This window comes from Flavobacterium ginsenosidimutans, from assembly GCF_037478105.1.
GTDB classification, from domain to species: Bacteria; Bacteroidota; Bacteroidia; order Flavobacteriales; family Flavobacteriaceae; genus Flavobacterium; species Flavobacterium ginsenosidimutans.
This window is the reverse complement of the sequence record NZ_CP147988.1, coordinates 2,306,859-2,364,529: the sequence shown is the minus strand read 5'-3', so window position 1 is coordinate 2,364,529 and position 57,671 is coordinate 2,306,859. Positions and strand designations below refer to the sequence as shown.

The following is a 57,671-nucleotide window of genomic DNA, read 5'->3' as shown; positions in this document are numbered from 1 at the left end:
GATTTTTATCATGTCTATATTTTAAAAATTATTCGCAGTATATTATTAAAAAAGCCCGCGATTGAAATCGTGGGCTTTGTTCTATATTATCAAAATTTAACGTAAATGCCGCAGCACTCCTATTAAATTCAATCTAAAATCTTGTATACTTTATCAGACAATCTAATTCTGAAAGGAACCTCAAAAGTAACCTTATCACCAACTTTAGCAGATTGAGTTTCTGCTCCGTTAACAATGATTTTGTCTAAAATCAATTCCTGATCTCCAGTTGTTGGACCAGAAATAAGGATTTTATCACCGCTATTTAATTCTTGATTTTCTATAGTGAATTGTCCAACTTGCGCTTTTACATAATAATGTTCAGCTTTTCCAAGAAGTACTTTTTTTACTTTTATTTTCTGACGGATGTCAGCCGGTTTTTGTGCAGTCGCCAAAGCCGTTTCTGGTAATTCTCCTGAATGTTTGAATTTCAAGTTTTCAGATTTTCCTTTTCGGAATACCTTATTTCCAACTTGTTTTCCAGTTCTTAAGCGAACTTGGTCAACCAATGGCATGCGGATGATTTCTAAACATTCTGTAGAACAGCAGTTTTCCATTGCCACTTTACATTCATCACATTGAATAAATAATAAATGGCAACCATCGTTTTCACAGTTGGTGTGGTTATCGCAAGGTTTTCCGCATTGGTGGCATTGCGAAATAATATCATCTGTAATTCTTTCGCCTAGACGATTATCAAACACGAAGTTTTTACCAATGAATTTACTTTCTAAACCTTCTTCTTTCAATTGTTTCGCATAGTTGATGATTCCACCTTCTAATTGATACACATTTTTGAAACCTTGGTGTTTAAAATAAGCACTTGCTTTTTCACAACGAATTCCTCCAGTACAATACATTACCAGATTTTTATCGTCTTTGTGATCTTTAAGCTGTTCGTTGATAATTGGCAAACTCTCTCTGAAAGTTTCAACATCTGGAGTAATTGCACCTTTGAAATGTCCAACTTCACTTTCGTAGTGATTTCTAAAATCTACAACAATTGTGTTTGGGTCATCAAGGATTTCGTTGAATTCTTTGGCTTTCAAGTGAACGCCAATATTAGTTACATCAAAAGTATCATCATTTAAACCGTCAGCAACGATTTTGTGGCGTACTTTGATAGTCAATTTTAAAAATGAATGATCGTCTTGTTCTACAGCAACATTCAATCGTATACCTTTCATGAAATCGTAAGCTTCAAGCGTTTCTCTAAAAGCTTCAAAATTTTCGGCAGGAACACTCATTTGAGCATTTATACCTTCGTTGGCAACATAAATTCGGCCTAATGCATCAAGGGCATTCCAGGCTACGAATAAATCATTACGAAATTTTTGTGGATCTTGAATTTTGGCATACGCATAGAAAGACAACGTAAGACGTTGTTTACCTGCATCATCGATCATGATGGCTCTTTCTTCTGCGCTCAAAGTGTTATACAGTTGCATGCTATAAACAGTTTTAAGTTAAGAATATATGATTTTTTAGATTTTCTTTAAAATCTGCGGCAAATTTAGGGTTTATTTTGAGATTAAAAATTCTATTTCCTCAATTATCTGATTTTTTTAACATCTATCAGATATTAAATACTCCTTTTAGCTTTCAATAAAAGAAATCCAACTATCAAAATACCTTAACTTTCATTACTCATAATTAAGCAATTACTTGTTTTGTGTAACATACATAACTATATCATCTACAGAAACCGAACGACTTATATGTCCGACAAGTGATTCAATATCTTCTTTACGAAGACTATCACGAACATCAGAACGGGCTTCAGTAATTTTTAAGTCAATATTCTTTTCACGTAAATCAAGAAACAAATTTTTTAAAAAACGAACTCCAGCAATATCAATTCTAGGAGAAGAATTTAGATCTAATATTACCGTTTTTAAAGGAATCAATTCACTATAGATTTTTCCCCAAATTTGTTCTTTGATGTACTCGACATTAAAATAAAATATTGAAGATTCTACTCTGACAATCAATACGTTTTCAATCTTTTCATTATCGGGATGTCTTTTCAGATCTGTATACTGTTTCGTTCCAGGAACTCTGCCCAAAAATGCAACATTCGGTTTTGATGCAGCTTTTAACAACAACAATAAAGTTACTAAAGTAGCAAGCAATACTCCAGCAAGAATTCCCCAAATAAGTACTCCCGCAAGCGCAATCATAACAACGGCAAATTCTTGTTTGTTTATTTTATAAAGATGTTGCATTTCTTTGAAATCAAAAAGACCTCTTATAGCCACAAGAACAATCGATGCCAGAATTACCGTTGGCAAATTTTGAAGATATCCTGTTAAAAACAAAAGACAGCAGGCAATTGTCGCCGAAGCAAACAAAAGTGATAACGGTGTTTTTGCACCTGCGGAATTATTTACTGCAGATTGCGACAAGCCTCCCGCGACAGGATAGCCTTGTCCAAGTGCTACAGCGGCATTGGCAACTCCAAGTGCCAAAAGCTCTTGACGCGGATTTATAACATATCCATTTTTTTGTGCCAATGTTCGACCAGCAGAAACACTTTCGATATATGATAATAAAAAACAAGCCATTGCAAGTGGCAAAACTCCTTCAACATCTCGAATTCGAAGGGCGGGAAGATGAAACTCTGGAAGTCCTGTTGGAATGACTCCAACTGTTTTAAATCCTGCGTCTTTTAATGATGTTGCAGAAATGAGAATAATCGACAAAATCACAATTAGAATAGCAACAGGCAATTGAGGAGCAATTTTTTCACCAGCAATTAATACTAAAATCGCAATTATTCCAAAAAGAAAAACAGTTGTATTCATATCTGGAATCTGCTGAAAAAGAATTATAATTCGTTCTACGAAATTATCTCCACCGCCATTTACACCAAATAACTTGGGCAATTGCGTTAAACCAATTGTTATCGCCGCTCCCGCTTTGAATCCGACTAGAACTGTTTCGCTAATAAAATTAATAATGCCACTCAATCTCAAAAAGTAAGCTATTATAGCCATTCCGGCAAAGACCAATGCTGTAAGAGAAGCAATTTCTGACCATCGCTGTATATCTCCATTTGCCATACTCGCTATAGTCGTTCCAATTAATAATGAAATCGCAGATGTCGGACCAATTGCAAGTTGTCTACTTGTTCCAAAAAAAGCATAAAATATTCCGCCAAGAAGATAACCGTAAATTCCGTATTGCGGAGGTAATCCAGCTAAAGTTGCATAAGCCAAAGACACAGGAATTCCGTAAGCCGCAAGAGTTATTCCTGCAACAAAATCCTTTTTTAGGTCCTTCTTTTTGTACTCTTTAATCCAGTCTCCAGCAGGCAAAAATTTAGAAGTCATAATTAAAATGGCTAGACATAGCTGTAAAAAGTTAATCTTTCTCGTTGAGCAATGCTTTTTTTACTTCATTTAGTTCGGCAATTTTTTCGGGGCTAACTTTAGGATACTCTAAATCCATTTCATCTAAAGCATGAATTATTGCAGAAGCAATTACAATTCGGGCATAATATTTATTGTCGGCAGGAATAACATACCAGGGAGATTTTTTGGTAGATGTATTTTTAATCAATTCCTCATAAGCGTGCATATATTCGTCCCAAAAACCGCGTTCTTTAGCATCGGCTGCACTAAATTTCCAGTTTTTATCAGGATTATCAACTCTTTCAATAAATCTTTTCTTTTGTTCTTCTTTCGAAATATTCAAAAAGAATTTGATCACAATCGTTCCGTTTCTATTGAGATACTTTTCAAAGTTTCGAATATCCTCAAAACGATTGTCCCAAATATCTTTAGTTATTAATTTTTCAGGGATCTTTTGTCCTTTTAATATTTGTTCATGAACTCGAACTACTAAAACTTCTTCATAATAAGAACGATTGAAGATACCAATGCGACCTCTCTCTGGAAGATGTTTCTGGCAACGCCACAAATAATCATGGTCTAATTCTTCAGAACTTGGTCCTTTAAAAGAAGAAACTTGACAACCCTGCGGATTTATACCCGACATGACATGCTTAATCGCGCCGTCTTTTCCGGCAGCATCCATTGCTTGAAAAATAAGAAGTACCGACCATTTATCCTGTGCATATAAAGTATCCTGCATAGCAGCCAGCGCTTTAACTCCCATTTTTAATGTTTCTTTTACTGCCGATTTATTTTCGGCACCATCATAAGAAGTAGGTTTACCTTTTAGAGTAAAATCTTTATCGTCGCCTACACAATATTGCTCAGAGAATTTTTTTGCTCGATGTAGCAGTTCTTTTTTAGTTATTTTTTTTAAATCATTAGAATCCGACTCTAAATCTTTGTTTTTTTTCTTGTTATTCTTTGACATAGTTAGAAAAGTTATGAATTAATATTCCTGCCTTTTTTGAATAAATCATTCTTACAAAATGCAGTTCATCGATATAAGGTGTCTTTTTATCTATATTCTCACTACTTACTGAAAACCAGATAAATAATATTTTAACTAAAATTAGCAAAATTCGCACAATATTTAATCAGCTAACCAAAAAATCGCTAACTTAGCTCTTGCACTTTATTGGTTTTTAGTTAGTTGTGTATAATAAATTTTAATCAAAAATTTTACAATGAACAAAATCTACTCCTCAGCAATCTTACTAAGTCTTTTGATGTTTTCTTGCAAAAAAGAAACACCGCCAAGCCCCAAACCACTAGAAATTTCAGTTACGACGGTTTTACAGCAAGATGTAAAATTAGAATCTGAGTATACGGGGCAGACTTTTGGTCAATCTGATATACAAATCAACCCTAGAGTTGATGGTATTATCGAAAGTATGAACTTCAAAGAAGGAAGTTTTGTTAAAAAAGGACAATTGCTTTACACTATTGATCCTTTACCGTATAAAGCCAAACTTAGTGAAGCCGAAGGAGTTGCTGCAGAATCACAAGCACGTTTGTCCAAAACAAAATCAGATTTGGATATGATAACGCCATTAGCGAAGTCGAATGCGGTTAGCCAAAGAGAATTAGTATCTGCAAAATCAGCTTACAGCGCTTCGTTAGCGCAGATAAAAGCTTCTTCTGGTTCAGTGCAAAATGCAAGAATAGAATTGGGCTATTGCCAAATTACTGCACCAATCTCGGGACTAATTGGTTTATCCAAAGTGCGGGTTGGCGATTATGTAAGACCTGGACCAGCATCCGTTTTAAATACAATTTCTGATCTTGGAGATGTCAGAGTTCGTTTTACTATAAGCGAACAGGAATTTCTTCGTCTTTACAGAGAGTTCAACAAACCCAATTCAGATTTAAAAGGGTCTGGAGCAACTGTTTCCATAAAATTATCAGACGGTTCAGTATATCCTCAAACAGGAAAAGTAAGTTTTGCCGACAGACAAATTGATCCATCAACTGGTGCGATTACATTTGAAGCGGCTTTTCCAAACCCAGATAAATTACTTCGTCCAGGTCAATATGTAAAAGTTGCGCTGTTAACAGACATTCGCAAAGAAGCAATCGTAATTCCGCAGCGCGCCGTTATAGAAGTGCAAGGGATTTATCAAGTTTACGTAGTAGGCAATGATAATAAAGTACAAATGCAAATCGTAAAACCTGGCCCAGCAATTAAAAACGGATATATTATTGAAGAAGGATTAAAACCTGGCGACAAGATAGCCATGGGAGGCACTTCTTTATTGAAAAACGGAAGTGTTATTACTCCCAAAAACATTCAATGGCAATTGGGCGATCCTGAAACTGTAACTGCAAAGTAATCTAAATCACATACTATTATGGGAGAATTTTTCGTACGAAGACCAATCGTTGCGATCGTAATCAGTATTATAATTGTGATACTTGGATTACTGGCATTGCAAAAAACACCTATTTCACAATATCCGGATATTAATCCGCCTGTTGTAAAAATCACTACATCTTTTACTGGAGCAAATGCGCTGAATGTTGAGCAAGCCGTTGCTACTCCTATTGAGCAAAAAGTGAATGGTGTTGAAAACATGTTATACATGAAATCTATCAACACTTCTGACGGTGCTTGTACCATTGAAGTTACTTTTGACGTCGGAACAAATCTGGATAATGCCAACATGCTTACCCAAAACAGACAAAATCAATCAGCTCCTTTTATGCCTTCGAGTGTAAAACAACAAGGGGTTGTAGTAAAAAAATCTTTGTCATTTCCGATGATGTTGTTTACCGTTACGTCTACCAATCCGAAATACGATGCTAAGTTTTTAAATAACTATGCGAGTATTAATATCGTAGATCAATTGGCTCGTATAAAAGGAGTTGGAGAAGTAACTCTTTTTGGAGGTAGCGATTACTCCATGCGTATTTGGTTAAAAGCAGATATGATGAGCAAACTTGGCGTAACTGTCGATGATGTCAAAAGTGCTCTAAATGCGCAAAACATGATTAGCCCGGGAGGAAAATTCGGAGCAGAACCTGCACCTCCAAATACTGAATTTACTTATGGAGTAACTCTTCAAGACCGATTAGTTACTGAAAAAGAATTCGGGAATATTGTCGTACGAAGTAAAGAAGATGGAGCACAAGTTCTATTGGCTGATATTTCCCGAATCGAATTAGGAACAGAAAACTACAGCTCAAGTGCCAGACGAAATAGTTCTCCAAGTGCTGTTGTGGCAATATACCAAATGCCCGGAAGTAATGCGCTTGAAGTAGCCGAAAATGCGAAAAGCACTATGAAGCAATTAGCCGAAAAGTTTCCGCAAGATATCGTATATCAAGAATCTTTAGATACAACACTTGCCATTACTGCTGGGGTAGATGATATTGTTCATACCCTTTTTGAAGCCATTATATTAGTTATTTTGGTGGTGTTTATTTTCCTTCAAAACTGGCGCGCTACTTTAATTCCGTTAATTACAGTTCCTGTTTCGCTGATTGGTACCATTGCGGTTTTCCCAATGTTAGGATTTTCTATTAATACACTTTCCCTTTTAGGATTAGTATTAGCAATTGGAATTGTGGTCGATGATGCCATTGTGGTTGTAGAAGCCGTAATTCATCATATTGAACATGGGAAAAATCCACGAGAAGCAACAATTCAGGCTATGAAAGAAGTTTCTGGACCTGTAATTGCGATTGCATTAATTCTATGTGCCGTTTTCATTCCAGTTGCGATGACACCGGGTATTACGGGCCGTTTCTACCAGCAGTTTGCCATAACGATTGCCGTCTCGGTCGCCTTTTCGGCATTTAGTGCGTTATCTCTAAGTCCCGCGCTCTGTGCTATGCTTTTAAAACCAACCAAACCAATTGATCAGCAAAAAGGATGGCTTGCTAAATTCTTCTCTTGGTTCAACAGAGTTTTTGAAAATGTAACTGGAAAATACATTGGTGGAGCCACGTTCTTTGCAAAAAAAGCCATTCGTATTGTTATTTTATTGGCTGTTATACTTGTTTCAATTGTCTTTTTAGGTAAAAAGATTCCCGTAGGATTCATTCCTGAAGAAGATCAAGGATATGTTTTGGTCAATATTGCCTTACCGCCTGCTTCATCATTGCAGCGTACAGACGAAATTTCCAAAAAGGTGGACAGTTTCTTAAAAGAAGAAGAATCCATTTTATCTTATACGACAATAAATGGATTTAGTATGCTTACAAACTCCTATCAGCCAAATAATGCTTTTATTTTCATCTCGTTAAAACCTTGGGAAGATCGAGCAGAAACCGCTAAACAGTTTGTAGATAGATTCAATAAAAAACTAGCGACTCAAATTACTACTGCAACCTGTTTCTCATTTGGTCCGCCTGCAATTCAAGGTTTGGGAGCTTCGGCTGGATTTAGTTTAATGCTCCAAGACCGAGGAGGAAATCCACCTCAATATTTAGCAGAACAAACGCAGAACTTTATAGCTGCCGCACAGCAGCGTCCTGAAATAAAACGAATTTACACGACTTTTAATGCTGGTACACCTCAAATTAAATTGGATATCGACAATGATAAAGCAATGAAATTAGGAATACCCGTTTCTAAAGTCACTGAAGCACTTGGAGCTTTTTTGGGAGGAAGTTATGTAAATGATTTTAACCGTTTCGGACGTCAATATAAAGTTTATGTACAAGGTGAAGCCGTTAATCGTGTAAGACCAGAAGACTTAAACTTGATTTACGTCAAAAACAACAAAGGCGATATGCTTCCAGTATCAACATTGGTTACGGCAACAAAAGTTACTGGTCCCGACTTTACGAATCGTCTGAATTTATTCCGATCGGCAGAAATTGGAGGTAGTCCAAATGATGGCTATAGTAGTGCTCAAGCCTTAACTGCTTTGGAAGAAGTAGCCAAACAGACTTTACCCGCAGATATGAGTTACGATTATATCAACTTATCTTATCAGGAAAAGCATTCACCTGGAGGATCATCAGTATTTATTATGGCATTGGTGTTTGTATTCTTAATTCTTGCGGCGCAATACGAAAGCTGGAAGTTACCTTTTAGCGTATTACTTGGAGCGCCTTTTGCAGTATTTGGAGCGTTTTTAGGACTTCTTTTAGCAAGATTTGGAAGCGATGCCTATGTGAACAACGTTTTTGCACAAATCGGACTCGTTCTCCTCATCGGGTTAGTGGCTAAAAATGCCATTCTTATTGTAGAGTTTGCCAAAGAAGAATATGAAAAAGGTAAACCTCTCTATGAATCGGCAATGTATGCAGCCCGACTTCGTTTCCGACCGATCTTGATGACTGCTTTTGCTTTCATTCTCGGGGTAGTTCCGTTACTAACCGCTACAGGTGCAGGTTCGCAAGCTCGTATCGTAATGGGAATGGCGGTATTTAGCGGTATGTTAATCGCCACCATTTTAGGGGTATTAATTGTACCCGGTCTATTTGTAATGATTGAAAGAATCGGGAAAAAGAAAGATGAAACAATCGTAGCGACAGAAAATAATGTAGAATCAAATACTACAGATCATGAGTAAGAAGTATAAAATAATCGTCATTATTTTAGTCTTATCCTTATTTCCTGTGGGATGTATGGTTGGACCAAAATATAAAAAGCCTGAACAATTAAAATCAGAGTCTTATAAAAACGAAAGAAATTTAGACAGCGTCGCTTCGGTAACCAATTTGAAATGGTTTGATCTGTTTAATGATGATGTTTTAAAGGATCTGATAACCAAAGGCCTTCAGAATAATTATGATCTAAAAATTGCTGTTTCAAGAATAGAACAACTTCGTGCAGAATTGGGATATGCCAAAGCAGATTTACTTCCCGCTTTTCAATATGGAGCTACGATAAACAGTAATGAAAAATACATTACTCCATCGACTGCAGGAGCTAGTATGTCTTGGGAACTTGATTTCTGGGGAAAATTTCGTCATGAAAATAATGCTGTCAAAAATGAACTTCTAGCAACTGAAGAAGCTCGAAAAGTAGTATTGTCAGAAATTGTTGCGAACATTGCTATAGCATATTTCCAAATGAGAAATTTTGATGATCAGCTAGAAATCACCAAGCAAACCCTTGAAACGAGAGAGAAGTACTATGCAATTATAAACGAGAGATTTACAAAAGGGTACATTTCTGAAGTTGATAAAGTACAAATCGAACAGCAGGTTGCTATTGCCGAGGCCGCAATTCCTAATATTCAAAGACAAATAACTTATTACGAAAATACAATTGCGTTGCTTACTGGTCAGCTTCCTACTGAAATTCCTAGAGGAAAAAGTAATACTGAATTGCAGATCCTCAGTAAAATTCCATTATCGATTCCATCTGCTTTATTAGAAAACAGACCAGATGTAAAAGCTGCGGAATTAAGATACGCAGCGGCAAATGAAAGAATTGGTGTTGCTCAAGCCATGCGTTTTCCTTCTATTAATCTAGCGGCCATTGCCGGATTTGCGAGTGCCGATTTAAGCAATCTATTCTTAGGAAGTTCTTATATGCAAAATGCTTCCGGCGGAATTGCAGGTCCTATTTTTGCATTCGGAAAAAATAAAAGAAGAGTTGAAATAAACAGACAACAGGCAGAACAATTCAAATTTCTTTATCAAAAAACCTATATTGGTGCTGTTTCTGAAGTCGAACAATCCATACAAAACGTTAGAACTTATCAAGAAGAATGGAAAGCACGTAATAGACAAGTTCAAGCGGCTTTAATCAATTACAAACTATCTTACGAAAGATATGACAGCGGTTACGTTTCATACTTAGAAGTTTTGGATGTAGAAACTAACCTTTTTAATGCTCAATTAAGTCTTTCGCAATTATCCGAAAGACAATTAAGTTCAATGATCGAATTGTACAAAGCACTTGGCGGGGGATGGAATCTCTAAGGTTCTGAGATTCTAAGCTGCTAAGGTTCTAAGTTTTTTGAACCGAAACGCATAAAAAACAAAAAGCACTATTTTCATAGTGCTTTTTGTTTTTTAAATCTTTGTCACTTCAATCCTAAACTTAGTATCTTAGAATCTTAGCAACTTAGTATCTTAAAAATTAGCAGAACTCATTAAACGCATCCTGTAAATTCTCAGCGATTAATTCAGCTGGACGTCCTTCGATGTGGTGACGCTCTAACATGTGAACCAATTCTCCGTTTTTAAACAAAGCCATAGATGGCGAAGATGGAGGAAAAGGGAACATATGTTGTCTTGCAGCATCAACAGCTTCTTTGTCAACACCTGCAAAAACAGTAATTAAATGATCTGGTTTTTTAGCATTATCTAAGCTCATTTTTGCTCCTGGACGTGCGTTTCTTGCAGCACAACCACAAACAGAGTTTACAACAACTAAAGTGGTACCTTCAGCTTTGATAGCATTCTCAACAGCCTCAGCACTATGTAAATCTTGAAAACCTGCAGCTGTTAATTCAGCTTCCATTGGTTTTACCATGTCTAGTGGATACATATTTTTGTCTTTTAAAATTTTACTTTTGAACTGCAAAGTTACAAAGTTTACTCGCAACTAGTTAATTTGAAGTATAAAGTTTTGTTATAGTTTAATATTAAATTTTATATAGTACGTGTTCTCTCTTTTTACGTCAATTTTTCAGCAATCCCTTCGGTTTTCTCTTTTGATTTTTTATGCGAAAACTGATAATTATATTTCTTCAAATGACTATTCCTACTTTGTACTTTATGCTTAGTCGTTAAAACTGTTTCTTTATTTTCTTCAGAAATTTCAATTGTCGAAAGATAACTGCTGAAATATTTTTTTAAAGCATTAATATTATCTACCCCAACAGAATAAATGGTCTTTTTGCCATCATACTGTACAGTAACCAGATTTGCTTTTTTTAGCTCCAGCAAATGCTTAGATATCGTGGATTGCGCCAACGGAATTAATTCAACTATTTCACCACAAGTTCTATTATTTCTTTTCCATAAAAGAGTCATAATCTGAATTCGAGTTGCATGACCAAGAGCTTTACAAATTTTACCTATCTCCTCCGTTTCTTTATCAAAATTTAAATGCTTTGTAATTCCCATTAAATCGCCAATTGGTTTATTATCGTAAATAATCGATTATAATTGATAAACAATATCTTTTAGTTCGTTTCTCTATAGATCAGCAAATCTAAATGTAATTGAACTTTCCTACAGCCTCTAAAAGTTTTTGGAATGGGAAAATAAGACATTTTTATAGTCACAACTTTTTAAGAAACTAGAATTTACTTGGTATCAACTATTTTTTGCGATAAAACATTTAAGATCTATCTTAATCGAAACTTCTTTTCGAAATCAGAAGGACTGCTTGGGCAAATACTGCATTTTATAAAACGAAACATACTTGCCAAATTATACTTGTGAATTGGAAGCCAAATCAATTTTATTTACTGAATTTCTTCTGATAAGGATAAGTTTCATAGACCGTATTGTCTTCATTAATCGAAAATCCTTTTGCGGCATCTTCTCTTGCCAAGCCAACTAGAGCTATAACATCATCCTTAGGTTTTCCTTGCTTGAGCCAACAAATCGCTTTATAATATTTAACATCAGAGAATTCAGGATAGATTTTTAAAGCTTTATCAAAAATAGCAATCGCCTCATCCCATTTTTTGAGTTCATATTTTGCAATTCCCTGATAGAAATAAGCTGTCGGATGTTCTAATTGCTGCCTGTTTTTGTAAATATCGTTCACATAATCATCCAAAAGCTTTTCTGCTTTTTCATATTCGTTTAACTGAAGATAACAGATTCCTTTATAAAAGCTAAAAGAATGATCCATAACATAGCTATTTCCATACAGTTTTATGGCTTCATCAAAATCTACGATAGCATCTTTATACTCATGAGAAAAAATGCATTTTATAAAAGCGCGATAAGAAAGCCATCGTTCTTTATTATAGAAAACAGCTTTATCTAGAAAAGGCATACCAACTTCGTACTTTTTACATTTAAAATAAGGCATGGCTTTCTGCTGCCATAAATAGGCAACAGTACTGTCTTTTTTCAAACCTTGATCAAGACAATCTTGCCATTCAGTCATTTCAAAAATATAATTGTGTTTTTCAGCGCAATTGCTTAAAAATTCTTCCACAATAGCATCATGTGCCTTGTTTGTCGAAACTTGACCGAAAGATAAAAGAGTAAAAAATAAACTAAATCCTAAAATAATGTTTTTCAATGGTTATGTTTTTGAGTTAAACTTATTTGAAAGAAAAATCACTCTAAATAACGCTTTAATAAACGGAATTTTTGGACACTTTAAAATAACTTTAACATCTTCAAAAAAACTGGTTTCTTCATCTAAAAACTTGAAAATCAATTTCGGATTTCCTTTTTTAAACAAAGAAGAAAAAATAGAACTTCCCAATTCGTTATGACGATAGAGAATATCCAAAAGCAATAAATCGTAAAACCAAAATTTGTTTTTTTTATGAAACAATTTCATATTGAGCGATCCCGATACTTCGGGAGAAGTTTCATTCTGAATAAACCTCACCAATTCCGACGATTTTTTGTCTGAGTTTTTAAATGTATAACCTGTACTCGCTTTTGTCCAGCCGCCAGCTGTGCCAATATTCAACACTCGTTTGGTATTTTTTTCCCAGAAAGGGTAACACGTCATCGGGATACTTCCCTGCTCCTTTTCCAGAATTTCATATTGTTCAATTCCGAGGTTTTTCAGATAAATTTTAATCTCATTTTCATATTCTTCTTTCGGAAGAAGTTTTTCCGAAAACAAAGTATATTCAACCAAAGCTTCTGTTTTTGAAGTTGGCAAAACATACATAAATCTTGTATTTCCTTTTTGTTCAACAGAAAAATCCATGAAAGTGACTTCTTCTGAATTGAAAACTCCTTTTTCGGTTTTTACAAACCATCCCACAAAATGCTGCTGCAAAACGGGATATTTGTTTTGCCTTTCGGCGAAAGCCTTAGTATAAATACTATTGAAAAGATAGTTGCAAGTAAATCGATTTTCTTCTGTTCCAACAAAAACGTGAGTTTCCAATTCGTTGATATCGGTTACTTTTTCGTTTAAAAAAGTAATATTCGGTTGTTTCGAAATAGCCTCAAAAACGAAATCATAAAAATCTAAACCCTTGATTTTATTGTATGAATAAGGTTTTAAGTCTAAATCACGTTTGAAATTTTCATTGGCAAACAAAGCCAAATCCCATTTTTTTGAGATAACCGAATTCCAAACACTTTCTTCTTTTTCCCAAAAACACCAAGTTCTGTCATTGATTTTCTTCGAATCCTGATCTAGAAGCAAAATAGATTTATCAGAGAATTTCTCAGACAAAATCATTTTATAAACCGTCATCAAAGATGCTAGTCCAGTTCCTGTAAAAATGTAGTCGAAATGTGGGATTTGCGAAGAATTCATTCTCAAAAATAAGAAAATTTACTTTTCCAGATTTTCCAAAAGGACTTTAAAATCTTTGAGCGCCAAATAATTGTTGTATTGAAAGATAATTTCATTCTTATCATTCAAAACACATAAAATGGGATAAGCAATTTGGTTGTTTATCTTTCCAAGCTCTAAAGCCAATTCATGAACACCAATATTATTTCCCGAAGGCTGATATTTGAAAGTATGATTTGCAAAAGTAATATCTCGTTTTTCTTCCACATTGAAATCAATGAAATAGAAATCGGAGTTTAATTTTTCTATAATTTCCTGATTTTTAAAAGTTGTGGCCTTCATTCTTTGGCAAAACTGACACCAATCGGTATGGATGAAAATAATGATTTTTCGTTTTTGAATTTGCTGTAAGCTGTCTATTTCTTCAAAAGTTCTGCTTTTCAATTGGCAAAATCCTGTTGAAATTATTCCGAAGAAGAAAATAAATAGAAATAGCTTTTTCATTATTATTTGTTTTTTAGCCACTGATTAAAAGGATTAGAAAGGATTTTTTCACTTCGTTTGTCACCCTGAGCGATCCCGAGGCTTCGGGAGAAGGGTACTCCAATTGGAACGGGGCTTCGACTTCGCTCAGCCTGACAGAGAAATAATCTTTCTGAAAAAATTTTAAACACATAGAAACATAGATTTTTTTTGCTTTTAAAGATTACAAAAGAAGCTAGCTTCCACACATAGCTATGTGAATTGACGCAAGTGAAACGCCTTTTTACACAAAGTTAAACTATGTTTCTATGTGTTTAAAAAAATCACCTAAAAGTATATCGCAATCCCAAAAACCCGCGAATTGTTTGGTTTTGACCATAAACATAAGTCGTATCAAATGTCAATCCGTATGGATTGTCTGGCGTTACCAATACTTTTCCAGCTGAATCATATTGTACATTTTTATCAAATGGATCATTCGTTCTTGAAATCAAAAACGGATTATTTTGCATTGGTGTAAAGTTCAGCAGGTTTTTAATTCCTCCATAAACTTCAAAATCTTTCCATCCTGAATAAGTAAACTGAATATTCTGAATACTATACCAAGGCGAATTTGGACTTCTCGGATCGGTTTCGCTCAGCAAAGGCAATTTCATCGGACTGTAAACATTTCCCGTATAATCTAATGACAAATTCCAAGGTTGAATTTTGTATGAAACGCTCCAAGTTCCAGTGAAATTCTCTGTTAGAAATGGTCTTTCAGAAATTCCGTTCTCCACATTTTTGTTATCCAAAACCGTTGCTCCAACAATAAATTTTAATCCTGATGGAAAATTAAGGTCAATATTTGTGCTAATTCCTTGACTCAAAGCGTAACCAACAATATTGTCGTAGATAATTTCGTTTGGATTGGTTTCATAATCTGAAATAATCTTATTGCTGAATCTCGTATAGAAAGCAGTCGTTTCAATTCCCATAAAGGTTCCGTTTCCAAAATTGATTTTCTGGATATAATTCAAATTCACGTTTACAGATTGTTCTGGTTTCAAATCATTTTTGATAATAACATCTCTTGACCCCGTTAACGCCGCGTGATCTTCGGTAAACAAATTCACGACTCTGAATCCAGTTCCAGCATTTAATCTAAAAATTGTGTTTTCATTGGCCTTAAATCTGTAAGCAAATCGCGGTGTAAAAATAGAGCCATGAATGGAATTGTAATCGTAACGCATTCCTAGCAAAATCTGGCTTTTAGGAGAAAAGGTAATTTCGTCCTGAACAAAAATCCCAGGAAGCCAAGTGTTTTCAGCTTCTTTGGTTGCGGTTGTATTATCGTCATAGTATGTATATCGGCTTGCAATTCCTGCCAACAAATCGTTTCTTCCGATTTTTTTATCCCAAGTCAACTGCAAAAATCCAATTTTCTGATTGGCGATATAAGATGTTGTTCCATAACGGCTGTCCTGATAATGCACATTTCCAGAGAACGAAAGCATCAGTTTTTCTTCAAACGGCAATTGATAGCTTCCAATTAATTCGGCTCTTTTCGTATAAATACTTTCTCCATAAATTTCATCGCCACCACGATATTTTTTCTCCCAACGAATGTCTCCGCCCCAACGATCTTCGTACATTCCGCGCGCTGCAATGGTAAAAAGGCGATTATGATTTCGCTTAAAACTCCATTTATTAAAAACAGAAATTCGTTCAGAAAGCGTAACATCGGTAAAATTGTCTTTGTCTTTATCGATAACCTGATCGTAATTAAAGTAATTGATTCCGATCAATGAAGTCGCTTTTTTTCCAACATTAAATTTCGTTCCTAAATCGAGATTGCTTTCAAAATAAGAAGTCGTAAAATAATCAGCAGAAAAAGTTGGCGCATTAGTTGGATTTTTAGTGATAATGTTAATCAAACCGCCAACGGCTTCACTTCCATAAAGAGACGACGCGGGACCTTTTACAATCTCGATTCGTTCCACCAGAGAATTTGGAATTCCAGACAAGCCATAAACTGTCGAAAGACTGCTCACAATTGGCATTCCGTCAATCATTACTAAAGTGTACGGACCTTCCAATCCGTTTATATGAATATCGCCAGTGTTGCAAACACCACAATTCAGTTGCGGACGAACACCGTTTATGTTTTGAAGTGCATCGTAAATACTTGGCGTTGGATTTTTCTTGAAGAAAACTGGCGAATAAACCTCAACAGGAACGGCACTTTCTAATCGTTTTACAGGTTTTAAAGTTCCTGAAACTACCACTTCGTTCAATTCGTTTTGATCTTCTTCTAATTCAAAATCCAAGTTCAGATTTTCATTTTCTAAAACTGAAATTCTTTGAGTTATGGATTTGAGTCCAGTCGAGGTCACTTGTATTTTATAAGTTCCGTTCGGAATATTTTCGAGTATATAAAAACCCAAAGAATCCGTTTGAGTTTTAAAGTTTGTATTTAATAAACGCACCTTAATTTCTTGAACAACAGAAGTTGATACTTCTACTTTTCCTGAAATATTTTGAGAATAAAAGTTTTTAGTTGAAAGTATTAATATTGCCAAAAATAAATATTTCATTATTATAAAATTAAATTTAGACAAAACTAAAAATTAAATTTGACAAATACTTATTCTTAAAACAAAATTTTCAAACTGATTGAATTCAATATGTTACATTTCCATTTTTAAGAATCGCAAGTATTTTTGTTTAATCTCGCAAAGATGCTAAGTCGCAAAGCTTTTTCATAAAACTTGGCGACTCTGCGACTTGCGAGAGAATTTTGCGCAAGCATTAAAAATCTTCATCAATAAGTTCTTTGTTAATTACCGCTCCCGCGAAAGAACCCGTAGAAACCGCAATTGCTACTGATCGCATTGGAGTTGTGCAATCTCCACTTGCAAAAAGACCTGGGATATTTGTCTTTTGCATGGCATCAACTTTTAATAAACCTTGTTCATTGATCTCACAACCTAAAGTCTCAGGAATTGGACAATGCTGTTCAAAAGGCGGTCTTGTATAAATCGCTTTAACCTCAATTCTTTCTCCGTTCTTAAAAATGATTTTTTGAATATAGCCTTCATTATGCCCAAAAAAATCTATTTCTTCTCCAAAGATCTGAACACCATGATTTTTAAGTGTCTGTGTTTGTTCTATACTCAATTCCGATTTTCCGTTGGTACACAATCTCAAGTCTTTTGTCCAATTGGAAATTAGTTTGGCATATTCAAATCCCATTTCTCCATTGGCAATAATTGCTGTTTTTTCATTTTTGACTTCATAACCATGACAATACGGACAATGTAAAACCGAAATTCCCCAGCAATTAGCAAAACCTTCAATCTCTGGAAGTAAATCTCTAACTCCAGTTGCAAACAAAACTTTTCTTGCTGTAAAGATTTCTCCAGATTCGGTTGTGATTTCGAAACCTTTTTCTGTTTTAACTGCTTTTACAGCAAGTCCATTATAGAATTGAACGGTTTTGTAAATATCAACTTGTAATTTGGCTTTCGCCGAAATAACTGCTGGCTTTTCACCATCTTGTGTAATAAAATTATGAGAATGTGGCGTTTGTCTATTGCAAGGCAAACCGCTGTCGATAACCAAAACCTGACGTAAAGAACGTCCTAAACTCATTGCTGCAGATAATCCGCTGTAACTGCCGCCAACGATAATCACTTCAAAATGCTTCTGTTCCATATTTCTATTTTTAATCTGTTGTGTGAAATTAGTTTTAACACATAGAAACATAGCTTTTAGGATTTTGTAAAAGGCGTTTCACTTAGAATAATTAGTCATAGAACTATGTGTTAAAGCTTGCTTTTTCTGTACCCTTAAAAAGAAACAATAAAATCTATGTTTCTATGTGTTTAAATTAAATTTTACTTTCACCCAATGGGTGATTTTAATGATTTTGTTTTCTGTGTAATTTATAATTGATTAAATGCCCTATGATCATCCCAATTCCTCCAAAATAAATCAGATCAAGATGAATTTCGAAAAAGAGTTCTGTCAAAATACTAATCCAAATAAGCGCCATTGAAACAACCAAAATTGTCGATACCAAAAGAGCTGATTTTTTTATAATTTTGAGAATTGCAAATAGACCTATCGAAGCAAATAGTAAATCTATAATTGGATTGTGACTCAACCCCAAAGGAAGGATCGTTAAAAGAGGAAAAATCAAACAATGAACCAGACAAATGGTAGCGCTTGAAATTCCTAAAATATCATAAAAAGTTGTGCTTATTTTCTTCATTATGTGTACTTTTGCTTAATGCAATTTTGTTGCAAATATATACAATTTTATCAATTGCAACATTGTTGCGTTTAATTTTTAATTTCATAAAAAATGAAAACCACACGTAATACCGCAGCAAAGACAGCTGTTTTAGAGGTTTTTGAGAAATCTAAAACCGCTCTTTCGCACACCGAAATTCACAAACAATTAAATGATTTGTGCGATCGTGTTACCATTTACAGAATTCTAGATCGATTAATTAATGAAGATGTTATTCATAAAATTTCGAATTTGGATGGAACGGTAAAGTATGCCAAATGCAATCATTCGCATCAGCGCGTACACATTCATAACCACGCTCATTTTAGCTGCGAGAATTGTCATGAAATTACTTGTCTTGAAACTGTAAAACCGAGTTACATCATGCCGCATAATTATAAAGTTAATGAGATCAATTTTACCTTATCAGGATTGTGTCCGAATTGTTTAAATTCTAACATTTAACTTTTAGACTTGTCTAAAAATATTGTTTCGCGAATGTGATTTTTCTATATATTTGTGAAAACAATACTTTTACAATGACTAAATCTTTAGAAGAAGTCCACGAATCGGTTTCGACCGAAAACAAAAAAAAAGGTTTTAGAAAAATTTTAGCCTTCTTAGGCCCTGCATATTTAGTAAGTGTTGGCTACATGGATCCAGGAAACTGGGCAACAGATATTGCCGGCGGAAGCCAATTTGGTTACACTTTAGTTTGGGTTTTATTGATGAGCAACTTAATGGCTTTGCTTTTGCAGAGTTTGAGTGCTCGCCTCGGAATTGTAACGCAGCGCGACCTTGCGCAGGCTTCGAGAGAAACCTATTCCAAATACATCAACTACATTTTATATTTTCTTGCCGAAGTTGCAATCGCGGCGTGCGATCTTGCCGAAGTTCTCGGAATGGCAATCGGAATTAACCTTCTTTTCGGAATTCCGTTACTCGAAGCTGTTTTAATTACCGTTTTAGACACTTTTTTATTGCTTTTCTTGATCAATAAAGGAATTCGTAAGATGGAAGCCTTCATTATTGCTTTAGTAGCGATTATTGGCTTTTCTTTCATTTTTGAAATGATTTTTGCAGAACCAGAAGTTCATAAGGTTTTAGCGGGACTTATTCCTTCGATTCCAAACTCAGCGGCTTTGTATATCGCCATCGGAATTATTGGAGCAACCGTAATGCCGCACAACTTGTACTTGCATTCGTCTTTAGTACAAACGAGAAAATTCGATAGAACGCCAACGGGAATCAAACAAGCTTTAAAATACAATTTGATCGATTCTACGATTGCTTTGAATCTTGCTTTCTTTGTAAATGCTGCCATTTTAATTCTCGCAGCAGCTACTTTCCATAAAAATGGAATGTTTGAAGTTGCCGAAATTCAAGATGCGCATCAATTTCTTGAACCGCTATTGGGAACTAAATGGGCGCCCATATTATTTGCCGTTGCTTTAATCGCTGCTGGACAAAGTTCAACCGTTACAGGAACGCTTGCAGGACAAATCGTAATGGAAGGATATCTGCATTTCAGAATTCAGCCTTGGGTTCGTAGAATTATAACGCGCTTAATAGCTATTATTCCTGCCGTAATTGTAATATTGATTTATGGCGAAAGCGTGACAGGAAAACTCTTAATTCTGAGTCAGGTTATTTTGAGTTTACAGCTTGGTTTTGCGATTATTCCGTTGATCCATTTTGTGAGTGATAAATCAAAAATGAATGGGTTTCATATATCCAGAACCACACAAGTTGTTTCTTGGATTATTGCTTCCATCATTGTTTCTCTGAATGCAAAATTAGTTTACGACGAAATCACTTCTTGGCTAGAAAACTCAGATAATCCAATTATTCTTTGGCTGACAGTTGTTCCATTAGCTTTGGGATTCTCGGCTTTATTGCTTTATATCATTTTTAAACCTTTTATTGCTAAAGCGAAATCAAAAACTGTAAATCATTCACCACATAATTTAAAACTTCACTTTGCTCAAAAGAAATCACAAGAAGTAAAAAATATTGCCGTGTCTGTAGATTTTTCTAAAGCTGATGAAGCCGCGCTTAATCACGCCTTCGAATTAGGCGGAATGGATGCCAAATATACGCTTATCCATATCGTTGAAACTGTTGGGGCTTTAATGTACGGAATTCACATTCACGACCACGAAACTACTATCGATGAAAAATTGCTATTGCAATACAAAGAAATGCTCTCAGAAAAAGGATTCAATATCGAAATAGAACTTGGTTTTGGAAAACCATTCAAAACAATCCCAGAAATCATAAACAGTGGTTTCTTCGATATTCTAGTAATGGGAACCCACGGCCACACTGGTTTAAAAGATATTCTCTTTGGCACAACCGTAGACAAATTGAGACATAAAATTTCGATACCTTTGCTGATTGTTAAATGAAGGTGCTGAGATGCTGAGGTTCTAAGATTCTAAGTTTTTTTTAAAAGCTTCAAAAGAAAACTGAGAACCTCAACATCTTAGAATCTTAGAATCTCAAAAGAAATGACTTTTTCAGAAGAAAACTACTTAAAATCGATATATCACCTGACGGCAGCTTTGGAAACTGAAGTCAGTACGAATGCTATTGCCGAAATCATGGAAACAAAAGCTTCCTCTGTTACTGATATGCTTAAAAAGCTTGCAGAGAAAGATTTGGTTAATTATAAAAAATACCAAGGTGTTTCCTTGACTGAAAATGGAAAACTGGCAGCCAAAATGATTGTTAGAAAACATCGTTTGTGGGAAGTTTTTTTGGTTGAAAAACTAAACTTCAGCTGGGATGAGGTTCATGATATCGCTGAACAATTAGAACATATAAAATCGGAACAGTTGATTAATCGTTTGGATGATTTTCTTGGAAATCCAACTGAAGATCCACACGGCGATCCAATTCCTGATGCGAATGGAAGAATTATCAAAATTGAAAAACATTTGCTTTCTGAGTTGTCAGAAAATCAAACAGGAGTTTGCGTTGGTGTAAAAGATACTTCTTCGGAGTTTTTGAAATATCTGGACAAACAAGGAATTGCTTTGGGCTCTAAAATTGAATTTCTGTCTAAAGAATCTTTCGATTTATCTGTTCGAATTAAAGTTAATGATAGAGAATTATCGATTTCGAATAAAATTGCTTCTAATTTGTTTGTGAAACTGGTTTAGATAGTTATTCCGTAGAGTTCCGCAGAGATACATAATTTTATTTTTTTGTCAGGCTGAGCGAAGTCGAAGCCCCGCAAAGTGATTCAGCGAACGAGGCTTCGACTTCGCTCAGCCTGACAAAAAAATTATTTACACGATTCCTTTCTCAATCATTTCCAGCATAACTGGAGAAGCATTTTTAAAAGTTGGTGCTTGCTCGATAATACTTCCTGCGTTCTTTTTATTTACTTTGAAAGTTACATCTTCAGCAGTTGTAAATAAAAGTGCGGTTAAAAAAGGATTTTTTATATGAGTACCTAATATCAATAAAGCTTCGTCTAAAGTATGAATGCTTTCAATTTCTTCTGTTTTATATCTAAAAGTCAGAGAAATTGAAAATGTATTATCTTCATTCAAAACCAATCGGAAATAAACATTTTTAAGTTCGGTATCGCCCATAGTTTTGGCCAAAGTGAGTTTTGCGAAAGTTCCGCTTCGGATGCTTTCTTTAACTCGTTCACAAAAAAGGGCAAATATTGGTTCGTACATTTTTTTTTAAAGGTGCTAAGGTTCTGAGATGCTATCCCGAAGCGTCAGGACTAAGGTTTTACAATCTTTGTCTATTATTTTAACCGCAAAGGTCGCAAAGTTTTTTCGCAAAGGGCACAATGAAAATTAAAAACTTTGCGAACCTTGCGTAAATCTTAGCGACCTTTGCGGTTAAGAAAAAACTATTTTCCTGTAAATTCGGCTTTACGTTTTTCTAAAAATGCTGTGGTTCCTTCTTTAAAGTCTTGCGTTCCGAAGCATTTTCCGAATGATTTTATTTCGACATCAAAACCATTTTTACCATCAGCAAAATTAGCATTGATTGCTTTTATCGCTTTTCCTATTGCAAAAGGAGCATTTTTGATGATTTTTTGTGCGATGACGTTTGTAAACGACAGTAATTCTTCCTGAGGTATAACATGGTTTACTAAACCGTAATCTTTTGCTTGTTCGGCAGTAATCATTGCAGCGGTCATGATCATTTCCATTGCACGGCCTTTTCCAACTAATTGCGGCAAACGCTGTGTTCCACCATAACCTGGAATTAATCCTAAAGTAACTTCTGGAAGTCCCATTTTTGCATTATCAGAAGCAATTCTAAAATGACAAGCCATTGCCAATTCTAGTCCGCCTCCTAATGCAAATCCGTTGATTGCTGCAATAACTGGTTTTTTAAGACCTTCGATTAAATCGAAAAGTGATTCTTGTCCTTCAGCAGCCAATTGCGCGCCTTCAACAATCGTATAATTAGCAAATTCAGAAATATCAGCTCCGGCAACAAATGCTTTTTCACCGCTTCCAGTCAAAATAATAACGCGGATATCATCATTTTTACCCAATAATTTAATCGCTTTACTCAAATCGCTAATTGTTGCTTTGTTCAAAGCATTCAATTTTGTCGGTCTGTTTATAGTAATTGTCGCGATATTTTCTTCAATAGAAATTAAAAGATTTTCGTAGTTCATGACGCTTTTTTTATGAGTTTGTGATAGGAAGAGAAACTCTAAACGTAGTTCCTTTTCCGTAAGTTGACTCAAAGGTAATTGTTCCTTTGTAATTTTCGATAATGTTTTTGATAATTCCTAAACCAAGTCCCATACCGCTAGTTTTGGTAGTGAACTTTGGTTCAAAAATTCTGCCAATATCTTGTTTCTGAATCCCAATTCCGTTGTCTTTTACGGCAATTTCAACATTGTTGTTTCGTCTTTTTACTGAAACTTCAATAGATTTTTGAAACTGACTTTCTGGAATGGCCTGAATTGCATTTTTAACCAAATTGGTAATCACACGGATTAATTGCGTACGATCCATTTTGGAAATGATTTCTTCTTCTTCTTTTTCAAAAGAGATATAATCTTCGTTGAAAATATCCAAAGCCAGTTCGACAACCTCAACTACATTCAGCGTTTCGTTTTGCTGTGCTGGCATCGAAGCAAAGTTCGAAAATGCAGAAGCAACAGCTGTCATTGTATCAATCTGCTGAATTAAAGTCTCGGAGTAATCGTTCATCTTTTGTTTTACATCTGGAGCAGAAGGATCAAATTTTCGCTGAAAACTCTGAACCGTCAAACGCATTGGCGTAAGCGGATTTTTAATTTCGTGCGCCACTTGTTTTGCCATTTCGCGCCAAGCTTCTTCACGTTCGCTTTGCGCTAATTTAATTGCACTCGTTTCCAATTTGTCCACCATTCCGTTGTAAGCTCTAATCAAGAAATTAACTTCTTTGCTATTTGCTTCTAAAACAATTTTCTCATTTTTCTGATCCAGATTGGTTTCTTCCAAACGTTCAGAAATGGTTTTCAACGATTTTGTAATATAAGTCGATAGAAAATATGCCAATCCGAAAGCAACAATTAACATAAAAGAATAAACCTGACTTAAACGAATCAGGAAAGTATTCAATTCATTATCATAATAACCATCGTCTTCCAAATAGGGCAGATTTAGGATTCCGAGCGGTTTGAATTTTTCGTCTTTAATTAAACTGTATGAAGATCGGTTTTTGACTCCGTCGATCGTTTTAATATCTACAAATCGCTTTTCGATAGAAGAACGAACCAATTTTAAAATGTATTCTGGAATTGGCGGTGCGATTTTATCAACGGCAAAAGACTCTTTTGAAGATTTTAGCAGTTTCCCGTCAAGACCATAAATATTGATTTCGATTTTGTGAATCTGTGCTAACTCGTGGATTTTATCTTTAAAAATTAAATCCAGATTTTGGGTCTTTAACGGATAAGTAGTTGTAGCCAGAACATAATTGATGTGTTCTTTTACTGCATTTTCTTTTCGTTCTAAACGTTCTTGATGATATTCTTTGGCCTCGGTTTTAAACTGAATAATCGAAATCGAAGCCAATAAAAAAGATGCCACAACAATCAATACAATCATCGACAGGAAAATCCTGGTACGAAGCGAAAGCATTGTCATTTTGAAATCTAGCATGGTTTTAGTATTCAGTCTCAGTCTCAGTCACAGTCCCAGAAAAACTGAAAACTGAGACTGAGACTGAAAACTATTTTCTTTCTCTTATTCTCTTATAAAACCTGAATCCCAGCATAATTAAAACCGAGAATAAAATAATTCCGATTACGCCGTAGATCCAGTTGATAGCGCTTTTTAAAACTACTAAAAAAACAACGGCAAACAAAATAATCGTTGCGCCTTCGTTCCATAAACGCATAAAATTATTGGAATATTTTACTTCATCATTTTGCAATTGCTTAAATATCTGATGGCATTTTCCGTGGTATAAATACAAAAGGAAAACGAAACATAATTTTACGTGCATCCAAGGCATTGTTATCCAAACGTGACCTGCATCTGTAAAAAACAGCATCCAAAAAGCAAAAATACTCGCCAAAACCGCTGACGGCCATGTAATAATGTACCACAAACGGTAGGCCATAATTTTGTATTGCGCTTGGAGGATTTCCTTTTCTGGCGAAGGTTTTTCATTGGCTTCAATTTGGTAAACAAACAAACGCACAATATAAAACAAACCCGCAAACCAAGTTATTACAAAAATAAGATGCAGCGATTTTAGATAATTATAATATTCCATTACTTCTTAAATGTAGATTTTTTAAAAAGATCAATCATTTCTTTACCATCATCTTCATCTTCATAAACTATCGAATTGACAAAGATCTTATCATTAAAACCTCGAGAAAAAATCACTAGCGTTACCACTTTTTTTCCATCCTCAGTTATTTCTATTTGAGCTCTTCTAAATGGCAAACCCGAAATATTTTCAGTACTTACTGAATAATCTCCCATTTTACCTTTTGGATAAATTTTGCCAACATCCTTTAAAAGAAGAAAATCTTTTAATCTCATATTTAGATCAAGCGCTCGAACATCATTTCCAAAAAAATCTTCGTAATTCACTGAAAAATAATTGGCTTCATCTTTCTTAAAAACAACAATCGAATGTTTCTTTTTAGCTAAAGCCGTATCTCCTTTAATTTCGACTTTTTCCTTTAAATCTACTTTCTCATAATCATCTGGAACAGAAATCTGCCAATCGAATGTTTTATCATAAAAATTATTATCTGCAAGAGAATTGTTTTTTTTGCAACCTGAAAGAGTTACCAAAACAAGAAATAAAACGGAAATACTTTTTAATTTATTCATCTAATATTTATTTAGCCCAATCGTTAATCCAGTTAGAAACAGTTTGACACCATTCGTCTTCGTCATTTAAACAAGGAATTGCCAAGAATTCTTCTCCTCCATTTGCTTCAAAATCTTCTTTAGCACGCATAGCGATTTCTTCCAAAGTTTCTAAACAGTCTGAAACGAAAGCTGGTGTTACAACTGCTAATTTTTTGATTCCTTTTGACGGCATGTTATCAATTTCAACATCGGTATAAGGTTCTAACCATTTATCTCCAGCCAAACGAGATTGAAATGTCAAACTATATTTATCTTCAGGAAGTCCTAATAATTTAACGACTTGTCTTGTTGTTTCATAACATTGGTGACGATAGCAGAATTCATGCGCCGGAGATGGCGTATTACAACAAGAACCATCAATTTTACAATGTGATTTAGTTACATCGGTTTTACGAATATGACGTTCTGGAATTCCGTGATACGAAAACAACAAATGATCGTAATCAAACCCAACCAAATGTTTTTGAATAGAATCGGCCAAATTTTTAATGTAATCCGGTTTATTATAAAATGCCGGAACATCTGTAAACTTCATGTGAGGAAATTTCTTCTTACGAATTTCTTCTGCTTTTACTAAAATAGTCAAAGTCGAAGCCATTGCATATTGCGGATATAAAGGAAAAAGCATCACATCTGTAACTCCTTTATCGTGTAATTCCTGAAGTCCTTTTTCGATTGTCATCGTTCCGTAACGCATTGCCAAAGAAACTGGAACGTTAACAAGAGGCTGCACTTTTTTCTGCATTCTTTCTGAAAGCACAACTAATGGAGAGCCTTCATCCCACCAAATTTTCGCGTAAGCGTGTGCAGATTCTTCTGGTCTTTTTCTTAAAATAATACCGCGAACTAATAACGCTCTTAATAAATACGGAACATCGATCACGTATTTATCCATTAAAAATTCATCTAAATAAGGTTTAACATCTTTTGGAGTTGGACTTTCTGGAGATCCAAGATTTACTAATAATACGCCTTTCATTATTGTTTTTTTGCATTAGGCTTTAAGCATTAGGCTTTAAGCTTTTATTTGTTTTTAAAAATTTCGTCAAAAGTAGAACTTGCAACTTTTTCGAAATATGATAATTATTACTTTTTAATTATGTTCTTATTTATAAAATTGATTCCTATTTAAGAACTCACTTTATATTATTAACTTCTATATGCAGTTTTTCTTCCCAGCCTTTTCCATTTCGCTTCTCAAGATAAACATCGGTTATTTTTCGATATTCATTTGCCGCAGCATCTAATTCTTTATCACCAACAATGCATCCGAGATTCTTAATGTATAATCCGTATTTATGATAAATAGCCGTTTTTCTATTATTCCTCGATAATTCTAATGAATCTTTTGGCGGAAGCGGCAAACCAAAACCAAATGTCTTTACGCTATCGGCTTCAATATCATGAAATGCCATATTTCTATATTCAGCAACAAGCGGACTTTCTTGAGATTTACAACTCAAAAAGACAATTAAAATTGGGAAAATAACTTTCTTCATTTATTAAACATTCGCATTAATCGACATCAAATACTTCTTTGGAGTTGTGGCAAACTTTTTCTTAAATGCCGCTATAAAGTGACTTCCAGTGCTGTAGCCAATTTTAAGTCCAACTTCGTTTACATTATAAGAACCGCTATCTAAAAGTTTTCGGGCGAAATCCATTTTGTAATCGAACAAGAAACCGTAAACTGTATCACCATAAATTTGTTTGAAACCCATTTTGAGTTTCTTCACGTTCAAACCAATTTCATCTGCCAATTCTTGCAGTCCTGGCGGTTCGGCCATATTTGCAATTACAATTTCTTTGGCTTTCCTAATTTTTAAAACATTGTCTTCGTCAATCAAAAACGGACATTGTTCTGCATTTGGGTCTTCAGTTCTATTGAAATATAAACTCAGTAATTCGTATCCTTTTCCTTTATAATAAAGATTTTTTATCGAAGGATGAAGATTGTAATGAAACAGCTGACTCAACACAATTGCCATTGACGGACTGATATTTCCTTCATTATAATACTTCTTGTCCTTATTATCAGCACTTAAAAAAGTAATATAATCGGCTTCGGCAGAAAATAACGCGTGAAATTTCTTGATGGAAACAATTACAGAAATCACCCAAGAGTTAGGCGCAAGTTCTAAATTAAGCGGTAATTCTTTCTGCGGATTGTACAAAAGCAGTGATTTTTCTTCCTTCAAATCCAAAGCATAATTGCCTTGATTGAATAAGAATTTTGCATTCCCTTTTATCCCGAAGTGAAACTGTATCAGGCCAGTACCTATTTCATGCTGCGCATAAAATGGCTCCAAACTGTCATTTTGAAAACGGATCATCGTAAAGTCGTCTTCAATTTTTATAATTTCTTGAGAACCCATAGCGATATTTTTTTGAAACAAAAATCAAAACAAACTTCAAATGTTATTTAGAACGACTCTAAACTAATCGCTTCAAAGGAGCTGATTTTGCTACAAAAGTAGTCCTTTTTACTCAAAAACACCTATTTAGGTTCAAAAAAACATACAGCGACATAAAAAGTACTTTTAGCGTTATTTTTATCGATGGTATAGTAATAATTTTGTTGCACTTTTATGAAAGTGAATTTATGGAAAACAATAACGTACCGAAACACCTTTATTTTTACTCAGTTGGTCTGAGTTATAAAAAAGCTGATGCTGAGGTCAGAGGTCAATTTAGTTTGGATGCCGTTGCGAAAACTCGCCTACTGGAACAAGCTAAAAACGAGGGAATAGAAAGTCTAATAGTTACTTCAACTTGCAACAGAACCGAAATCTACGGTTTTGCTGAACACCCATTTCAATTAATAAAACTTATCTGCGATAATAGTAACGGATCTGTAGATGCTTTTCAAAAAGTTGGTTTCGTTTATAAAAATCAAGAAGCAATCAATCACTTATTTCGCGTAGGAACTGGATTAGACAGTCAGATCTTAGGCGATTTCGAAATTATATCTCAAATTAAAACCAGTTTCATTCATTCAAAATCAATGGGATTAGCCAATGCTTTTATGGAAAGATTGGTAAATGCAGTAATTCAGGCAAGCAAAAGAATTAAGACTGAAACAGAAATTAGTTCTGGAGCAACTTCAGTTTCTTTTGCATCTGTACAATATATTTTGAAAAATGTTGAAGATATCAGCAACAAAAACATTCTCCTTTTCGGAACTGGAAAAATCGGAAGAAATACTTGTGAGAATTTAGTAAAACACACTAAAAACGAGCATATTACTTTAATCAATAGAACTAAAGATAAAGCAGAGAAATTAGCAGGAAAATTAAATTTGATAGTTAAAGATTACTCTGAATTACATTTAGAACTTCAAAAAGCCGATGTTGTAGTTGTAGCAACAGGCGCACAAAACCCAACGGTTGACAAAGCAATTTTAAATCTTAAAAAACCTTTGTTGATTCTAGATTTGTCGATTCCGAAAAACGTAAATGAAAATGTTGAGGAATTAGAAGGCGTAACTTTAATTCACATGGATTATTTGTCTCAATTGACAGATGAAACTTTGGAAAACAGAAAATTACACATTCCGGCTGCTGAAGCAATCATCGAAGAAATCAAAGAAGAATTTGTTACTTGGATGAAAGGCCGAAAATTTGCTCCGACAATCAATGCTTTAAAAGAAAAATTAAACGCTATTAAAGCTTCTGAATTAGATTTTCAAAGTAAAAAAATTGCCGATTTTAACGAAGAGCAAGCCGAAATCATCAGTAACCGAATCATTCAGAAAATCACTACTCATTTCGCAAATCATTTAAAAGACGACGATACCATGGTTGATGAAAGCATCGAATGGATCGAAAAAGTCTTCAAAATAAAAGCATCTTAGTTATTTTACCATTAAGACATTAAGAAAATTAAGTTTTATGCTTAATTCACTTCATGTCTTAATGGTAATTTTTAATAAAAAAACATGGCTGAAAAAACAATCAGAATAGGAACGCGCGATAGCGAATTAGCACTTTGGCAAGCACATACTGTCGAGAAAAAACTAAACGACTTAGGTTATAAAACCTCAATTGTGGCGGTTAAATCTCAAGGTGATATTATTCTGGATAAACCTCTTTACGAATTGGGGATTACTGGAATTTTTACCAAAACGCTTGACATTGCTATGATCAATGGCGATATTGATATTGCGGTGCATTCTATGAAAGATGTTCCAACGGCTTTACCAAAAGGTATCGTTCAAGGTGCAGTTTTGCCAAGAGCCAATGTTTTGGATATTTTAGTTCATAAAGGAAATCCTGATTTTACAAATCCAAGCACCATCGCAACTGGAAGTCTGCGTCGCCAGGCACAATGGTTCAATAAATATCCAAATCATACTGTAGTTGATTTACGCGGAAACGTAAATACGCGTATGCAGAAATTACAAGATAACGAATGGGACGGCGCTGTTTTTGCTGCTGCTGGTTTGGAAAGAATTAATCTGAAACCTGAAAATTTCATCAACTTAGATTGGATGATTCCTGCGCCGGCACAAGGAGCTATGCTAGTTGTGGCAATGGAGAATGACAATTATACTTTGGATGCACTTTCTCAGTTAAATGATATTGAAACTGAAATCTGTACGTATATCGAACGTCAGTTTTTGAGAACTTTAGAAGGCGGATGTACTGCCCCAATTGGAGCTTTGGTTACTTATAACGAAGACGAAGACACTTTACATTTTCAAGGAGTTTTACTTTCAATTGACGGAAAACAAAAATTGGAAATCAACAAAACGGTCGATATTTCAGAATGGAAGAAATTAGGTTTCAACTCGGCTCAGGAGATTTTGAATAATGGTGGAACGGAATTAATGCAGAAAATTAAAGAATCCCTGAAAAAATAATGGCGAAACCAGTTCAAATACTATCTACCAAAATATTATCTCCTCTTCATAAACAAGAGCTGATGAAATATGGCATTGAATTAATCGAAGCCGATTTTATTAAAACCAAAAACAAATCTTTCGAATTAAAAGACCTCAACGAGAGTCTGATTTTTACAAGTCAAAATGCCGTTCACAGCGTTTTATCAGATCCAAAATCAGAAGAGCTCAAAAAGAAAAACGTATACTGTGTTGGACTTAAGACCAAAACGCTTTTAAGCGATAATGGCTTTAATGTTGTGGCTTACACCGGTTATGCTTCTGATTTGGCTGAAATTATCACTTTGATTTATGGAAATGAAAGCTATACTTTTTTCAGTGGAAACTTAAGAAGAGATACTTTGCCAGATGCTTTGAAAGAAAACGGAATTAAATTCAATGAAATTCAGGTTTACGAAACTACGCTACAACCTCAGAAAATAAAAGCAAATCCAGAAGCAATATTATTTTTTAGTCCGTCTGGAGTTAAAAGTTATCTGAAAGACAATACTATAAACAAACAAATCTGTTTCTGCATTGGCGATACAACAGCAGAAGCTTTATTGAAAGTAACAAAAAATATTATCATCGCTGATCAGCCAACAATTGAAGACGTGATCGAAGATGTAATTCACGAATATAAATAAAAACCTTTGCAACTTTGTCCTTTTGTGACTTTGCAACTAAATAAAAAAACATGTTAAAAAACGACCTATTTTTAAAAGCATTAAAAGGAGAAACAGTACAGCGTCCGCCAGTATGGATGATGCGTCAAGCGGGAAGATATTTGCCAGAATTTAGAGAACTTCGTGATAAATATGATTTTTTTACTCGTTGCGAAACTCCAGAATTAGCTGCTGAAATTACGGTTCAGCCAATTCGCAGAATTGCTCCAGATGCGGCTATTTTATTCTCAGACATTTTAGTAGTGCCACGCGCAATGGGAATTCATGTAGAATTAAAAGACAATTTGGGTCCGATAATTCCAGATCCAATTCGTACAATGGAACAAGTAAACCAAGTTTTTGTTCCAGATGTAAATGAAACATTAGGTTACGTTTTCGACGCGGTGAAATTAACTAAGGAAATGTTGAATGATGAAGTTCCGTTAATTGGTTTCGCAGGTTCGCCTTGGACAATTTTCTGTTATGCTGTTGAAGGAAAAGGTTCTAAAAGTTTTGACACAGCAAAAGGATTCTGTTTTTCAAATCCAGTTGCAGCACATACTTTATTGCAAAAAATCACCGATACGACTATTTTATATTTAAAAGAAAAAGTAAAATCTGGAGTAAATGCCGTTCAGATTTTTGATTCTTGGGGAGGAATGCTTTCTCCGGTCGATTATCAAGAATTTTCATGGAAATACATTAACCAGATTGTTGACGCTTTAGCTGATATAACACCAGTTATTGTTTTTGGAAAAGGATGTTGGTTTGCTCTTGGCGAAATGGGTAAAAGTAAAGCTTCTGCATTAGGAGTTGACTGGACTTGTTCAGCTAGAAATGCACGTTACTTGTCTGGTGGAAACATTACTTTACAAGGAAACTTTGATCCGTCAAGATTACTTTCTCCAATTCCAACTATCAAGAAAATGGTTCATGAGATGATTGACGAATTCGGAAAAGACAAATATATTGTAAATTTAGGTCACGGAATTTTACCAAATATCCCTGTAGATCACGCAAAAGCGTTTATTGACGCGGTGAAGGAATACGGGAATTAATTAGTGTTCAGTTTTCAGTCGCAGTTTTCAGATTTCACTGCGACTGAAAACTGCGACTGAAAACTAAAAAACATGCTCAACAAAGGTTTACGAGACGAAGAAAAAATAAGAATTGATAATGTTCTCAAAACGTTACGAACTTTTGTTTTTGTACCTTATCCTTTGACTGTTTTACAAAAAACTGATATTGAAAATCAGCTGAAAGAATTTGCATTAAACATTGAAACTTTGATCGATTATTCGAACGAAGATTTAATCACATTATTAATGCGTCTACATTTTGATTGGGAACAATTAGAACAATTTGCCGATATTTTAATAGAATTTTCTAAAGCTGAAAATTATAATTTTGAAAATAAGGCTTTGGCTATTTACCAATATGTTCAAGCCGAAAGCAAAGTTTTTTCTTTTGGAATTAATACTAAAATCTCCTCTTTAAAAAACAAATAAAATGAGTTTTACAGATTGGAAAACAGACCGAATTCAAAATATTCTTCCCGAAGAGTTCTACAAACTGATTGATAAAAATAAAACTCATATTGGCAAAACATTTCCAGTAACACTTGCCAATTCAGATTCTCTTGAAAAAGCTCAAAATTTCATATCGCTAAGTTTAGATAAAGAGAAAAACAAAGAAGGTTTCCATTTTTATGCCCGAGATGTTAAAACCAATGAATTAATTGGTTATTTATGTGTGAAAACAATTGATTACCGCATCTCAAAATGTGAATTTGGATATTTTGTAGACGAAGATTATCAAGGAAAAGGAATTACGTCTAAAATGGTTTCAGATGCACTTGAATTTTGTTTCAATGAATTAATGCTGAACAAGGTTTTTATCTGCACATCTGAAATTAATGTCGCAAGTCAGCGAATTGCATTAAAACATAATTTTAAACAAGAAGGAATTTTAAGAGACGAATTTAGAAATGGAGACGGCACTTTGCAAAACTCTGTTTACTTCGGACTTCTTAAATCAGAATACATAAAATCATGAAAGACAAATTTTACGCATACATACAAAATTTACAAGACCAGATCTGTGCAGGATTAGAAGCTGTTGACGGAACTACAAAATTCCGTGAAGATCTTTGGAAACGTCCAGAAGGCGGCGGCGGAAGAACACGTGTTATTGAAAACGGTACAGTTTTCGAAAAAGGCGGCGTAAACATTTCAGCCGTTCACGGAAAACTTCCTGAAACGATGCAAAAAATGTTTGGCGTTGGCGAAGCCGATTTCTTTGCCTGCGGATTAAGTTTGGTTATTCATCCGAAAAGCCCGATGGTTCCTACTGTGCACGCCAATTGGCGATATTTCGAAATGTACGATGAAAAAGGAAATGTGATCGAACAATGGTTTGGAGGCGGACAAGATTTAACTCCATATTATTTGTTTGAAGAAGATGCAATTCACTTTCACCAAACTTGTAAAACAGCTTGTGACAAACACAATCCAGAGTTTTATCCAAAATATAAAAAACAATGCGATTCGTATTTTTGGAATGCGCATAGAAATGAAGCTCGCGGTTTAGGCGGTTTATTCTTTGATTATTGCAAAGCAAATGAGCAAATGTCAATGGAAAATTGGTACGATTTCGTAACCGAAGTTGGAAATAGTTTCCTTGAAGCTTATGTACCAATTGTAGAAAAAAGAAAGAACTTAGAATATACTCCTGAACAAAGAACTTGGCAAGAAATCCGTCGTGGCCGTTATGTTGAATTTAATTTGGTTCACGACAAAGGAACATTGTTCGGGTTAAAAACAAACGGAAGAATTGAAAGTATTTTGATGAGTTTGCCTCCGCATGTACAATGGGTTTACGATCATCATCCAGAAGTAGGAAGCGAAGAAGAAAAATTGATCAACGTTTTGGCAAGTCCGCGCGAGTGGATTTCGTAATCTAAAATTTTATTTAATTTGATAAATTATATGTCGCCCCTCTGGGGCTTCTTTTTTTGTTGTCGATTCAATTTCTATAAATATTTTGCTCCGCTGGAGCATTTTTTTATGCTTATTAAAGAGGGTTGTATATAATTATAACCAAATATATTTCGCTCCGCTGGAGCTCTTGGTCTGATCTGACCTTTTCGACTCTATAAATATTTCGTTCCTCTGGGACTTAACACTTATCTAAAAAAGCTCCAGCGTAGCGAAATATTTTTAGAATAATTCGCCACACACAAAGCCCCATAGGGGCGACATATTTATAGAAATTAACATCTTCCCCAGTCAAAAGCCCCAGCGGGGCGGCATATTTATTCAACACAAAAAACCAATACTTATCTTACAAATTAAATTTATTAATTAGCTTTACTGTTTAATAATTTTAATTAAAATGGCAAACACCTATTCTCAATTGTACGTTCAAATTGTTTTTGCTGTTAAGGGAAGACAAAACTTAATTTCGACAAAATGGAAAGATGAAATCTACAAATACATTACAGGAATTATCACTAATCAAAAACAAAAACTGATTGTAATTAATGGAATGCCAGATCATATTCATATCTTAGTTGGAATAAAACCAGACATTTCAATATCAGATTTAGTACAAGACATTAAAACCAATTCATCAAAATTCATAAATGAACAAAAATGGATAAATGGCAAATTTGAATGGCAAACTGGTTTTGGTGCATTCTCATATAGCCATTCGCAGTTGACTAATGTGATAAAATATATTGAAAATCAAGAAGAACATCATAAAACAAAAACATTCAAAGAAGAATACATTGCATTTTTAAAACTATTCAATATTGATTTTAAAAATGAATATGTTTTTGATGAAGTTTAATATTGTTTCGCTCCGCTGGAGCTTCAATTTTGGTTGTCAATTTATTAGCTATAAATATTTTGCTCCGCTGGAGCATGTTGGAAAATTAAATACTTATTATTGATGAATTTAAAGTTAATTAGGATATTGTTCTTCACCAGTATTTTTGGATGTTTTGCCCAAAACGACACATTACAGAATCCGTATTTTAAATCTTATAGTGATAAAATTACCGCCAGCGTTTATTATTTAGACACTTCTAATAGTTTCGAAATTGCTTCAGATAATCAGGATCCGAAAATATATGTAAGTCTAATTCCCAATCGACGAGAGCAGATTGGTTTCAATTTAAACTATAAAATCATTGACGTTACAATTGGTTTTGCCCCTAAATTCCTTGGCGGAAATAAAGGCGATTCTAATTCTAAACATTTTAATTTCAACACCCGTTTTTATTACAAAAAATGGATGCAGTCTTTTACTTTCATCAACCAAAAAGGATTTTACATCAGCGATGACAACATAACGGCACAATTGCCTCATATGCGCACTACCAAAATTGGCGGATCGACTTCTTATGTTTTCAACGATAAATTCTCTTTCAAAACATTGGTAAGTCAAAACGAATGGCAGACTAAAAGCTCTGGAAGTTTCATTCCGTCATTTTCTTTTTATTATACCAATCTTGATTTAAATACTCCCGATTCTTCGCCTGGTGATATTTATGTTTTTACTTTGGCTCCCGCCTATTTTTACAATTTCGTAATTAGTAATCGGGTTTTAATTGGAGCTGGACTCGCTTTGGGAGCTGGAATTAATGATATTGATGGCGATACCTCAGCTTTATATCAGGCCGATTTCAATTTAAAACTGGCTTATAATAAAGATCGCTTTTTTGGATTTGCAAGTCTTAACACCGTAAGTTTTGCGCAAGATGAAAAAGTAGATCCAAGATTGAATGATAATATTGCGACTGTAAAACTTTCTGTTGGTTACCGATTTGATCCTCCAAAAAAGGTAAAAGAAGTTTACGATAAAGTCAATGAAAAGATTGGCCTTTAAGAAATCTTAATCTGAAATAAATAGCAAACACGATAAAAATGCTTAAATTACAGTGATTTATGTAAACTAAAATTCATTATTATGGAAAATAGGAACAAAGAACAATTAAATCTCATGCATTCCGGAAAAGGATTTATCGCGGCACTAGATCAAAGCGGCGGTAGCACACCAAAAGCATTATCGCAATATGGCGTTGAAGAAAATCAATATTCAAATGACGAAGAAATGTACACTCTTGTACATGAAATGAGAACCAGAATTATTAAAAGTCCCGCTTTTGACAGCCAATACATTCTTGGTGCTATTTTGTTTGAAAACACAATGGACCGTAAAATTGACGGACAATGGACCGCTGAATATTTATGGGAGAAAAAACAAATCATTCCGTTTTTGAAAGTAGATAAAGGTCTTGCTGATCTTGCCAATGGCGTTCAGTTAATGAAACCGATTTCTAATTTAGACGAATTGCTTGATCGCGCTGTAGATCGAAAGATTTTTGGAACCAAGATGCGTTCTGTTATTAAAGAAGCAAATCCGACTGGAATTCAAAAAGTGGTAAAACAGCAATTTGAAGTTGGTCTGCAGATATTTAAGAAAGGTCTTGTGCCGATAATCGAACCTGAAGTTGATATTTATATTTCGGATAAAGAAAAATCAGAACAGATTTTAAAAGACGAAATCAAGAAACAGCTGGATTTACTGGATAAAGATGTAAAAGTAATGCTGAAACTTTCCATTCCAACGGTAAAGAACTTCTACAGCGATTTAATGTCCGATCCGCATGTGGTTCGAGTTGTGGCACTTTCAGGCGGATATTCCAGAGAAGAAGCCAATCAGAAACTAGCTGAAAATCACGGATTGATTGCAAGTTTTTCAAGAGCATTATCAGAAGGCCTTAGCGCTGGACAATCTGACGCTGAATTTAATTCGCAATTAGGCAATTCGATTAAAGAAATTTACGAAGCTTCTATTCAATAAAAACATAAAAAAAATCCCTGAAGTTGTTTCAGGGATTTTTGTTTTAATTATTTCAAAGTCATTTCGTCGGCTAAATCTAATGTCTGCAAAATGATGTTTTTATCAGACTTAAAAGAGTTTAGTTTAAAAATAAATTTCAATTTATTATCAACTAGCTTTTTAGGCGATTCAATCGAAACATCTGAAAACTGAGAAGAAATTTTTGTCATTCGATCCAATTCTGAATCTTTAGCGTTTTTCCCAAATGTTTTGATTGTTTGCGCAATATTCATCTTTCCTGAAATGTAATTTTTGCTCAAATCTTTCTTGGTGTCTTTAGCAAAAGATCCTTTTCCTGTTCCAAAATAATCTTTTGTATTGGCAACAATCACAACATCTTTGTCTTTCAGAATAAAAATATCACCGTAATCTTTTGTTCCAACAATAGTGTACGCATTTCCGTTTTGAACTAGTATTCTTTTACGAACTCCAAGTTGCAGCAATTTGTCTCCAAATGTTGGATGCGTAGATGTAAAAATCACAGAAAACAACGGAATAGATTTTTTAACTTTCTCTTCGGTTATCTTTTCTTCAAAATTCTCGTCATAATCGTATTTTTTGGTCAAAACCTCAACATCTTTCACATCATATAAAAAAGCGCTTAAATCGCCGTCAAAAAGTTTCGCTGTGGCTTCTTCATCAACAATGGTAGAAATCAAATCTGTGATAATGCTGATATCTTCTTTTCCGAATTTCGGATTTTGAAATAATTCTGTCGTTAACGATGGAAAATTTTCAAGTGCTGCTTTTGTATTGAAATGATACGAAACATATCCTAAAGGCTTTTCGGCAGGAAAATAATTGAAGATATTTTTATTGATTTTTCGATTGCTAATTTTGCTTACAACTTCAGCAATTTCAGTTGAATATTCTACAACCTCCTCGATTCGGGCATTGTCATTATCAAAATAAAAATCGACATTTATTCCTTTTATAAAATTCCCGAAATTCTTCTGCATTGGCAGATATTTATCATAACCGCCAAATAATCCCAGCGGATAATTATACAGCGAATAAAAACTCGACATTACGCCGCCATAATTTACCCAAGACGAAATATCGGCTGCAGCATTTATTTTTGGAGAACTTGGTGCTATAAAACCATTTTCGAAAAGCGCTTTAATAATCTGACTTTGCTTCTCGGCCAATTTTCTATCAAATTCTGCTTGTTCAACAGTGTATTCTTCGTATGGATTTCCATCATACAAATAATCTTTTTCGGTCTCCGCTACTGTGGTTTCTTCAATTATTGGTTCATCATGCATCACAGATGGTTCCGCAATTTTTGGTGTATCGACAACCATTGGAACAGGAACTTCTATAACCGTTTCTGAATAAGCATCTGATACTTCAATAGAATCACTCGAAACGGTAGTTTCAGCTACATCATAAAATTTAGAAGGAAGTCTTTTTGTCAATTCAAATACAACCAAATAATTGTCATTCCACACAAAAGATCTTTTTACTCCGCTTGGCGTAAAAACAGCATATTTGCCGAAATCTTGAATTCCTCCTTTTCCTAACGAATCACTTTTTTCACCAGCTCCTAATTTTTCAACCAGATATTGCTTAACGGCTTCTTTACTTTTTACAGGAATAGTAACTTGGTAAAATGGAACGCTGTCTAAGAAATTGCCATGAATCGTAATTTTTTCATCTAATTTGATGATTGACGCATATTTTCGAAGATCAAAATCAGGTTTTTTGCTGATGTATTTTGTGATAATCGGATGATTCAAAACTTCGTCAATGCTGACTTTTTTAGAAAGCTGATTTCCGTTAAACTGAACAAAATAATCGTATTTGTCTGGACTCGTTTGTCCAAAAGTAAAATACGTGGCAAATAGAAAAATTAGAGTGTAAAAATGCTTCATAAAATCAAGGCGTTAATTGGATGGTATTATTCATTAAAGTCGATTTCTTAAATACGCTGTACATACTTTGTTTTAAAAAAACCGTCTTTTTGTTTTTGGAAATTTTGCTGTTTGCATTGTCAACAGCTACAATATCTTTATCGAAAGTATAAATAGAAATAATACTCGCTTCTTCTAGATCTTTCTTTTTCTTTGGGTCGTTTAATACTTTTTCAGGAACGGGATAAGATGCAATTCTTTCGAAAGTTTTGCCACTTCCGCTAAAGTGAATCTGATCGCGCTGATTGTTGATTGTATTTACAACGGCATTCAGTGCTTTCAGATTGGCGTAGTTCAGTTTGATGATAAAGACATAATTGTCAAAATCTGTTTTGGTGCTTACGTTGGAAATTCCGTTTATCTTTAAAGCTTTTTCTTTAAAGTCACTGAGTTTAGCGGTAATTTCCTGTTCGTTTGGAATTTTTACGCCATCGACTTCTTCGAGCCAAATAGCCGATTTGGTTTTAAACCAAGATTTGGAAAAATCTACAATTAGAGTATATTCACCACTTTGATCGTCGTGATGTTTGATTCTTTCTGTAATCTCAAAACAACTCGTTAAAAACAGACAGCAAAATAAAGCGAGAATTTTCTTCATTAGACAAATTTAGATGGAATATTCTGAAAAACCATGATATGTCTAAATTCTTAGTTCGATAGCGTGGATTTATTTTTAATATACTAATATTGTAAAATCAGAAAAATCGATTGAGTTTCCATCAAAATCTTCTTTTACCTCGCCTATTAGACCGCATGGAATATTTCCTTGAGAATAGATTTCTAAAAGATAATTGAAAAATATAGGGATTCTTTTATTTATCAAAATATAGTGATCTTCCATTGCTGCTCCTAGAACATTCCACAAGACATCATCAATAATACTTTTATCAAGATTATTTTTTTCTACAAAAAATTTTGCTGTAGTCTCTATTTGTTTCAAATTACTTTTGTTGATTTCTGTAATTCTATTCCAATCCTGATAATCATTACGATTATTTTTATGTAGAAAAACCGTTAATCTGTTTCTTGCTTCCATTGTCAAATCTTCCCAATTCTGAGAAATTATATTCTTTTGCATTTCATCAAAAGACTTCATAAACTTAATTTTAATTGGAAAATCTGCAATAGAGAACTCTTTTCCACAATTAGAAAACCATTCAATATTATTTATTTTTTCAAAAAATGGATTATTCATATATATTTCAATTATAAATTAATTCTCAAAACAAAAAAATCAATATTTGCGGGCACGGATTGCAAATCCGCGCTATCAGCTTATTCTCCAAGTTTAAAATTATTCTCAATTACATTTTGAAATATCTTTTTATCAAAATCTAATTTATTTTTTTGAAATTTCATAGCAATTTTATCAGCGCTTTCTAGCAATAATTTCTTCAAATTATTTAAAAAAATAATTTCATTTTCCGATTCATTCCCAATCCAGACTGATTCATCAATACATAAATCGATTAAAATCTTTTTATTCTTTTTTAAATATTTAATATTATACACACCCGTTGACTCATAAAATTTTGTAATGTCTCCATTTAAACAAAGAAAGATTGTTATGATTTCAACATCTTTTCCCAAATTAACAGGAAGGAAATTTTGTTTTATTCTTTTTCTAAAATTAATCACTATACCGTGTACATTTTCAAAATTTACATGTGGAATTCCACCAATTCTTCCATTTAAAAATATTTCCATATTATTTTTATTTTCGATAGCCCGCAACAGTGAGATTCAACCTAATGCCTCAAAACAAAAATCAATCTTTGTGGGCACGGATTGCAAATCCGCGCTATCGGGTTGCAAATCCGCGCTATCGGCTAAATCCGCGCTATCGAGTTAAAAAATCAATTGTAAAATCCTTTATTTTTTGAATTTTATCCTGAAGCACAATCGTTCTGTTTTTGTTTACGATTAGAAAAACACTTGAATTAAGTGCAGAGACGTGAATATATTCATCTTTATAATTTTCTAATTCAACAAATGAATCAGGAAAATCATCATTCTGCAAATTGTCAAGTTCATTTAAAACAACATTTAATGAAACAAAATAAAATTTATTTCCTCGGGTTCTACTTCCAGTTTTTAGATTATTATATCGAATTTTAATTATAGGCGAAACTTCTCGATCCCAATCAATTGTGGAAACTATATCTCTTCTCAATAATTTTACTTCCTCTGAACTTTCATTTCCATTAAATTCGCAATTGTAAATAGGGAATGTTACAATTGTGTTTAAATAAAGATCTTTATCTTGTGTTTCAAAAATTGAATGGTATTTATAAGGTAAAAACGCTATTCCATTCATTTCCATTTCATTGTAAAAAATGTTGTTAAGTTTTACAAACTTATCAAACTGTATGTTTTTGTTATTTTCATCTACAATCTTTAAAAATTCGCATATCTTTTTTTCCGATAATTCCCCTCGTACAATTAATAGCAATAATTTTCCTTTAATACTTGAAAAATTTATGAAATGAGTAAATACATATATTGGAGTAACTACACGATAACAATACCATTTTGGAACAAAACTTTGTTCAAGACTATAATATTTTTCTATTTTGGAACGAAAACATTCCTCTGACTCTGAGTTCATTTGCTTTATATTAAAAAATAAGATTTTTCCTAATTTTGCAAATCTACTTCAAATAAAAACATCAAACCAAATTTTTAGATAATATTAACTCATTCTACAGCAAGCCAAACGCCTTATTTTGTTCCTTTTTTCTTTAACTTTGCGCCACTCATTAAAAAGTGAGATAAACTTCAAAAAAAAATAAAAACAACTGCAGTTTTAGAAATAGATTTTCAGTCTGAGTTTCAAAGAAATCAACTAAAAGTCTAAAATCTAAAATCTAAAATCTAAAATTATATGTTCCCATTACAAAGAGGCAGAAGATTAAGAGTAAATGAATCCATTCGTTCTTTAGTTCGTGAAACCAGTTTAAGTCCATCGGATTTTATGTTTCCAATGTTTATTGCTGAAGGCGAAAATGTAAAAGTCGAAATTCCGTCAATGCCGGGAATTTTCAGAAGATCAATAGATTTAACAGTTGAAGAAGTAAAAGAACTTTTTGATTTAGGAATTCGCGCCGTAAATATTTATGTAAAAGTTAGCGAAAACCTAAAAGACAATACTGGAAAAGAAGCTTGGAATGCTAACGGATTAATGCAGCAAGCTATTCGTGCTATAAAAGCAGCTTGTCCAGAAATGATCGTTATGCCAGATGTGGCTTTAGACCCATATTCTATTTATGGTCATGACGGAATCATAAAAAATGGTGATGTAGAAAACGACAGCACAGTTGATGCTTTAGTAAAAATGGCTATTTCTCACGCAGAAGCTGGTGCCGATTTTGTAGCGCCAAGCGATATGATGGACGGACGTGTTTTACGCCTTCGCGAAGGTTTAGATGCTGCTGGATTTCAGAATGTTGGAATTATGAGCTATTCTGCTAAATATGCTTCTGCTTTTTATGGTCCGTTTAGAGATGCTTTAGATTCTGCTCCAAGAGAAGCTGATGTTGTGGTTCCAAAAGATAAAAAAACATACCAAATGGATTATGCAAACCGAATCGAAGCGATCAAAGAAGCTTTATCTGACGTTGAAGAAGGTGCAGATATGGTTATGGTAAAACCAGGAATTGCTTATTTGGATATTGTTCGCGAAATTAAAAATACAGTGCATGTTCCTGTAACCGTTTATCAGGTTTCTGGAGAATACGCAATGGTTAAAGCGGCATCTGAAAGAGGCTGGTTAGATCACGACAAGATTATGATGGAACAATTAATGTGCATCAAACGTGCAGGTGCTAATCTTATTTCAACATATTTTGCTAAAGAAGCAGCAATACTTTTAAAGAAATAAGATGAAAAAGGTTTTATTTTTATCTGCTGTTTTAGCTTTTGCTTCTTGTAAAAAAGAAGGTTCTGAATCTACAAATACAACAACTGAATCGGTTTCTGAAGGCGAATCGGCGAAAGCCAAAACTCCAGAGGAATTAGGAAAACAAATATTTGAAAGCAATGGAAATTGTTTTGCATGCCATCAGCCGGATCAAAAAGTAATTGGCCCAAGCATTAAAGAAATTGCCAAAATCTACAAAGACAAAAATGGCAATATCGTTACTTTCTTAAAGGGAAATGCAGAACCAATTGTAGATCCGAGTCAGTTTGAGATTATGAAAACCAATTTTGCTATTACTCAATCAATGTCTGATGAAGAATTAAAAGCAATTGAAGCTTATATTTATAGTTATTTAAAGTAAGAATTTTTTGTAATTTTTAACTACTGCTGACATACTGTTGTCATTAAACACTTTTAAATTTGCTCAATAATTTAAAAAATTAAATAATGAGCATTAAAAGATTTAGCATTATTGGTATAGCTATTAGAACAACAAATGAAGGTGGCAAATCTGGAAAAGATATACCTCAGCTTTGGAACAAATTTATCTCGGAAAATATTGGAGATAGAATTCCGAACAAGCTAGACAACGCTATTTATTGCGTTTATACAGATTACGAAAAAGATCATACAAAACCTTATACGACAATTATTGGATGTAAAGTAAGTGGTTTGGATGAAATTCCAAATGATATGATTGGAAAAACAATTGAAAATAGTACTTACGAAAAGTTTACTGCTAAGGGAAATTTAACTGAAGGTGCTGTCTATAATGAATGGCTTAAAATTTGGAATTCTGATTTAAACCGATCTTTTACATCCGATTTTGAAGTTTACGATCAAAGGTCGGCAAATTTACAAAATGGAGAAGTTGACATCTATATCGCTTTAAAATAAAACAAAAGGAACTCTCTTTTAAAAGCTCTTTTATTGCAAGCTTCGGAGAAGCGAAATATTTATACCAAAAAATAAATATTTACAATATAAAGCTCCAGCGGAGCGACATGTTTTTTATAATCTAATGCATGTCGCTCCGCTGGAGCTTTTTCATTTATCTTCTTGAAATTCTATAAATATTTACCCCGCTGGGGTATTTTGCTGTAGAAATTTATATCAAAATCAAACGTTCCTACGGAACACAAATATAATAGGATCGTCAATATTTTTTTTCTACCGATGATATGTTCCTACGGAACATTGTTTGATTATCTCAAAATAAAAAAGGGCGGTCTCGAAAATCGAGACCGCCCTTTTTTTTATTATAAAAATTGATTACCAGATTTTAACTCGTTTTTCTGGTTCAACATACATTTTATCACCTTTCTTAATATCGAACGCTTTGTAGAAAGCATCAACATTCTGAATTGGAACGTAAGCTCTATACATTCCTGGAGAGTGCGGATCTGTTTTCACTTGATTTTTGATCGCTTCGTCTCTAGTTTTTGTTCTCCAAACCGTAGCCCAAGAAATAAAGAAACGTTGTTCTGGTGTAAATCCGTCGATTAAACCTGGATTTCCATGAGCTTTCAAATACAATTGTAATCCGTCAAAAGCAGCATTGATTCCACCTAAATCTCCAATGTTTTCACCTAAAGTAAAATTACCATCAACGTGAATTCCTGGCAGAGGCTCAAGAGCACTGTATTGATTTGCTAAATCTGTTCCAAGAGCAGTAAATTGTTTCAAATCATCTTCTGTCCACCAGTCAACTAAATTTCCTTCTGCGTTGTAACGTGCACCAGAATCGTCAAATCCGTGAGAAATCTCGTGACCAATTACTGCTCCAATTCCACCATAATTAACCGCTTCGTCAGCTTGGTAATTGTAGAAAGGCGGCTGTAAAATTGCTGCTGGGAATACAATTTCATTATAAGATGGATTGTAATAAGCATTTACCGTTTGAGGAGACATATGCCATTCTGTTTTATCAACAGGCTTAGACAATTTATCGATGCTTTTCTTAAAATTCCATCTTGATACGTTTTTAGTGTTCTCATAGTAGCTTCCTCCTTCTGCAACACTTTTAATCTCAAGCGCTGAATAATCTTTCCATTTATCAGGATATCCAACTTTAATCGTAATTTTATTCAATTTTTCAATTGCTTTTGCCTTTGTATCTTTAGACATCCAGCTTAAATTGTTGATACGATTTTGGTAAGCCGTAATTACATTATGAATCATGTCAACTGCTTTTGTTTTAGCTTCAGCAGGAAAAACTTTCTCAACATAAAGTTTTCCAAGAGCCTCACCAACTGTTCCGTTCACTACATTTAGCGCTCTTTCTTCAGCAGGAAGCTGTTTAATTGCACCTCTTAATGTTTTGCTGTAAAAATCAAAATTAGCTTGATCAATTGCTGTTGTCAATTTACTTGCAGCATTGTTTAATAGATCCCATTTTAGGTATTCTTTCCATTGTGCAACTTTGTTTGCTTTGAAAACAGTTTCTAAAGCCGTCATATATTTAGGCTCAGAAACAATTACAGTTTCTAATTTAGTAATTCCTAAACCGGCAAAATATTCGTTCCATTTGATAGCTGGAGTTAATTTTTGAAGTTCAGCAATTGTCATTGGGTTGTATTGCAAACGGCTGTCTCTTCTTTCAACTCTGTTTAATCTTGGTTGTGACAATTCTGTTTCTAAAGCTAAAATTTCAGCAGCGCTTTGTTTCGCTTTTTCTGGAGATTCTCCAATAAACTGAAGCATTCTTGCAACATGCAATTCATATTTCGCACGTTTTTCTTTAGAATCTTTATCATCAGAAGTGTAGTAATCTTTATCAGAAAGTCCTAATTGGCTTGGCCCTAAATTTACAGAGTTTTTAGAACTGTCTTTATCATCAGCTCCAATGTAAATTCCGAAAAAACCAGCGTTTCCTTCTTGTTCCATTTCAACCAAATATTTCTGAACATCAGCAATATTTTTAATTGCGTCGATTTTTTTCAGATATGGTTTTAATGGTTCAATTCCTCTTTTATTTCTTCCGATAGAATCTAGATAAGTATTAAACAGGTTAACTGCTTTTCCTTGATCTGTATTTGATTTATACTTTGGATTTTTTGAAGCTTCTTGTAAAACTGCCATTACATCTTTGTCAGTTTTTTTAATCAGCTCATTAAAACTTCCCCATGTCGTACGATCACTTGGGATTTCTGTTTTTTCTAACCAAGTTCCGTTTACATATTTGAAAAAATCCTGACTTGGGCTTATTTTCGTATCCATGTAAGACACATTAATACCTGGCTCTTTTGGCGCTGTTTGAGCTTGAGCTGCAGTTATTGCAAACATTGCAGATATCACACCAAACACAGGTTTAGCAAATTGTTTTTTCATAAAAAATTATAGTTTAAGGGAAAATACAAACATATTGTTATTATTTCAAAAATTGTGTTAAAATTCTAACTGTAAAACCAAAAAGACAGATAAATTTCACAAATAGAACCTGAACACTGAGCTATATGTATACAGATACTCGTAAAAGTTACAAAAGGCTGTTAAAAAAATAATCCAGTAAAGTTTTTAGAATCTGCTTTTTGTATTTTTGCGCCAAATTATTTTTATGAAATCGCTTTTATATAAATACCGCAAATTCTTTATTGTTTTAATAGTATTTTCGGTTGTTACGATATCTTTGTTTTACTCGGCTTTAAAACCAAAAAAGACACTTCCAATTTACAATCCGTCTGATGTAAATCCTGAATTGGTTGACAGTACAATCCAATATAAAAGCAAATACCACACCATTGCCGATTTTTCTTTCATCAATCAAAACGGTGATACTATTACCCAAAAAAATTACGAAGGAAAAATCTATGTTGCCGATTTCTTCTTTACAACTTGCGGATCGATCTGTCCAAAAATGTCAACAAATTTGGTTGATGTTCAAAAAGCAGTTTTAAATAATCCAAAAGTAATGTTGCTTTCTCATACCGTTTTTCCAGAAGTTGACAGTGTTTCTGTTTTGAAAGCATACGCCATTAAATATGGAGTTGTCGACAGCAAATGGAATTTAGTTACTGGCGATAAAAAAGAAATCTACACTATGGCCAGAAAATCGTATTTGGCTGTTAAATTAGGAAGACCAGATCAGCTTTATGATATGGTACATACAGAGAATTTTGTTTTGGTCGATCAAAAACGTCGCGTTAGAGGTTTTTATGACGGAACAAACAAAGAAGACATAAAACGTCTTTTAGAAGACATCGAATTCCTTTCTCAAGAGTAAAATCCCTTATTTTTAGAAACATTTAGCATTTGTAGAAGTGTTAAATGCCTTGAAATAAAGAATAATTGCCTACTTTTGCAATCTAAATTCAATCTAAATAAGCTTGCAAAATACAATACACACTCTGAAAAAAGGCGAAAAAGCCATTATCAAAGATTTTGATATCGATCTTATTCCACTTAAATTATTAGAAATGGGTTGTCTTCCTGGCAGTTTAGTTGAATTGCTTCAGGTTGCTCCTTTTGGCGATCCTTTATATTTAGATATTAATGGTTCTCATGTTGCAATCCGTATTGAAACAGCTCGTGAAATTGAAGTTGAACTTATCAAAACCAATTTGTAATGAGTGTCCAGAATATCAATGTTGCTCTTATCGGAAATCCAAATACCGGAAAAACCTCTGTTTTTAATCAATTAACGGGTCTTAACCAGCAAGTTGGAAATTACCCTGGAATAACGGTTGAAAAGAAAATGGGTTTCTGCAAATTAACCCACAATATAAAAGCCAACATTCTGGATTTGCCAGGAACATACAGTTTGAACGCGAGTTCGATGGACGAAAGTGTGGTTATTGAACTTCTATTAAATAAAAACGACAAATTATATCCAGACGTTGCAGTAGTTGTAACAGATGTCGAAAATCTAAAAAGAAACTTACTGATTTACACTCAAATCAAAGACCTTGAAATTCCGACGATTTTGGTGATCAATATGTCAGATCGTATGGAACGCAAAGGAATTTCTTTGGATATTCCATATTTAGAAGAAAAACTTAAAACTAAAATTGCTTTAGTAAGTTCTCGTAAAGGTCTAGGAATTGAAGAATTAAAAGAATTAATTGTTTCTTATAAAACCATTCCGCACGAACCTTGTTTGAATGCTTCAGTAATTGATCCTGACTATTTCGAAAAATTACAAAAAGCATTTCCAAATCAATTGATGTATAAATTGTGGCTGGTAATTACGCAAGATGTCAATTTTTCAAATTTAGACCGTAATGAAATCAGAAGCACTTTTACCAAATCGCATTCCGAATTAAAGCGTTTACAGCAAAAAGAAACCATCAAAAGATATCAGTTTATCAATGATGTTTTAAAAGAAGGTTTAAAGATTGATGCTTCGATGGCAAAAGATATTCGAGCAAAATTGGATCGTGTTTTGACGCACAAAGTTTGGGGTTACTTCATTTTCTTTGCCATTTTATTTTTGATTTTCCAATCGATTTTCAGCTGGTCAACTATTCCTATGGATTTCATTGACAGCACTTTTGCTTCATTAAGCAGTTGGGTTGCCGAAGAACTTCCAAGCGGTATTTTGACAGATTTACTTTCGCAGGGAATTATTCCGGGTATTGGTGGAGTTATTATTTTCATTCCGCAAATTGCTTTCTTGTTTTTATTTATTTCGATCTTAGAAGAAAGCGGTTATATGAGCCGTGTGGTTTTTTTAATGGATAAAATCATGCGTAAGTTTGGCCTTTCAGGAAAAAGCGTTGTGCCTTTAATTTCAGGAACAGCTTGTGCAATTCCTGCGATTATGGCAACAAGAAATATTGAAAACTGGAAAGAACGTTTGATTACTATTTTGGTAACGCCATTCACAACTTGTTCAGCAAGATTACCTGTTTATGCTATTATTATTTCTCTAGTTATTCCGAGTAAAAGAGTTTTTGGAGTTTTAAATCTTCAAGGATTAACACTTATGGCTCTTTATGTTCTAGGATTTTTTACAGCCATTTTATCGGCTTATATCTTGAATAAAGTTTTAAAATTAGATTCTAAAACGTATTTCGTAGTTGAAATGCCAAGCTATAAAATGCCCCTTTTCAAAAATGTTGGAATCAATGTTGTAGAAAAAACCAAAGCATTTATTGTGGGCGCGGGTAAAATCATCTTAGCAATATCTGTTATTTTATGGTTTTTAGCTTCTTACGGACCTGGTAAAGAATTCAACGAAGCAGAAACTATTGTAAAAGAAAGATTTGCGAATACAACTTTGGATGAAACCCAATTTGAAAATGAAGTTAATTCTCAAAAACTAGAGAATTCTTATATCGGATTAATGGGAAGAGCGATTGAGCCAGCAATTCAGCCTTTAGGTTACGATTGGAAAATCGGAATTGCATTAATAAGTTCATTTGCAGCGCGTGAAGTTTTCGTAGGAACTCTTGCAACTATTTACAGTGTTGGAGATACTGATAACGAATCGACTATAAAAAGCAAAATGCAGGCAGAAATTCGTCCAGATACAGGGAAAAAAGTATTTGATTTTGCGACTGGAATTTCGCTACTGTTATTTTATGCTTTTGCTATGCAGTGCGCCAGTACATTGGCCATTACTAAAAAAGAAACCAATTCATGGAAATGGCCAGCAATGCAGTTGGTTTTCATGAGCGGTCTCGCTTATTTTACCGCATTAATTGCGTATCAACTTTTAAAATAAAAAGTTATGTTTCAAGAAATTATAGCCTTTGCCATATTAGGATTAGCCGTCGCTTTTTTGATTAAAAAGTTTTTTTTTAAATCGAAAAAGAAAAAAGACTGCGGCAATGGAACTGATTGTGGATGTTCTTAAAAAGGGACAAAGGTTCACAGGTACAAAGTAAAAAAAGCTGTTCATTTTGAATGGCTTTTTTTATGAATAAAAATGTCTTATTCTGTTATTTTAAAAACCTAAAATAGCTTATTAGTATATTTTCTAAAACTATTTTTGTCTTCTAAATTTATTAAAAAATGAGACCAGAAGATAGAATGGAAGTAATACGAGACAATAGAGTTGCTCGATTACTGTGGTTTGCAATAGGTTTTTTCTGCGCAACCATTATTACTTATTTGACATGAAAGAGTATCATTAGTTTTTTCTCGGTTTTATCTAATTAAGAATATAGAATAAGGAATATAGACTGTAACTTTAAAACTGTGATTAAAAAATGTCTTATTATAATGGTTTAAAAGCTTTTCAAGGCACCATCACACCTTAATTAAAATTATTTTTGAATTTTTAAAAATACATTTGAAATGACAAGGTTTGAAAAAAGGGAAAACACAAGAAATAGAAGGGTTACAAAATTATTATGGTTTTCTTTTGGATTTTTATTCGCTTTTGGAATAATGAGTCTTTTAAAATCCTGATTATAAATCTGCAAAGCTTTAATAATTTAAGATCAAATTTGAAAATAAAATGGCTCTAGATTAGAGCCATTTTTATTTTTTGTTCTGAAAACTTGATTTTATAGGATAAAAGAATGCGACGATACTATTTCAACCCTTCCCACTCTGCATAAAACTGAGCGAGGAAAGATTCCATGAAGCGGTGTCTTTCTGCAGCGATTTCTTTTCCTTTTTTGGTATTCATTTTATCTTTTAGCAGTAAAAGCTTTTCGTAGAAATGATTAATAGTTGGAGCATTGTTCTTTTTGTATTCCTCTTTTGTCATATTGGTTACAGGAGCAATTTCTGGATTATATAAAGCTCGGTTCTTAAATCCGCCGTAATTAAAAGCTCTTGCAACACCAATGGCACCAATTGCATCTAAACGATCGGCGTCTTGCACAACATCCAATTCGACCGATGAGAACTTTCTTTCGAAATTTCCGCCTTTATAAGAGATATTTTCAATGATATTGACAACATGAGCAATGATGTCCTCAGAAACATTTTCGGCTTCTAAAAACGCTCTTGCTGTTTTTGGCCCAATAGTTTCATCTCCATTATGAAATTTACTATCCGCAATATCATGCAATAAAGCACCTAATTGTACCACTGTAAGATCACATTCTGTTTCTTTCGAAATTAAAATTGCATTCTTATAAACTCGCTCAATATGAAACCAATCATGTCCGCCTTCGGCATCATTTAGTTTTTCTTTAACAAAAGCAATGGTTTTAATAATCAGTTGTGAATCGCTCATATAGAGGTTTTTACAGTTTATAAAAAATGTTGATTGCTAAAGATTTTTGAATCTTCAACAATCAACAAATATATTTTAATCGAATTAAAGCAACAAAGTTGCTTTAAAGAATTTCAACTTTCAGATTCTCATTTTATGTCTTCCTGAGCGAAGTCGAAGGACATCCCGTATGGATTTAGCATGAGATCCTTCGACTTCGCTCAGGAGGACAAGCTTTATAAAAATCATCATACCAAAAAATTAAAATTCTGAAATCTAAAATCTAAATTTTTAAAGTCTCGCTGGTTCAACCCATTTGAAAATATGTGATTCTTGTGGAATAACAATTCTTTCAGAGATTTTTGCCATACGAGCAGGTAATTTCATTAAGTAATCACGAGCTTTTTCTGCTTCATCTGTCAAATTAGAAATTTTATCAATCTCCCATTTGTTGATTAGCTTTTGCATGATGTCAACATAATCGTTTGCAGTATAAACTCCAATGCGTTGTGCTGAATCTGAAAATTGTTCAAAAGCTGTGCTTATTTTTTGACCAGATTCTCTCAAGAAGTGAGCCGGCATAACGATTTTCTGCTTCATCATGTATTGAAACGCCAACATCATTTCGCTTGGATCAACTTGAAAAATCCTAGTAACAAACTCGCTATAGGCATGGTGGTGACGCATTTCGTCTCCTGCAATCATTTTACACATTTTAGACAACTTGTTATCGCCAAATTTCTTAGCTATCTGAGCTACTCTATTGTGCGAAACATAAGTTGCTAATTCCTGAAAACTAGTGTATACAAAGTTTTTGTATGGGTCAGTTCCAGTTCCAATATCAAAACCGTCGTTGATCAAATGCTGTGTTGTCATTTCGATTTCACGCATGTTTACACGACCAGACAAATACAAGTATTTATTTAAAAGATCTCCATGACGGTTTTCTTCTCCAGTCCATTGTTTTACCCACTTAGCCCAACCGTTTCCTTGATTTCCTTCTTGCTGATCTATTCCTTCTACATCCATTAACCATGACTCATATGTAGGCAAAGCTTCTTCTGTGATGGTATCACCAACAAGCGTAACCCAGAAATCGTAAGGAAGTTCTTTAGCAATCTCACGTAATTCTTTTACCTCTTCAAAGAAGTTTTCTCCTTGAGAATCTGGTAAGAAATCCGACGGCTGCCAAATTTTTTCCACTGGAATTAAATACTGTTCAACGAAGCTATCCACGTTTTTTTCCAAAAACTGCATTACTTCTAATCTAATGTTTTTTATAGACATTACTTATTATAGATTTGGGTTGTACATTTTAGCTCGGACTAAAACTTAAACCTGTTTATATTCATTTATTCCTTCTTTAACTGCTTTTTCAGTAATCTCCATCAGCTCATCGAACTTGTAATCTTTAACAGCCAAAGCTTTGTGAGCTGTAAATTTGAGGTGATTTCCTAAACCAACAGGAAAAAAACCAAACTTTACCATTTTCCAAGAATTATTGATACTTACGGGTACAACGTATGCAGATGGTGCATATTTGCATAAAATTTTTAAACCGCTTTGCGCAAATTCTTTTGGTACTCCCGTTTTACTTCTTGTTCCTTCTGGAAAAATAACGGCAGATCTTGTGTTTTTTTCGATATATTCAGACAAGCTTTTAATAACGGGTATCGCTTGTTTAGGGTCTTTACGGTCAATTAGGACAGATCCTCCGTATTTCAAATTAAAAGAAACACTTGGAATTCCACTGCCTAACTCCTTCTTACTTACAAATTTACAATGAAAACGTCTAAAGTACCAAATCATTGCCACGATATCGTACATACTTTGGTGATTTGCCACAAAAATAATTGGCACACCTTTAGGAACCGTGTCCACTCCTTCAATTGTATATCTTGTTCCCACAAGATTAGTACATTTTAAAAGGCAGAAATTTAAATAATCAACACTTTTTTTGTGAGCCTGGTAGCCAAATACATTTAAACAAATCCACTGAATTGGATGAAAAACAGCCAAACATAAACCAAATAATAAATAGTAAATTACCGATATTGGATAAGATATAATTTTTTCCATGCTTCAAAAATTAATGCGCAAAAGTAGTAAATATATTTTTAGACTTATTAAAATTGAAAACAATAACTGTTTTTATGGTTTAATTGTACCTTTGTACCAGAATTTGCAAATTTTTTCTGAATTAAATGAGCTGAAGCTCCAATAAAATGACGGATTTATATCAGATAAAATTTGTAAATTTGACAGTAAACTTCTTTTATAAAGTCATGAAAAGCAAGATCGCACGTTTTGTAATAAAACAACACAGGGAAAAACTAAATCTTAATGAAACAGACATTTTAATTAAATCTGCTTCACAAAGTTCAAGTTATGCTATTAGGGAATCTAAAGCTTTAGGATTAACTATAAAATCAATTTCAGGAAAAAAAATAATTGAAAAACTGCCAAACGGAGAAATCAGAGTAATTCGAAATCTTCAAGATAAATCCATTTCAGATAATGGTTTGAAAAAGGGAATGGTATTATGCAGGAAATAAAAAAAAGACTGAGAGTATTTGCTGGACCAAATGGCTCTGGTAAAAGCACTCTTTTCGAAGAATTTTCAAAACATTACAATACTGGATATTTTATCAATGCGGATTATATTGAAAAGATTCTCCAGATCAAAGGTTTGATAGATTTAGATTCATACAACATTAAAGCCAAGTCGGAAGATTTAACGAATTTCTTAAAAAAAGAAAACACTAAAACCCTTATAGATACTGCTAAAGCAAAGGGATTTGAAATTTCTCTAGATATAAAAGAGAACTTTATCATTTCTCTTTCAAAAAACCCTAATAGTTATGAAGGCTCTCTTATTTCTTCATTTTTGAGGGAAAAACTTCTAAATGAAAACAAAAGTTTTTGTTTTGAAACCGTTATGAGTCACGTTTCAAAATTGGATGATATTAAAGATGCAAATTCCCTTGGTTATACAACATACTTATACTTTGTCTGTATTGATGATCCCGAAGTTAATATTTCTCGAGTAGAAAATAGAGTTCAGAAAGGCGGACATGCCGTTGATAGTCAAATTATAAAAGACAGATATACAAGAACTTTGAACAATCTATTTCCTGCTATAGAAATTTCAAACAAAGCGTATTTATTTGACAATTCTGGAGAAAAGTTAACGCTAATTGCAGAAATATATGATGCAAAAACTTTAAAACTTCATATTAATGAAGAAGATTTCCCAAACTGGTTTAAAGAATTTGTATTAAATCATTTCATATAAAATGAACTTCACTTACCCTAAAAACGAGCGTTTAAAGAGCAAAACGACCATTGGATTATTATTTTCTGAAGGAAAATCAGTGTCTAAATATCCGCTTCGTTTGGTTTACCGTCAAGCGGAAGCAAATTCAGAAGAAGAAACAAAAATTGGCGTATCAGTTTCAAAGAAATATTTTAAGAAAGCCGTTGACCGAAATTACTTCAAAAGAGTTTTGAGAGAAACCTATCGTTTGAACAAACATTTACTTTTGAATAATCTAGATCGGCCTTACTCGATAATGTTTTTTTATCAGACGAAAGACCGTTTGTCTTACGAAGAAATCAACACCAAAATGATTCAATTGTTTGAGAAATTTTCAGCACAAATCAACAAATCTGAAGATTCTGAAAACAAAACAGAATCGTAAATCTCAAAACGTAAGATTATTAATCAACTTAGACAAAAAAATCGTAGTTTTAGCTCTAAATTGAAATTCTATGCGACATATTTTCTTTTTATCTTTTTTGTTTTTAATTCTTTCCGGATGTAAAAAATCTGAAGCTTTAAATGAAGAAGCTTATGCGATTCAAACTGTACAAATGCCTGCAAAAGCAGAAGCTAGCTCTGCTGATAAAAATTTTGATCCAGTAGCTGCACCTGCCCCAAAAGTCAAACAAGAAATTGAACAGAAGATTATAAAGGAAGCAACTTTACGATTTGAAACTGATAATTTAGAAAATACTTTCGGCCAAATTCAAAAAGCGGTTGCAAGTAGTAAAGCGAGAATTATAAACGATTCTGAAGGAAAAGATTATGGCACTGTTTTTAGAAATCTAATCGTAAAAGTACCAAGCCAGAATTTTGACCGTTTTATAAATGATGTTTCTAAAGGTGTTTCTTATTTTGAAGTTAAAAATATTTCTGCTCAAGATGTAACAGAACAATATATTGATCTGACTTCAAGATTAAAAACCAAGAAAAAACTGGAAGAACGTTATCTTGAAATTTTAAAGAAAGCGAACAAAGTAAGTGAGATTTTAGAAATTGAAGAACAAATCTCGACCATTCGAGAAGAAATCGAATCTAAAGAAGGTCAGTTAAAATATTTAGAAAGCCGTGTTTCTGAAAGCACAATTACAATAGAATTTTACAAAACAATTGCCGAAAAGGAAGGCGTTAAAATATCATACGGTTCCAAGCTTTGGAACGCCATTAAATCTGGATTCTATACTTTATCCGATTTGTTGATTTCATTGTTAAGCGCTTGGCCGTTTGTATTTTTATTTGTTGTATTTGCCTATTTTATTAGAAAAAGATTAAAAAGAAGAAAAAAAGAATAATCATGTATCCGTATTTCAAAAAGAAATTTATTATACCAGTCGCTGCGGCGGGAATGTTGTTTGTTGGAACCAGTTTTAAAGAGGACTTTTTTGAGATTGCCAAACAGATCGAAATTTTTACAACTTTGTTTAAAGCCGTAAATACCAATTATGTTGACGAAACAAATCCTGGCGATTTGATGGATAAAGCCATCAAAAGCATGTTGGCAAGTTTAGATCCGTACACGGTTTATTTCAATGAACAAGATGTTGTAAACTTCAAAATCAATAACACTGGAGAATATACAGGAATCGGCGCTTTGATTTCTAGAAAAAAAGATCGTCTGATTGTGCGTGAACCTTATAAAAATTATCCAGCTGACAAAGCAGGACTTAAAGCGGGTGACGAAATTATCCAAATCGGTGATATTTTAATTGCAGATTTTAAAGACGATGCTTCGCAATTATTGAAAGGAACAAAAAACACCAAAATCAACATAAAATATCTTCGTCAAGGAAAACCGAGTTCTACAGTTTTGGTTTTAGATGAAGTGGATATTAGATCAGTTCCTTTTTATGGAAAAATTGACGACAAAACAGGATATATTGTTTTATCTCATTTTAGCAGAAAAGCTTCAAATGAAGTAAAAGAAGCTCTTGAAAAACTAAAAGCTGACGGTGCTAAACAAATCGTTTTGGATTTAAGAGGAAATCCTGGAGGTTTATTGAATGAAGCTATTGATATCTGTAATTTGTTTGTTCCAAAGAATGAAGTGATTGTAACTACTAAATCTCGAATTGAAAAACACAATAACACTTATAAAACTCAAAAAGAACCAGTTGACACTGAAATTCCATTGGCGATTTTAGTAAACGGAAGAAGTGCTTCAGCTTCTGAAATTGTTTCGGGTGCTTTACAAGATTTGGATCGCGCAGTGGTTTTAGGAAGCAGAAGTTTCGGAAAAGGTTTGGTACAACGTTCTGTTGATCTTACTTATGGAACTCAATTGAAAGTAACTATTTCTAGATATTACACGCCTTCTGGAAGATGTATTCAAGCTTTGGATTATGCACATAAGGACAAAAATGGTGTTGCACAAAAAACAGATGCTAAAAATTTCAATGCTTTCAAAACCAGAAAAGGAAGAACGGTTTATGACGGCGGAGGAGTTTTGCCAGATATCGAATTGGAAGAAGCAAAAATAAGTCCAATTGCAACTGCCTTAATTAAAAACGATGGTGTTTTTGATTATGCTACAAGCTATTATTATAAAAATCCGAATTTGGGAGATAAAATTCCAACTTTAACCGATGCCGATTATATAGCTTTCAAACAGTTTTTGAAAACCAATAAAATCACTTTCGATACAGAAACCGAAATTGCTTTGAAAAATACTTTAGCTGCAGCTAAAAATGAAAAAATAGACGAAACAATTGCTCCTGAATATCAGCAGTTATTAGCCGCTTTAGAGAAAAGCGAAAGCACGTTATTGGATAAAAACCAAAAAGAAATTAAAAACATGATTTTGGAAGAGCTGATTAAGAGATACCAATATCAAGAAGGTTTGTACCAGTATTACCTTAAAAACAATTCGGAAATTAAAAGAGCAGTTAGTGTATTAAATAATCAAACAGAATATAAAACGATTTTAAAAATGTAATAAATGAAGCTGACTCTGGCCTTATTTCTGTTCTTTTTTTATACAGTCACGGCGCAGCAAAAACCTGTTGAAACGATTTATTTTGAATTTGACAG

Annotated in this window: 56 protein-coding genes (1 of these 56 only partly in view); 28 read left to right on the top strand and 28 right to left on the bottom strand. The window is 33.7% G+C overall.

Annotated features, from left to right (window positions below):
- Nucleotides 1–128 precede the first annotated feature (128 nt).
- From V6624_RS10460 to V6624_RS10450, 3 genes are all read right to left on the bottom strand, one after another.
- On the bottom strand, nucleotides 129–1,487 hold the full coding sequence (locus V6624_RS10460) for a rhodanese-related sulfurtransferase (protein WP_338841705.1): 1,359 nt from the start codon (nucleotides 1,485–1,487) through the stop codon (nucleotides 129–131).
- Between the two features lie 213 nt (nucleotides 1,488–1,700).
- A complete protein-coding gene (locus tag V6624_RS10455) occupies nucleotides 1,701–3,371 on the bottom strand; it encodes a SulP family inorganic anion transporter (protein ID WP_338841704.1) in 1,671 nt (556 codons plus the stop codon).
- A 31-nt stretch (nucleotides 3,372–3,402) separates the two neighbouring features.
- A complete protein-coding gene (locus V6624_RS10450; RefSeq protein ID WP_338841703.1) occupies nucleotides 3,403–4,365 on the bottom strand; it encodes a polyphosphate kinase 2 family protein in 963 nt (320 codons plus the stop codon).
- A 256-nt stretch (nucleotides 4,366–4,621) separates the two neighbouring features.
- On the opposite strand from V6624_RS10450, the gene V6624_RS10445 reads away from it, so the two are divergent.
- The 3 genes from V6624_RS10445 to V6624_RS10435 are packed head-to-tail and all read left to right on the top strand — an operon-like array spanning nucleotide 4,622 to nucleotide 10,319.
- Nucleotides 4,622–5,767, top strand: a complete 1,146-nt coding sequence (locus V6624_RS10445; RefSeq protein ID WP_338841702.1) for an efflux RND transporter periplasmic adaptor subunit — start codon at nucleotides 4,622–4,624, stop codon at nucleotides 5,765–5,767.
- An 18-nt stretch (nucleotides 5,768–5,785) separates the two neighbouring features.
- Complete coding sequence (locus V6624_RS10440) at nucleotides 5,786–8,959, top strand: multidrug efflux RND transporter permease subunit (RefSeq protein ID WP_338841701.1); 3,174 nt, start codon at nucleotides 5,786–5,788, stop codon at nucleotides 8,957–8,959.
- Entirely contained in the window at nucleotides 8,952–10,319 is a 1,368-nt protein-coding gene (locus V6624_RS10435; protein ID WP_111284877.1) for an efflux transporter outer membrane subunit, read from the top strand. Before V6624_RS10440 ends, V6624_RS10435 begins: the two co-directional genes overlap by 8 nt.
- A 160-nt stretch (nucleotides 10,320–10,479) precedes the next feature.
- Here V6624_RS10435 and V6624_RS10430 read toward each other — a convergent pair whose 3' ends face one another.
- The 8 genes from V6624_RS10430 to V6624_RS10395 all read right to left on the bottom strand — a co-directional run bounded on the left by V6624_RS10430 (nucleotide 10,480) and on the right by V6624_RS10395 (nucleotide 18,535).
- Complete coding sequence (locus V6624_RS10430) at nucleotides 10,480–10,890, bottom strand: BrxA/BrxB family bacilliredoxin (protein ID WP_111284876.1); 411 nt, start codon at nucleotides 10,888–10,890, stop codon at nucleotides 10,480–10,482.
- A gap of 128 nt (nucleotides 10,891–11,018) precedes the next feature.
- Nucleotides 11,019–11,471 carry a metalloregulator ArsR/SmtB family transcription factor gene (locus tag V6624_RS10425; protein WP_338841700.1) on the bottom strand — a complete coding sequence of 151 codons (453 nt, stop codon included), beginning with the start codon at nucleotides 11,469–11,471 and terminating at the stop codon, nucleotides 11,019–11,021.
- Nucleotides 11,472–11,811: 340 nt separating this feature from the next.
- Entirely contained in the window at nucleotides 11,812–12,609 is a 798-nt protein-coding gene (locus V6624_RS10420; protein WP_111284874.1) for a tetratricopeptide repeat protein, read from the bottom strand.
- A gap of 3 nt (nucleotides 12,610–12,612) precedes the next feature.
- Nucleotides 12,613–13,818, bottom strand: coding sequence for a lycopene cyclase family protein (locus V6624_RS10415; protein WP_338841699.1), 1,206 nt, complete (start codon nucleotides 13,816–13,818; stop codon nucleotides 12,613–12,615).
- 18 nt (nucleotides 13,819–13,836) lie between these two features.
- Nucleotides 13,837–14,301, bottom strand: a complete 465-nt coding sequence (locus V6624_RS10410; protein WP_338841698.1) for a thioredoxin family protein — start codon at nucleotides 14,299–14,301, stop codon at nucleotides 13,837–13,839.
- A 302-nt stretch (nucleotides 14,302–14,603) separates the two neighbouring features.
- Nucleotides 14,604–16,856 (bottom strand): TonB-dependent receptor, encoded by a 2,253-nt coding sequence (locus V6624_RS10405; RefSeq protein WP_338841697.1) that lies wholly within the window; start codon nucleotides 16,854–16,856, stop codon nucleotides 14,604–14,606.
- 214 nt (nucleotides 16,857–17,070) lie between these two features.
- Nucleotides 17,071–17,976 (bottom strand): NAD(P)/FAD-dependent oxidoreductase, encoded by a 906-nt coding sequence (locus V6624_RS10400; protein WP_338841696.1) that lies wholly within the window; start codon nucleotides 17,974–17,976, stop codon nucleotides 17,071–17,073.
- A 205-nt stretch (nucleotides 17,977–18,181) separates the two neighbouring features.
- Entirely contained in the window at nucleotides 18,182–18,535 is a 354-nt protein-coding gene (locus tag V6624_RS10395; RefSeq protein ID WP_338841695.1) for a MerC domain-containing protein, read from the bottom strand.
- Nucleotides 18,536–18,628: 93 nt separating this feature from the next.
- Here V6624_RS10395 and V6624_RS10390 point away from each other — a divergent pair, with 93 nt between their 5' ends.
- The 3 genes from V6624_RS10390 to V6624_RS10380 all read left to right on the top strand — a co-directional run bounded on the left by V6624_RS10390 (nucleotide 18,629) and on the right by V6624_RS10380 (nucleotide 21,720).
- Entirely contained in the window at nucleotides 18,629–19,021 is a 393-nt protein-coding gene (locus V6624_RS10390; RefSeq protein WP_095930227.1) for a Fur family transcriptional regulator, read from the top strand.
- Nucleotides 19,022–19,095: 74 nt separating this feature from the next.
- Nucleotides 19,096–20,964, top strand: coding sequence for an Nramp family divalent metal transporter (locus V6624_RS10385; protein WP_338841694.1), 1,869 nt, complete (start codon nucleotides 19,096–19,098; stop codon nucleotides 20,962–20,964).
- A 102-nt stretch (nucleotides 20,965–21,066) separates the two neighbouring features.
- Nucleotides 21,067–21,720, top strand: a complete 654-nt coding sequence (locus tag V6624_RS10380; protein ID WP_111284868.1) for a metal-dependent transcriptional regulator — start codon at nucleotides 21,067–21,069, stop codon at nucleotides 21,718–21,720.
- A 129-nt stretch (nucleotides 21,721–21,849) separates the two neighbouring features.
- Here V6624_RS10380 and V6624_RS10375 read toward each other — a convergent pair whose 3' ends face one another.
- The 8 genes from V6624_RS10375 to V6624_RS10340 all read right to left on the bottom strand — a co-directional run bounded on the left by V6624_RS10375 (nucleotide 21,850) and on the right by V6624_RS10340 (nucleotide 28,301).
- Nucleotides 21,850–22,248, bottom strand: coding sequence for a hypothetical protein (locus V6624_RS10375; RefSeq protein ID WP_111284867.1), 399 nt, complete (start codon nucleotides 22,246–22,248; stop codon nucleotides 21,850–21,852).
- Nucleotides 22,249–22,430: 182 nt separating this feature from the next.
- Complete coding sequence (locus tag V6624_RS10370) at nucleotides 22,431–23,213, bottom strand: enoyl-CoA hydratase/isomerase family protein (RefSeq protein WP_111284866.1); 783 nt, start codon at nucleotides 23,211–23,213, stop codon at nucleotides 22,431–22,433.
- Between the two features lie 10 nt (nucleotides 23,214–23,223).
- Nucleotides 23,224–24,639 (bottom strand): sensor histidine kinase, encoded by a 1,416-nt coding sequence (locus tag V6624_RS10365; RefSeq protein ID WP_111284865.1) that lies wholly within the window; start codon nucleotides 24,637–24,639, stop codon nucleotides 23,224–23,226.
- Between the two features lie 124 nt (nucleotides 24,640–24,763).
- Nucleotides 24,764–25,312, bottom strand: coding sequence for a CopD family protein (locus V6624_RS10360; protein WP_111284864.1), 549 nt, complete (start codon nucleotides 25,310–25,312; stop codon nucleotides 24,764–24,766).
- On the bottom strand, nucleotides 25,312–25,884 hold the full coding sequence (locus tag V6624_RS10355) for a hypothetical protein (protein WP_338841693.1): 573 nt from the start codon (nucleotides 25,882–25,884) through the stop codon (nucleotides 25,312–25,314). The genes V6624_RS10360 and V6624_RS10355 overlap by 1 nt, the downstream gene beginning before the upstream one ends.
- Nucleotides 25,885–25,891: 7 nt before the next feature.
- Complete coding sequence (gene hemH / locus V6624_RS10350) at nucleotides 25,892–26,905, bottom strand: ferrochelatase (protein WP_111284862.1); 1,014 nt, start codon at nucleotides 26,903–26,905, stop codon at nucleotides 25,892–25,894.
- A 157-nt stretch (nucleotides 26,906–27,062) separates the two neighbouring features.
- Entirely contained in the window at nucleotides 27,063–27,425 is a 363-nt protein-coding gene (locus V6624_RS10345) for a hypothetical protein (protein WP_111284861.1), read from the bottom strand.
- A 3-nt stretch (nucleotides 27,426–27,428) separates the two neighbouring features.
- Complete coding sequence (locus V6624_RS10340) at nucleotides 27,429–28,301, bottom strand: AraC family transcriptional regulator (protein ID WP_111284860.1); 873 nt, start codon at nucleotides 28,299–28,301, stop codon at nucleotides 27,429–27,431.
- Between the two features lie 227 nt (nucleotides 28,302–28,528).
- Between V6624_RS10340 and hemA the strand changes: the two genes are divergently transcribed.
- The 10 genes from hemA (at nucleotide 28,529) to V6624_RS10290 (ending at nucleotide 37,341) form a co-directional block, all read left to right on the top strand.
- The gene (hemA, locus tag V6624_RS10335; RefSeq protein WP_111284859.1) at nucleotides 28,529–29,779 is read left to right on the top strand and encodes a glutamyl-tRNA reductase; all 1,251 of its coding nucleotides are present in this window, start codon (nucleotides 28,529–28,531) and stop codon (nucleotides 29,777–29,779) included.
- 84 nt (nucleotides 29,780–29,863) lie between these two features.
- Nucleotides 29,864–30,787: a hydroxymethylbilane synthase gene (gene hemC, locus V6624_RS10330; protein WP_111284858.1), complete on the top strand. Its 924-nt coding sequence runs from the start codon at nucleotides 29,864–29,866 to the stop codon at nucleotides 30,785–30,787.
- Complete coding sequence (locus V6624_RS10325) at nucleotides 30,787–31,452, top strand: uroporphyrinogen-III synthase (protein WP_338841691.1); 666 nt, start codon at nucleotides 30,787–30,789, stop codon at nucleotides 31,450–31,452. The genes hemC and V6624_RS10325 overlap by 1 nt, the downstream gene beginning before the upstream one ends.
- Nucleotides 31,453–31,502: 50 nt before the next feature.
- Nucleotides 31,503–32,528, top strand: coding sequence for a uroporphyrinogen decarboxylase (hemE, locus tag V6624_RS10320; RefSeq protein WP_338841690.1), 1,026 nt, complete (start codon nucleotides 31,503–31,505; stop codon nucleotides 32,526–32,528).
- A 72-nt stretch (nucleotides 32,529–32,600) separates the two neighbouring features.
- Complete coding sequence (locus V6624_RS10315) at nucleotides 32,601–32,978, top strand: hypothetical protein (RefSeq protein ID WP_111284855.1); 378 nt, start codon at nucleotides 32,601–32,603, stop codon at nucleotides 32,976–32,978.
- A gap of 1 nt (nucleotide 32,979) precedes the next feature.
- A complete protein-coding gene (locus tag V6624_RS10310; RefSeq protein ID WP_111284854.1) occupies nucleotides 32,980–33,525 on the top strand; it encodes a GNAT family N-acetyltransferase in 546 nt (181 codons plus the stop codon).
- Nucleotides 33,522–34,427, top strand: coding sequence for an oxygen-dependent coproporphyrinogen oxidase (hemF, locus tag V6624_RS10305; RefSeq protein ID WP_338841689.1), 906 nt, complete (start codon nucleotides 33,522–33,524; stop codon nucleotides 34,425–34,427). The genes V6624_RS10310 and hemF overlap by 4 nt, the downstream gene beginning before the upstream one ends.
- A gap of 436 nt (nucleotides 34,428–34,863) precedes the next feature.
- Nucleotides 34,864–35,322 (top strand): IS200/IS605 family transposase, encoded by a 459-nt coding sequence (gene tnpA, locus V6624_RS10300; protein WP_111284852.1) that lies wholly within the window; start codon nucleotides 34,864–34,866, stop codon nucleotides 35,320–35,322.
- Between the two features lie 102 nt (nucleotides 35,323–35,424).
- The gene (locus tag V6624_RS10295; RefSeq protein WP_338841688.1) at nucleotides 35,425–36,363 is read left to right on the top strand and encodes a DUF4421 family protein; all 939 of its coding nucleotides are present in this window, start codon (nucleotides 35,425–35,427) and stop codon (nucleotides 36,361–36,363) included.
- A gap of 81 nt (nucleotides 36,364–36,444) precedes the next feature.
- Entirely contained in the window at nucleotides 36,445–37,341 is an 897-nt protein-coding gene (locus V6624_RS10290) for a fructose bisphosphate aldolase (RefSeq protein WP_111284850.1), read from the top strand.
- A 47-nt stretch (nucleotides 37,342–37,388) separates the two neighbouring features.
- Here V6624_RS10290 and V6624_RS10285 read toward each other — a convergent pair whose 3' ends face one another.
- From V6624_RS10285 to V6624_RS10265, 5 genes are all read right to left on the bottom strand, one after another.
- Nucleotides 37,389–39,254 carry a hypothetical protein gene (locus V6624_RS10285; RefSeq protein WP_338841687.1) on the bottom strand — a complete coding sequence of 622 codons (1,866 nt, stop codon included), beginning with the start codon at nucleotides 39,252–39,254 and terminating at the stop codon, nucleotides 37,389–37,391.
- 4 nt (nucleotides 39,255–39,258) lie between these two features.
- Nucleotides 39,259–39,891 carry a hypothetical protein gene (locus V6624_RS10280; RefSeq protein WP_111284848.1) on the bottom strand — a complete coding sequence of 211 codons (633 nt, stop codon included), beginning with the start codon at nucleotides 39,889–39,891 and terminating at the stop codon, nucleotides 39,259–39,261.
- A gap of 75 nt (nucleotides 39,892–39,966) precedes the next feature.
- Nucleotides 39,967–40,488, bottom strand: coding sequence for a hypothetical protein (locus V6624_RS10275; protein WP_111284847.1), 522 nt, complete (start codon nucleotides 40,486–40,488; stop codon nucleotides 39,967–39,969).
- An 80-nt stretch (nucleotides 40,489–40,568) separates the two neighbouring features.
- Complete coding sequence (locus V6624_RS10270) at nucleotides 40,569–41,000, bottom strand: Imm12 family immunity protein (protein ID WP_111284846.1); 432 nt, start codon at nucleotides 40,998–41,000, stop codon at nucleotides 40,569–40,571.
- A 133-nt stretch (nucleotides 41,001–41,133) separates the two neighbouring features.
- Nucleotides 41,134–41,901 (bottom strand): hypothetical protein, encoded by a 768-nt coding sequence (locus V6624_RS10265; RefSeq protein WP_111284845.1) that lies wholly within the window; start codon nucleotides 41,899–41,901, stop codon nucleotides 41,134–41,136.
- A 276-nt stretch (nucleotides 41,902–42,177) separates the two neighbouring features.
- Between V6624_RS10265 and hemB the strand changes: the two genes are divergently transcribed.
- The 3 genes from hemB to V6624_RS10250 all read left to right on the top strand — a co-directional run bounded on the left by hemB (nucleotide 42,178) and on the right by V6624_RS10250 (nucleotide 44,109).
- Nucleotides 42,178–43,173, top strand: coding sequence for a porphobilinogen synthase (gene hemB, locus V6624_RS10260; protein WP_111284844.1), 996 nt, complete (start codon nucleotides 42,178–42,180; stop codon nucleotides 43,171–43,173).
- Nucleotide 43,174: 1 nt separating this feature from the next.
- Nucleotides 43,175–43,573, top strand: coding sequence for a c-type cytochrome (locus V6624_RS10255; protein WP_111284843.1), 399 nt, complete (start codon nucleotides 43,175–43,177; stop codon nucleotides 43,571–43,573).
- An 86-nt stretch (nucleotides 43,574–43,659) separates the two neighbouring features.
- A complete protein-coding gene (locus tag V6624_RS10250) occupies nucleotides 43,660–44,109 on the top strand; it encodes a GyrI-like domain-containing protein (RefSeq protein WP_111284842.1) in 450 nt (149 codons plus the stop codon).
- Between the two features lie 375 nt (nucleotides 44,110–44,484).
- On the opposite strand, the gene V6624_RS10245 is transcribed toward V6624_RS10250, so the two are convergent.
- Nucleotides 44,485–46,542: a M13 family metallopeptidase gene (locus V6624_RS10245; RefSeq protein ID WP_111284841.1), complete on the bottom strand. Its 2,058-nt coding sequence runs from the start codon at nucleotides 46,540–46,542 to the stop codon at nucleotides 44,485–44,487.
- 226 nt (nucleotides 46,543–46,768) lie between these two features.
- Between V6624_RS10245 and V6624_RS10240 the strand changes: the two genes are divergently transcribed.
- The 3 genes from V6624_RS10240 (at nucleotide 46,769) to feoB (ending at nucleotide 49,876) form a co-directional block, all read left to right on the top strand.
- The gene (locus V6624_RS10240; protein ID WP_111284840.1) at nucleotides 46,769–47,434 is read left to right on the top strand and encodes an SCO family protein; all 666 of its coding nucleotides are present in this window, start codon (nucleotides 46,769–46,771) and stop codon (nucleotides 47,432–47,434) included.
- 103 nt (nucleotides 47,435–47,537) lie between these two features.
- The gene (locus tag V6624_RS10235) at nucleotides 47,538–47,777 is read left to right on the top strand and encodes a FeoA family protein (protein WP_008465698.1); all 240 of its coding nucleotides are present in this window, start codon (nucleotides 47,538–47,540) and stop codon (nucleotides 47,775–47,777) included.
- Nucleotides 47,777–49,876 carry a ferrous iron transport protein B gene (gene feoB, locus V6624_RS10230; protein WP_111284839.1) on the top strand — a complete coding sequence of 700 codons (2,100 nt, stop codon included), beginning with the start codon at nucleotides 47,777–47,779 and terminating at the stop codon, nucleotides 49,874–49,876. Before V6624_RS10235 ends, feoB begins: the two co-directional genes overlap by 1 nt.
- Before the next feature lie 813 nt (nucleotides 49,877–50,689).
- On the opposite strand, the gene V6624_RS10220 is transcribed toward feoB, so the two are convergent.
- The 3 genes from V6624_RS10220 to V6624_RS10210 all read right to left on the bottom strand — a co-directional run bounded on the left by V6624_RS10220 (nucleotide 50,690) and on the right by V6624_RS10210 (nucleotide 53,401).
- Nucleotides 50,690–51,343 (bottom strand): HD domain-containing protein, encoded by a 654-nt coding sequence (locus V6624_RS10220; RefSeq protein ID WP_111284837.1) that lies wholly within the window; start codon nucleotides 51,341–51,343, stop codon nucleotides 50,690–50,692.
- Between the two features lie 270 nt (nucleotides 51,344–51,613).
- A complete protein-coding gene (locus V6624_RS10215; protein WP_111284836.1) occupies nucleotides 51,614–52,609 on the bottom strand; it encodes an acyl-ACP desaturase in 996 nt (331 codons plus the stop codon).
- A gap of 45 nt (nucleotides 52,610–52,654) precedes the next feature.
- Entirely contained in the window at nucleotides 52,655–53,401 is a 747-nt protein-coding gene (locus V6624_RS10210) for a lysophospholipid acyltransferase family protein (protein WP_111284835.1), read from the bottom strand.
- A 206-nt stretch (nucleotides 53,402–53,607) separates the two neighbouring features.
- Here V6624_RS10210 and V6624_RS10205 point away from each other — a divergent pair, with 206 nt between their 5' ends.
- The 6 genes from V6624_RS10205 to V6624_RS10180 all read left to right on the top strand — a co-directional run.
- Entirely contained in the window at nucleotides 53,608–53,877 is a 270-nt protein-coding gene (locus V6624_RS10205) for a hypothetical protein (protein ID WP_162614924.1), read from the top strand.
- On the top strand, nucleotides 53,865–54,617 hold the full coding sequence (locus V6624_RS10200) for a hypothetical protein (protein WP_111284833.1): 753 nt from the start codon (nucleotides 53,865–53,867) through the stop codon (nucleotides 54,615–54,617). The genes V6624_RS10205 and V6624_RS10200 overlap by 13 nt, the downstream gene beginning before the upstream one ends.
- Before the next feature lies 1 nt (nucleotide 54,618).
- Nucleotides 54,619–55,023: a ribonuclease P protein component gene (gene rnpA / locus V6624_RS10195; RefSeq protein WP_111284832.1), complete on the top strand. Its 405-nt coding sequence runs from the start codon at nucleotides 54,619–54,621 to the stop codon at nucleotides 55,021–55,023.
- A 70-nt stretch (nucleotides 55,024–55,093) separates the two neighbouring features.
- A complete protein-coding gene (locus V6624_RS10190) occupies nucleotides 55,094–55,936 on the top strand; it encodes a DUF4349 domain-containing protein (RefSeq protein ID WP_111284831.1) in 843 nt (280 codons plus the stop codon).
- A gap of 2 nt (nucleotides 55,937–55,938) precedes the next feature.
- Nucleotides 55,939–57,576: a S41 family peptidase gene (locus V6624_RS10185; protein ID WP_111284830.1), complete on the top strand. Its 1,638-nt coding sequence runs from the start codon at nucleotides 55,939–55,941 to the stop codon at nucleotides 57,574–57,576.
- A gap of 3 nt (nucleotides 57,577–57,579) precedes the next feature.
- Nucleotides 57,580–57,671 carry the start of an OmpA family protein gene (locus V6624_RS10180; RefSeq protein WP_111284829.1) on the top strand. Its footprint extends 712 nt past the window's final position, so 92 of the gene's 804 nt are visible here — the first part of the coding sequence; its start codon is at nucleotides 57,580–57,582; its stop codon lies off the right edge, out of view.

Excerpts from the sequence above, each read along its gene's own strand:
- V6624_RS10460 (WP_338841705.1), bottom strand. The coding sequence starts at position 1,487 with ATGCAACTGTATAACACTTTGAGCGCAGAAGAAAGAGCCATCATGATC.
- V6624_RS10455 (WP_338841704.1), bottom strand. The coding sequence starts at position 3,371 with ATGACTTCTAAATTTTTGCCTGCTGGAGACTGGATTAAAGAGTACAAA.
- V6624_RS10450 (WP_338841703.1), bottom strand. The coding sequence starts at position 4,365 with ATGTCAAAGAATAACAAGAAAAAAAACAAAGATTTAGAGTCGGATTCT.
- V6624_RS10445 (WP_338841702.1), top strand. The coding sequence starts at position 4,622 with ATGAACAAAATCTACTCCTCAGCAATCTTACTAAGTCTTTTGATGTTT.
- V6624_RS10440 (WP_338841701.1), top strand. The coding sequence starts at position 5,786 with ATGGGAGAATTTTTCGTACGAAGACCAATCGTTGCGATCGTAATCAGT.
- V6624_RS10435 (WP_111284877.1), top strand. The coding sequence starts at position 8,952 with ATGAGTAAGAAGTATAAAATAATCGTCATTATTTTAGTCTTATCCTTA.
- V6624_RS10430 (WP_111284876.1), bottom strand. The coding sequence starts at position 10,890 with ATGTATCCACTAGACATGGTAAAACCAATGGAAGCTGAATTAACAGCT.
- V6624_RS10425 (WP_338841700.1), bottom strand. The coding sequence starts at position 11,471 with ATGGGAATTACAAAGCATTTAAATTTTGATAAAGAAACGGAGGAGATA.
- V6624_RS10415 (WP_338841699.1), bottom strand. The coding sequence starts at position 13,818 with ATGAATTCTTCGCAAATCCCACATTTCGACTACATTTTTACAGGAACT.
- V6624_RS10410 (WP_338841698.1), bottom strand. The coding sequence starts at position 14,301 with ATGAAAAAGCTATTTCTATTTATTTTCTTCTTCGGAATAATTTCAACA.
- V6624_RS10405 (WP_338841697.1), bottom strand. The coding sequence starts at position 16,856 with ATGAAATATTTATTTTTGGCAATATTAATACTTTCAACTAAAAACTTT.
- V6624_RS10400 (WP_338841696.1), bottom strand. The coding sequence starts at position 17,976 with ATGGAACAGAAGCATTTTGAAGTGATTATCGTTGGCGGCAGTTACAGC.
- V6624_RS10395 (WP_338841695.1), bottom strand. The coding sequence starts at position 18,535 with ATGAAGAAAATAAGCACAACTTTTTATGATATTTTAGGAATTTCAAGC.
- V6624_RS10390 (WP_095930227.1), top strand. The coding sequence starts at position 18,629 with ATGAAAACCACACGTAATACCGCAGCAAAGACAGCTGTTTTAGAGGTT.
- V6624_RS10385 (WP_338841694.1), top strand. The coding sequence starts at position 19,096 with ATGACTAAATCTTTAGAAGAAGTCCACGAATCGGTTTCGACCGAAAAC.
- V6624_RS10380 (WP_111284868.1), top strand. The coding sequence starts at position 21,067 with ATGACTTTTTCAGAAGAAAACTACTTAAAATCGATATATCACCTGACG.
- V6624_RS10375 (WP_111284867.1), bottom strand. The coding sequence starts at position 22,248 with ATGTACGAACCAATATTTGCCCTTTTTTGTGAACGAGTTAAAGAAAGC.
- V6624_RS10370 (WP_111284866.1), bottom strand. The coding sequence starts at position 23,213 with ATGAACTACGAAAATCTTTTAATTTCTATTGAAGAAAATATCGCGACA.
- V6624_RS10365 (WP_111284865.1), bottom strand. The coding sequence starts at position 24,639 with ATGATTGTATTGATTGTTGTGGCATCTTTTTTATTGGCTTCGATTTCG.
- V6624_RS10360 (WP_111284864.1), bottom strand. The coding sequence starts at position 25,312 with ATGGAATATTATAATTATCTAAAATCGCTGCATCTTATTTTTGTAATA.
- V6624_RS10355 (WP_338841693.1), bottom strand. The coding sequence starts at position 25,884 with ATGAATAAATTAAAAAGTATTTCCGTTTTATTTCTTGTTTTGGTAACT.
- hemH (WP_111284862.1), bottom strand. The coding sequence starts at position 26,905 with ATGAAAGGCGTATTATTAGTAAATCTTGGATCTCCAGAAAGTCCAACT.
- V6624_RS10345 (WP_111284861.1), bottom strand. The coding sequence starts at position 27,425 with ATGAAGAAAGTTATTTTCCCAATTTTAATTGTCTTTTTGAGTTGTAAA.
- V6624_RS10340 (WP_111284860.1), bottom strand. The coding sequence starts at position 28,301 with ATGGGTTCTCAAGAAATTATAAAAATTGAAGACGACTTTACGATGATC.
- hemA (WP_111284859.1), top strand. The coding sequence starts at position 28,529 with ATGGAAAACAATAACGTACCGAAACACCTTTATTTTTACTCAGTTGGT.
- hemC (WP_111284858.1), top strand. The coding sequence starts at position 29,864 with ATGGCTGAAAAAACAATCAGAATAGGAACGCGCGATAGCGAATTAGCA.
- V6624_RS10325 (WP_338841691.1), top strand. The coding sequence starts at position 30,787 with ATGGCGAAACCAGTTCAAATACTATCTACCAAAATATTATCTCCTCTT.
- hemE (WP_338841690.1), top strand. The coding sequence starts at position 31,503 with ATGTTAAAAAACGACCTATTTTTAAAAGCATTAAAAGGAGAAACAGTA.
- V6624_RS10315 (WP_111284855.1), top strand. The coding sequence starts at position 32,601 with ATGCTCAACAAAGGTTTACGAGACGAAGAAAAAATAAGAATTGATAAT.
- V6624_RS10310 (WP_111284854.1), top strand. The coding sequence starts at position 32,980 with ATGAGTTTTACAGATTGGAAAACAGACCGAATTCAAAATATTCTTCCC.
- hemF (WP_338841689.1), top strand. The coding sequence starts at position 33,522 with ATGAAAGACAAATTTTACGCATACATACAAAATTTACAAGACCAGATC.
- tnpA (WP_111284852.1), top strand. The coding sequence starts at position 34,864 with ATGGCAAACACCTATTCTCAATTGTACGTTCAAATTGTTTTTGCTGTT.
- V6624_RS10295 (WP_338841688.1), top strand. The coding sequence starts at position 35,425 with ATGAATTTAAAGTTAATTAGGATATTGTTCTTCACCAGTATTTTTGGA.
- V6624_RS10290 (WP_111284850.1), top strand. The coding sequence starts at position 36,445 with ATGGAAAATAGGAACAAAGAACAATTAAATCTCATGCATTCCGGAAAA.
- V6624_RS10285 (WP_338841687.1), bottom strand. The coding sequence starts at position 39,254 with ATGAAGCATTTTTACACTCTAATTTTTCTATTTGCCACGTATTTTACT.
- V6624_RS10280 (WP_111284848.1), bottom strand. The coding sequence starts at position 39,891 with ATGAAGAAAATTCTCGCTTTATTTTGCTGTCTGTTTTTAACGAGTTGT.
- V6624_RS10275 (WP_111284847.1), bottom strand. The coding sequence starts at position 40,488 with ATGAATAATCCATTTTTTGAAAAAATAAATAATATTGAATGGTTTTCT.
- V6624_RS10270 (WP_111284846.1), bottom strand. The coding sequence starts at position 41,000 with ATGGAAATATTTTTAAATGGAAGAATTGGTGGAATTCCACATGTAAAT.
- V6624_RS10265 (WP_111284845.1), bottom strand. The coding sequence starts at position 41,901 with ATGAACTCAGAGTCAGAGGAATGTTTTCGTTCCAAAATAGAAAAATAT.
- hemB (WP_111284844.1), top strand. The coding sequence starts at position 42,178 with ATGTTCCCATTACAAAGAGGCAGAAGATTAAGAGTAAATGAATCCATT.
- V6624_RS10255 (WP_111284843.1), top strand. The coding sequence starts at position 43,175 with ATGAAAAAGGTTTTATTTTTATCTGCTGTTTTAGCTTTTGCTTCTTGT.
- V6624_RS10250 (WP_111284842.1), top strand. The coding sequence starts at position 43,660 with ATGAGCATTAAAAGATTTAGCATTATTGGTATAGCTATTAGAACAACA.
- V6624_RS10245 (WP_111284841.1), bottom strand. The coding sequence starts at position 46,542 with ATGAAAAAACAATTTGCTAAACCTGTGTTTGGTGTGATATCTGCAATG.
- V6624_RS10240 (WP_111284840.1), top strand. The coding sequence starts at position 46,769 with ATGAAATCGCTTTTATATAAATACCGCAAATTCTTTATTGTTTTAATA.
- feoB (WP_111284839.1), top strand. The coding sequence starts at position 47,777 with ATGAGTGTCCAGAATATCAATGTTGCTCTTATCGGAAATCCAAATACC.
- V6624_RS10220 (WP_111284837.1), bottom strand. The coding sequence starts at position 51,343 with ATGAGCGATTCACAACTGATTATTAAAACCATTGCTTTTGTTAAAGAA.
- V6624_RS10215 (WP_111284836.1), bottom strand. The coding sequence starts at position 52,609 with ATGTCTATAAAAAACATTAGATTAGAAGTAATGCAGTTTTTGGAAAAA.
- V6624_RS10210 (WP_111284835.1), bottom strand. The coding sequence starts at position 53,401 with ATGGAAAAAATTATATCTTATCCAATATCGGTAATTTACTATTTATTA.
- V6624_RS10205 (WP_162614924.1), top strand. The coding sequence starts at position 53,608 with ATGAAAAGCAAGATCGCACGTTTTGTAATAAAACAACACAGGGAAAAA.
- V6624_RS10200 (WP_111284833.1), top strand. The coding sequence starts at position 53,865 with ATGCAGGAAATAAAAAAAAGACTGAGAGTATTTGCTGGACCAAATGGC.
- rnpA (WP_111284832.1), top strand. The coding sequence starts at position 54,619 with ATGAACTTCACTTACCCTAAAAACGAGCGTTTAAAGAGCAAAACGACC.
- V6624_RS10190 (WP_111284831.1), top strand. The coding sequence starts at position 55,094 with ATGCGACATATTTTCTTTTTATCTTTTTTGTTTTTAATTCTTTCCGGA.
- V6624_RS10185 (WP_111284830.1), top strand. The coding sequence starts at position 55,939 with ATGTATCCGTATTTCAAAAAGAAATTTATTATACCAGTCGCTGCGGCG.